Origin of the sequence: Luteibacter sahnii (assembly GCF_034063545.1) — a bacterium.
GTDB lineage: Bacteria > Pseudomonadota > Gammaproteobacteria > Xanthomonadales > Rhodanobacteraceae > Luteibacter > Luteibacter sahnii.
This window is the reverse complement of sequence record NZ_JAQLOK010000006.1, coordinates 57,672-113,943: the sequence shown is the minus strand read 5'-3', so window position 1 is coordinate 113,943 and position 56,272 is coordinate 57,672. Positions and strand designations below refer to the sequence as shown.

Sequence of the window (56,272 nt, the reverse complement as noted above, 5' to 3'; positions counted from 1 at the left end):
GCGTGGGCGACGATACCGGCGGCGGGATCGATCACGCTCTGGGAAGCGGCCATGGTGGGAAGTCTCCGGGAGGCGGGTCAGGGCTCCACGCTAGGACTTTCATCTGGTATTTGACAAAGCATATGTTTCAATGATTAGGATTAACAAATCCAATGGCTATTGGAAATCATTGAAAGAAATGAAGAAAAATCAGGTTAAAGTACGCAGCAAAGCCTCGTTTCGAGACGTTTCCGTCCCGACGACGGCGGTCGCGGAGCGCTTTTACTACAAGGGCAACCGCCTCAAGCAACTGCGTGCTTTCGTCTACATCGCCCGGTTGGGTAGCCTCAGTCGGGCCGCCGAGGCGCTCTTCCTGTCTCAGCCGTCGGTGAGCCTGCAACTGAAAGCGCTGGAGCGGGAGTTGGACGCGCTGCTGCTGGAACGTACCCGTCGGCGCATCACGCTCACCGACGCGGGCGAGGCCCTTTACGCCATGGCTCGCCCATTGGTCGAGGGATTCGAGGCGCTGGACGTCGCGTTCCGCGACAAGACCCAGGGTGCGCGGGTCAAGCGGCTGACGATCGCCGCCGGTTCGTCCACCATCCAATACCTGCTACCGGACCTGGTGAAGACCTATCGCGAGCGCTACCCCGACGTGCACCTGGCGCTGTCGAACGTCACCAACCGCGACGGCATCGACCTGCTGCGCAACGACGAGGTCGACATCGCGGTGGGCTCGATGATCGACGTGCCCCACGACATCGCCTGGGCGCCGGTCTACCACTACGACCCGATGCTGATCATGCCGCCGGACCATCCGCTGGCGAACCGCAGCGAGATCCGCCTGGAAGACATCGCTCCCTACGGTCTCATCCTTCCGCCCAAGCGCCTGACCACCTACAAGCTGGTCGACATGGTGTTCCAGCAACGCCATGTGCCCTACACGGTGGCGATCGAGGTCGGCGGCTGGGATGTCATCAAGCAATACGTCGCCATGGGCCTGGGCATCTCCATCGTGACAGGCATCTGCATCACGCCGTCGGATCGCGAACGCCTCGCCGTGCATAACCTGCGGTCGTACCTGCCCCAGCGAAGCTATGGCGTGGTGATGCGCAAGGGCCGGTTTCTCAGTCCGCAAGCGCGTGCCTTCATCGATCTCATCAAGCCCGGGTTGCTGACCCATCGCGACTACGACGACTCCGGTCACTCCGAGCGGTGATCAGGCGTCGCGGTGCTTGCCGTGATAGCCGGCGAACATCGCGCGAACGCGCACCAGGTCGGCCTCGATGTCGTCGCTGGCGCGCACGAGGGGGCCCAGGGTGAACGTGCGGCTGGGGTAGTCGATGAAGACCGGCTGGATCGGTACGCCGGCGCCACGGGCGATGCGCAGGAAGCCGGACTTCCACTGCCTGACCGGTTTGCGCGTGCCCTCCGGCATGATGCCGAGCCACATGCGCGGCTCGCGGGCGAAGCGCTGCACCATCTGGTCGACCACGTTGGTGGCCGCCTTGCGGTCGACGGCAATCATGCGCAGGCGGCGCACGACCGGACCGAGGAGGCCGGAAAACACCTCGCGCTTGATCATGATGCCCACGTCGAGCCCGATCGCCACCTTCATCAACAGGCCCCAGACACCATCCCAGTACGACGAATGCGGCGCGCCGACCAGGATCAGCTTCGGCACGTCGGGAAACTCGCCGACGATGCGCCAACCGCTCAAGCCGATGACCCAGCGACAGAGGCGGCGCCAGGGCGTGCGGGGCAGGGTAGGCGCGTGGGGAGGCAGGTGCTCCGGCACGCCTTTCATTCACGGCTCCAGTCGCGCGAGCGGCCACGCTTGGTATCGCCTCGCTGGGCCTTGCCCGTGAGGCGCCGCTCCTTGGACGCACGCGTGGGCTTGGTCGCGACGCGCTTCTTCGCCACCACCGTGCCCTCGCGAAGCACGTCGGCCAGCCGCTCGCGCGCGTCGTCGCGATTGCGCGCCTGGTCGCGGAAGCGGCGCGCCTGGATCACCAGCACGCCCGCCTCCGTCATGCGCCGGTCGCGCCGGGCCAGCAGTCGCGCGCGGACATCGTCGGGCAGTGACGGCGAGGAGGCGACATCGAAACGCAGCTCAACCGCGCTCTCGGTGCGGTTCACGTGCTGACCGCCGGGACCGTCGGCGCGGGTGAAGCGCTCGACGAGTTCGGCGTCGGGAATGGCAATGGCGCGGGTCACGATAAGCATGGCGACACGCATCTTAGCAGCGCGCCGCCACGGGTCATGACGCAGAGCGCCACCCGCCGACCTCGGTGCGTGTCAGTCGTCGCGCCAGGCGTCGTACGCCTGCGTCCAGCCGAAACCTTGCAGCAGGCGCTGCCACGTCGCATCCAGCCCCGCGTCGATCCGCATGGGCCGTCCGTCGCGCGGGTGCGCGAACACGAGCCGCGCTGCATGGAGCAGCAGGCGGTGCGACGCGAAGTGGACCTTGAACAGCCGGTTGTGATCGCCGCGACCATGCTGGCTGTCGCCCACCAACGGGTGATGGATATGCGCGAAGTGCTTACGGATCTGCCGGAAGCGGCCGGTGCGTGGCTCGGCGGCGGCCAGCGCGTAGCGCTGCGTGGCGTAGCGGCCCAGCGGGATGCCCACCTCGACGGTGGCCAGTCGCCGGTAATCGGTCTGCGCCTCGCGGCGTGGGCCGGTGTCGCGCGAGCCCGGCAACGCGTAGTCGATGCAGCCTTCCGCCGGTTCCGGCCAGCCCCGGCACACGGCGAGGTAGCGCTTGCGCACGCTGCGCCCCATGAACTGCTCGCCGATCTGGGCGGCCATCGCCTGCGAGCGGGCCACGAGGAGCACGCCGGACGTGGCGCGATCAAGCCGGTGCGCCAGATGCAGGCGCCCGTCGACCTGTTCGCGCAGCAGGTCGACGAGAAAGGCGTCGTCGGGGCCGACGAAGGCCGAGCGATGCACCGCGAGGTTGGCGGGCTTGTTGACGGCGACCAGGTCGTCGTCCTGGAAGAGGATCTCCAGCATCAGGACGAACGGCGCGGCCAACCCACCGCGAAAGCGACGAGGCCGGCGGCGACGCAGGCCGCTGGCAGCGACGCATGCAGGCGCGGCGCCAGGGCGAACAGTACCGCGCCGCCCACCAGCAGCGCGGCGCCAAGCAGGCCGCAGGCGAGCACCCGATGCAGCTGGCGCGCCGTGTCGCGCGTTTGCAGCAGCACGCGCGGGTCGGCCACCTCGCGACGCTCGCCGCTGGCGACCTGGCGCAGCGCGTCGCGCACGAGTTCGGGTACGCGGGGCGCCATGTGCATCCACTCGGGTAGCCGACGGCGCACGTCGCGCAACGCGGCGCGAACGCTGTAGCGCTCGCGCAGGATGCGCCGCAGCACCGGATGCGCGACGGCCCAGATGTCGATCTCCGGGTCGAGCATGCGACCCACGCCTTCGATGTTGAGCAGGGTCTTCTGCAGCAGGATCAGCTGGGGCTGCAGGGTGAGCTCGAAACGGCGGGCGGTCTGGAACAGTTTTACCACCAGTTCGGCGATGGATATCTGCGAGAGCGGCCGGGTGAAATACGGCTCACACACCGTGCGTACTTCCGCCTCCAGTTCGTCCAGGCGCACGTTGGCGGGCATCCAGCCGGCGGCGACGTGCAACTGGGCGATCCGCGCGTAGTCGCGTTCGAACAGGGCGATGAAGTTTTCGGCGAGCCAGTACTGGTCGGCTTCGGGCAGCGAGCCCATGATGCCGAAGTCGAGCGCGATGAAGCGCGGTTCGTCGATGCGGCCCAGGTCGACCCAGATGTTGCCCGGGTGCGCGTCGGCGTGGAAGAAGTTGTCGCGGAAGACCTGTTCGTAGAACAGCCGCACGCCCTTTTCGGCCAGCCGCTTGCGATCGAGCCCCGCGGCGTCGATCGCCGCGATGTCGTCGGCGCTGACCCCGTGCACGCGTTCGAGGGTGAGCACGCCCTGGGTGCTGAGGTCCCAGTGCACTTCGGGCACGTACAGGTCGATGCCGCTGGCGAAGTTACGCCGGAGCAGGCTGGCACTGGCGCCCTCGCGCTGCAGGTCGAGCTCGTTGGACAGCATCTTCTCGACTTCGGCCACCACGTCGAGCGGGCGGATCTTGTCGGCGTTGGGGTGCCAGCGCTGCGCCAGCGAGCCCAGTGTGTGGAGCAGGTCGATGTCGCGGGCGATGCGCCGGTCGATGCCGGGTCGCAGCACCTTCACCACCACCTCGCGGCCGTCGTGAAGCGTGGCGGCATGCACCTGGGCGATGGAGGCCGAAGCGAGCGCCTGCTCGTCGAAGCGCGCGTAAAGCGTCGTGACCGGGGCCTTCAGTTCGCGCTCGACGATGGCACGCGCCTCGGTGCCGGGAAACGGCGGCACCTGGTCCTGCAAGAGCGCCAGTTCGTCGGCGACGTCGGCGGGGATCAGGTCCCGGCGGGTGGACAACACCTGGCCCGCCTTGACGAAGATCGGGCCCAGTTCGTTCAGCGCCAGGCGCAGGCGGGCCCCGCGCGGAAGCCCGCGCACCTCGGCCGGCGCCCGGGGGAACAGCAGGCGCACGGCCTTCAGCGGACCGAGCAGGTGGGCGCCGTCGACGAGTTCGTCGAGCTGGTATTTGATCAGGATGGCGGCGACGCGGAACAGGCGGGGCGCGAGGCGCAACGGCGTCATGCCCCGTTCCCCTTCAGCAGGCGCTCGATCCGGGCGAACCGGGCTTCGGCGCGCTCGGTGCGCTCGCGCACGGCATCCACGCCATCGAGAAAACCGTCGAGCTCGCCCGGGGCGACCGCGACGCGGGCCTCGTCGCGCAGCCAGTCCGCGCCGTCGTCGGTGAGATGCGCGGCGGTCTGCTTCGCGTGGGCGAACGCCTGGTGAAACGCCCGCGCCAGCGGCACGCCGATGGCGTCGCCGAACGCGCGGGCGAAGGCTTCTTCGATATCCGGCGCGAATTGCCTGGCGAGGCGCTCGAGCCGTCGGGCGAGTTCCGCGTCGCCGGCGATGTCCACTTTGCCAGGTGCCATGCCCTCGTCGTCACGACGCAGCGCCATGGCGAGCAGGCTACCGGGTGAGGCGGTCACGCGCAGGCTGCCGCCGTCTTCCGCCGGGCCGACACGCAGCCGGCCTTTCTCGACGGTGATCCGCAGGGCGAGGTCCGGACCGCTCAGGTGCACCTGCACGCTGCGTCCATCCAGCGCGTCGAGCCGTCCGCGCGTGTCGGGATCGAGGTCGACGACGCGGTTGAGCACGGACTCCATGGCCCGGCCGGCGACGACGCGCAGCGGGCGGGGAAGGAAACGGGAGGGGCCGCTATCGGCCTGGGGACGATCGGAGGTCATCGGTGGATTGTAGCCTGCCGCTTCGTGCAATCGCCGGGAAGGCCGGGGCTCACCCCGCGCCGACGAACCCGGCTTGCCGCCACGTCTCGAACACGGCGACGGCCACGGCGTTGGACAGGTTCAGGCTGCGGTTACCCGGGCGCATGGGCAGGCGGATGCGCTGGCCCTCCGGGACCGCGTCCAGCACGTCGTCCGGTAGTCCGGCGGTCTCGCAACCGAACAGCAACGCGTCCTCGGGCGCGTAGGCCACATCGGTATGCAGGTGTTTTCCCCGGGTCGAGAAGGCGAAGACCCGCGGATGGCCGATCGACCCCAGGCAGGCGGCCAGGTCGTCGTGCACCGACAGGTGGGCGAACTCGTGGTAATCGAGCCCCGCGCGGCGCAGGCGCGCGTCGTCCAGTTCGAAGCCCAGCGGGCGGATCAGGTGCAGCGTGGCGCCCGTGTTGGCGCACAGGCGGATGACGTTGCCCGTGTTGGGCGGAATCTCAGGTCGGAACAGGATGACGTGGGGCATGCGCCCATTATGAGCCAGACGCGACGCAGAGCACGCCGTCCGGGGGCAGGGCGCAGGCGCCGGCGGTGATGGCGGTCGCGGTAGTGGCGCTCGCGTCGGTGGTGGGCGCGGCGAAGGTCGGTGCTGCACCCGCGAGGCCGAGCATGTTGCCCAGGATGAGGCCGCAGACCATGACCGAGGCGACGAGCAGGCCGCGGAGGATGACGAGTTCGTAATTCATGGGGAAATCCTCGAGGTCGATCCGTCAGGCCATCATGGCCAGGGTGTAGCCGCAGAGCAGCATGGAGGCGATGAGGAAAGCGGCGATCATCGGCAGTTCGAATTTCATGGCGTACTCCTGGAAGGGAAAGCGTGGCGGGCGGCGTGCCCGGGTGCACAGGTATTAGGCAATCGCCGTGCCACGCGCTGTAGGGCCCGTAATCAGCTGATGGACATGAGGTTTGTCACCCGTGGCGTCGTGCGCGCGTCTGTCCGCGGACAGTCGCGGGGCCGGAACCGGACAGCGCTTGCATGGACACCGGTCGAGCGCGCGGGCTAGCCTCGGCCGGTTGGGCCGCGTCGGGCCCGTGAAGGAGTTCGCATGAAGAAACGTCTTGCCCTGCTCGCCGCGGGACTGCTCGCGATGGCCGGTGGCGCCCTCGCCGACACCGCCGAGGTTCCCGGTATCGCCTTCACCCGCTTCCAGTTGCCCAACGGGCTGACCGTGATCGTGCACGAGGACCACAAGGCGCCCGTGGTGGCCGTTAGCATCTGGTATCACATCGGCTCGGCCGACGAGCCGGCGCACAAGACCGGCTTCGCGCACCTGTTCGAGCACCTGATGTTCTCCGGCTCGGAGAACCACAAGGGCACGTACTTTCAGCCGTTCGAGGTGGCCGGGGCCACCGACATGAACGGCACGACGTGGTTCGACCGCACGAACTACTTCGAAACCGTGCCCACCACCGCGCTGGACATGGCGCTGTGGATGGAGTCGGACCGCATGGGCCACCTCCTCGGCGCGATCGGCCAGCACGAGCTCGACACGCAACGCGGCGTGGTGCAGAACGAGAAACGCCAGGACGAGAACGAGCCGTACGGCCGGGTCGACGAAAACGTGCTGGCCAACGTCTATCCGGCCAACCACCCTTATCACCACGACACCATCGGCTCGATGGCCGACCTCGACGCGGCCTCGCTGGCCGACGTCAAGCAGTGGTTCCACGATAACTACGGCGCCGCCAACACCACGCTGGTACTCGCCGGCGACATCACCCCCGAACAGGCCCGGGCCAAGGCCGAGACGTATTTCGGCGACATCCCCGCCGGGCCGCCCGTGCCGCGACAGCAGCCCTGGGTGCTGCCGCTCACGACCGATACGCGGGGCGTGCAGCACGATCAGGTGGCGCAGACGCGCATCGTCCGCACCTGGGTCGTGCCGCAACTGGGCACCGACGATGCGGTGCAGCTGGACCTTGCCACCACCGTGCTGGGCGGCGGCAAGACGTCGCGCCTGTACCAGCGCCTTGTCTACCAGGACAAGCTGGCCGACGACGTGTCGGTGGGTCTATCCCCTTTCGCGCTGTCCAGCCGCGTGCAGTTGACCGTCGACGTGAAGCAGGGTGTCGATCCGGCCCGGGTCGAGGCGGCCGTCGCCCAGGTGTGGAACGACTTTCTCGCCAACGGACCGGCCGATGATGAATTGGCCCGCGCCAAGGTCGCCAACCGAGCCGGTTTCATACGAGGCCTGGAGAAGGTCAGCGGCAAGGCCGCGATCCTCGCCGAGGGCCAGGTCTACCGTAACGATCCGGGCGCCTACCGCAAGGATCTCGACCGCTCCGAGCGCGCCACGGCCGCATCGGTGCTGGCGGCGTCAAAGAAGTGGTTGGGCAAGGGCAGCTACACGCTCACCGTGATGCCGGCGGGACCGGGTTTCGATCCGGCGGCCGAGGACAAGGCCGTCGTCGGCCGTCCCGCGGCGGACGGACGCCCGGCGCCGGTGCTGCCGCCGGCCGGCCACTACACCGTGGCGACCTCCACGGTGGATCGTGCCCTCGGCGTGCCGAAGGTGACGAGCTTCCCGAGCCTGTCGTTCCCCGGCCTGCAGCGGGGAAAACTCCGTAACGGCATCGAGGTGGTACTCGCCGAGCGCCACACGATCCCGGTCACCCAGGTGCAGATCCTGTTCGACGCGGGCTACGCCGCCGACCAGGGCCGCAAGCTGGGCACGGCGAGCTTTACCTCCACGCTGCTCAACGAGAGCACGGCCGACCTGGATTCGGTCGATATCGCCCGCCGCAAGGAACGCCTGGGCGCGATGATCGGTTCGAGCTGCTCGCTCGATACCTGCGCCGTCGCGCTCAACGCGCTCAACAGCGAACTGGGTCCCTCGCTCGACCTGTTCGCCGACGTCGTGCGCCATCCGGCGTTCAAGGCGGCCGACATCGAGCGCGTGCGCGGCCAGTGGATCGCGGGTATCGCCCAGGAGAAGACCGACCCCACGAGCATCGCCCTGCGCACGCTGCCGCCCCTGCTCTACGGCAAGGCGCATGCCTACGGCATCCCGTTCACCGGCAGCGGTACGGAGAAGGCCATTGCCTCTCTCAACGCCGGTGACCTCAAGGCCTTCCAGCATGACTACCTGCGCCCGGACAACGCGCGCATCCTCGTCGCCGGCGACACCACGCTGGCCCAGATCCTGCCGCGGCTCGACGCCGCGTTCGGCGACTGGACGCCGCCGCCCGGCACGATCCCCGCGAAAAACATCGGTACCGTGGCGGCCCAGGCCAAGCCCCGTGTCTTCCTGGTCAACCGCACCGACGCGCCGCAATCGCTGATCCTGGCCGGGCTGCTCGCCCCCTCTACCAAGGCGAAGAACGCCATCGACCTGGGCATCGCCAACGCGGCGTTCGGCGGCACGTTCACCTCGCGCCTCAACATGAACCTGCGCGAGCAGAAACGCTGGGCCTACGGCGCGGGCAGCATGCTGTCCGATGCCAAGGGCCAGCGGCCGATGCTGTTCTATGCGCCGGTGCAGACCGACAAGACCGCGCCGTCGGCAGAGGAAATCCTCAAGGAGATCCGCGCCGTGATCGGTCCGAAGCCGCTGACCGACGCGGAAATCGCCAAGGTACAGGCCCAGCGCGTGCGCGCGTTGCCGGGCAGCTTCGAGACCACCGCGTCGGTGCTTTCCGCCCTGTCAGGCATCGTCATCTACGACCGGCCCGACGATTACGTGCAGACGCTCAAGGCGCGCATCGACGGCGTCAACCGGGGCTCCGCCGAGGCGGCGCTTTCGGCGGTGATGCATCCCGGTTCGCTGACCTGGGTAATCGTCGGCGACCTGCGCAAGATCGAGGCCCCGGTGCGTGCGCTCAACCTGGGCGAGGTGCAGGTGATCGACGGAGACGGCGATCCGGTAAAGGCGTCGAGGTAAACGCCGACCGCACGGAACGCGCGGCGGTGATCGCGCGTTCCGTTTCCTCGGGCTAGCATAGGCGCGACCGTGTTCCCGGAGCCGCCCATGCGCAAAGCCCTCGTTCTGTTCATCCCCCTGGCCCTGTCCGCCTGTTCGTGGGGCATCAAGCTCGACGACGGCGCACGCAACGTGCGCACCGCGTGGAACGGCGACACCTCCGGCTGCCGCGAGCAAGGCAAGGTGACGGTCTCGGTCATGAATCGCGTGGGTCCGGTCGATCGCAGCGACCTGAAGGTGCGCGACGAACTCGAAGTGCTGGCCCGCAACGAGGCGGCCAAGATGGGCGCGGACACCGTCAAGCCGATGGGCGAGCCGCATGATGGCTCGCAGGACTGGGGCGCCTACACCTGCGGCGCGCGCCCGGCCGCGGCATCCCGTAGCGATTCGCCCACTCCGCCGCCGCAGAACACGACGCCCCAGGGTGGTTTCGAGACCGTGCCGCTCAAGAATTGACGGCGAACGGGGCGGGCGCTGCCCGTCCCTGCGTCGGATCGACCTGTTGCCATCCTTGGCAAACGCTTTCGATACATATCGGTAAGTTCATGTAAACGCTTACATTGTGATCTTTGTCACAAATACAGATATTTCATCTTTGTGAACTAAAGATTACGAGCGGCGGGCCGTCAAGCGGTGTCCTCAGCCCCCTTCCGGTCCCTACGCGTGAATTTCCTCAAGTCGACCCAAGCCCGCTACACGTCGGCGTTGGCACTCTATTTCCTTCTCCTCGTGGCGTTGACCTTCATCGTCATCCGGCTGTTCGTCAGTCCCGATCTGCGCGACACCGAGGCCGAACTGGTAGGTCGGCAGGTGGACGAGATCGGCACGGTCATCACCAACAAGCTGCACCAGGTGGAAGCCCAGCAGCGCAGCATCACCCAGACCGTGGCGCTTATGGACAGCGCCTCCATCGATCGCCTGCAGCCGGGCCTGGTCGACCAGTACGGCGACGTCGACGTGTTCGGCGGAGGTATCTGGCCGCTGCCGTTCAAGCGTGAACCGACCAAGGAGCGCGACAGCACGTTCTTCGCCCGCGACGCGAGCGGCAAGCTGGTGGTCAACACCCACTGGAACCAGCCCGACGCCCTGAAGTACTGGGAGCAGAGCTGGTACAAGAACGGCCTGAGCGCGCCTCGCGGCCACTGTCTGTGGGCCGATGCCTACAAGGACGATGCCAGCGCCCAGCCTCGCACCAATTGCGCGATGGCCATCTACAAGGGCGACGACATCTTCGGTGTGTCCACCGTCGACGTGACGCTGGGCTTCTTCAACCGCCTCGTCGCCGACATGGAGAAGAAGGTGCACGGTCAGATCCTGATCGTGGAGCCCAACGGCACCATCGTCAGCAACAGCACGTACATCAAGGACGACATCGTGCTGAAGAAGCTGGCCGACCTCGCCGGCAGTTCGGCGATGATCGCTCAGGTGAAGGACGCGCTGCCGGGTATCGCCAAGGGCGGCCAGGTGGAGCGCGATTACGACGTCGACGGCGAATCGCACACGCTGTTCCTCCAGCCGGTCACGGGCACGCCGTGGGTGCTCGCCACGAGCCTGCCCACGCGGCTGCTCACCGCGAACACCACACGCATCCTCGGCAAGCTCGCCGCGGTGCAGCTGCCGCTGGCGGTGTTGCTCCTGGTCGCGCTGGTGCTGGGCATCCGCGCGCTGATGAAACAGCTGGGCACGCTCAAGGCCAATATCGACGATCTCAACTCCGGCGAAGCCGATCTCACCCGTCGCCTGGATCAGGGGTCGGGTAGCGAATACAACGGCGTGGTCGACAGCTTCAACGGGTTCGTCGCGCGGTTGCAGTCGATGATGCGCCAGGTGCGCGACAGCTCGTCGTCGATCTCGTCGGCGGCATCGCAGATCGCCACGGGCAACATGGACCTCTCCCAGCGCACGGAAAAGCAGGCCAGCGCGCTGGAGGAAACCGCCGCATCGATGGAAGAACTTACCGCGACGGTCCGCCAGAACGCCGATAGCGCGCGGCAAGCCAATACGCTCGCCCGCGAAGCAGCCGAGGCGGCGCGCGGTGGCGGCGACACGGTGGACGACGTGGTGGTCAAGATGGATGCCATCACCCGCTCGTCGGCGCGGATCGCCGATATCGTGGGTGTGATCGACGGCATCGCCTTCCAGACCAACCTGCTGGCGCTCAATGCCTCGGTGGAAGCGGCGCGCGCCGGCGAGCAGGGCCGCGGCTTCGCCGTGGTGGCCGGCGAGGTGCGCAGCCTCGCCCAGAGTTCGGCGAAGGCCGCGCGCGACATCAAGGCGTTGATCGCCGAATCGGTGGACGACGTGGCCCAGGGTGCGGAACTGGCCAAGGTTGCCGGTCAGCGCATCGGCGAACTCACCGCCAGCGTCACGCACGTCGCCACGTTCATGGACGAAATCATGGCGGCCACGACCGAGCAGAGCCAGGGGATCGAGCAGGTGAGCGGCGTGGTCACCCACCTGGACGACATGACCCAGCAGAACGCGGCCCTGGTCGAAGAGGCGGCCGCGGCCGCCAAGGCGATGGAAGACCAGACGCGCACGCTAGAGGCCGTGGTGGGCGGCTTCCGGATCTGACTTATCGCCGGGGCGTAACGCACGAAGGCCGCCGGCGACGGCGGCCTTCGTGCGTTAATCGGCCTGCGTTACGCCTTTCGTCGCCATCGTGACCACGTGGTGGCCGTTGAACCAGGGTTGGATTGATCGGACGCGGCGGACGTTGATGGAGGAGGGTGCCGACATCTGTCGCTTCCACCGGTTGCGTATCGAACGGTAAGAACGGAGGCGAACAGGCAAAAACTACAGACATTGATAATTCAGAAATGAATAATATGCTTATGTCGTAAGTTTCCTGCCGCTGGACCGCCCGATGAGCGATTTCGCCCCGACCGAAGCCCGCCTCGACGTCACACGACGCAAATACCCGGCGTTTCCCCGGGCGCCAGCCGTGCTCGTGCGCCTGATCAAGCACATCTACAAGGAAATCCACGACCAGGCCAACGCGGTCATGCGCCCCCACGGGCTGAACCACGCCGAATACAACATCCTCATGATGCTGTATGGCGCCCCGGACAACACGCTCACCCCGTCGGAACTGGCCGGGGCGGCCGGCGAGAAGTCGGCCAACGTCACCCGCCTGACGACTGAACTGTGCGAGATGGGCTACATCGCGCGGGCGGGCAGCGAGGGCGACCGGCGCAAGGTCGCCCTGTCGCTCACGCCGGAAGGACTTGAGCTGATCGATCATTTCCTCCCTGACATCGTGACGCTCCTGCACCGGCAGACCCGTCACCTGTCCGCCGCCGAGCAGGCCCAACTGGAGACCCTGCTCAAGAAGATGCTGACCGGGTTCGGGGAGTAAGCAGATCGCCATGGCTGCCGTCGATTCCACCCAACGCACGCCCGCGTTTCGCCAGGTGCTGGTCGAAGCCCTGCGCGAGGAGGCCTCGGTGTGGCTGCTGGTGGTCAAGACGCTCATCGCGTTCTTCCTCACCGGTTGGATCGCCATGCGCCTGGCGCTGCCGTCGCCCTCGTCGGCGATGCTCACCACCATCATCGTCGCCAACCGGCAATCGGGCATGGTGCTGGCCAAGAGCTTCTACCGCGGCATCGGCACGGTGGTCGGCACGCTGGTGGCGATCGTCATCGTGTCGGCGTTCGCCCAGCAGCGCGTGCTCTTCCTGCTCTCGCTGTCGGTGTGGATCGGCCTGTGTACCGCCGGTGCGACGCTCTACCGCAACTTCAAGTCCTACGCCTTCGTGCTGGCCGGTTACGGTACCGCGCTGGTGGCCGTGCCGGTAATCAATGCGCCGTTGAACGTCTTCGACTCCGCGTGGGCGCGCATGAGCGAGGTGCTGCTGGGCCTGCTGGTCAGTGGCGTGGTGAGCGAGGCGGTGTTTCCCGCGCGCATGCGCGACGTGATGCGCCGAACGGGCCGCGAGCAGTTCACCGACTTCATCGCCTTCGTCCGCGGTGCCGTGGGCGGCGTGGTGCCTCGCGAGGCGATGGAAAACGCACACCTGCGTTTCGTGCGCGCGGCGGTCACCCTGGAAGACCTGCGCAGTTCGGTGGTGTTCGAAGACGTGGAGACACGCGCGCGCAGCAACCACCTTCGCCTTTTCAACCAGCGCTTCATGGCGACGTCCACGAGTTTCCAGTCGCTGCACCACCTCATCAACCGGCTCAAGCGTGCGCATCGCGAGCGAGCGGCCGATGCGCTCATTCGGCTCTATGCCCCCCTGCGCAAGGGCCTGGATGGCCCCCTGGGTGCGGGTCGCGCGGCGCAGGCGCTGCTGCCGCCGCTGGTGGACGCACGCAAGGCGATCGATGCGGACGTGGTGTCCCTGCGGGCCTCCCTGGCCGACGCGCAGGACCTGCGCGACTTCGATACCGGTGCGGCGTTGATCCGCCGCTTTGCCGACGAACTGCACGATTACGTCGAGTCGGCGGCCGCCCTGCAGTCGTCGCGGCCGTTTCCGACCATCTCCGCCGAGCGCGTGCGTTTCGACCGGGGCAACGATTTCCTCGGCGCGGGCATCGCCATGGCTCGTGCCACGCTGACGATGCTCGCCCTCGGCGCCTTCTGGATCCAGAGCGCCTGGCCGTTCGGCTCCAGCGCGATGCTGCTGGCGACCGTCTTTGCCGGGCTGTTCGCTACCGCGCCCAATCCAACGCGCACCACGTGGATCGTGATGCTGGGCTATCTCTGCGGGATGACGATGGCGTTCATCTGCCTCTTCTTCATCCTCACCCAGGTGGACGGCTTCGGCCTGATGGCGGTTTGCGTGTTTCCGTTTATCGCGGTCGGGCTGGTCATGATGTTCACGCCAAAGACCGCGTCCTTCGGTTTGGGGTGGGCCTTCGGCCTCACCTACCTGCTGGGCCTGAACAACATCCAGGTCTTCGATCCGGCGCATGCGATCAACGATGCTATCGCGCAGATCATCGGGCTGGGTGCGGCGGCCGCGGCGTTCGTGGTGATTCCCCCGGCGGTCGGTAGTCCGTGGTTGCGTCGACGTCTCATGGCCCGCCTGCGCGGCCAGGTGGCGTTGGCGGCGAACGCGCCGCTGCCCGGCCTGCGTCATCGCTTCGAGAGCGTCAACAACGACCTCGTCAGCCAGGTGGTGGCGCAGACCGAACCGGGCAGCGCGGACTCGCGGGCGCTGATCGCGTGGGCGCTCGCCGTGCACGAGACCGGCCGCGCGGTGATTGAGATGCGCCACGACATGGCAGGCCGCGACGTGCCCGATGCGCTGCGACCGTATCTCGCCACGGCGCTCGATCGCCTCGCGCGTTTCTACACCTCGCCCGACGTGGCCACCTACGTGGCCGCCCGCGACGCGGTGGCGACCGCGATCTCCGGCGTCTGCGAACACGACGGGCAGGCTTACCTGCTCGAACACCTCAGCCTCATCCGCATGGCGCTGCTCGACAGCGAATCGGCCGTTGCCGCGTACATGCCCGATGCGCCCCTCGCCAAGGAGATCGCCCATGCCCCGTGAAATCGCCCTCGGCGACGCGCTCGTGCCGGGGCTGCTCGTCGTCTTCGTCGTGTCGCTGCTGGTGCTGTGGGCGCTGGACGCCGTGGCCGGGCGGTTCGGGCTCTATCGCCTGGTGTGGCACCCGTCGTTGTTCCGCCTCGCCGCCTTTGTCTGCGTCTTTGGCGCCTTTGCGTATTTCCTGTTCTGAGTACCCCGCCATGAAACTCGCCTCCGTCGTTCGCATAGCCGTGACCGCGATCGTCGTCGTCCTCGCGGCGATCGCCGGCCACTTCCTCTGGAAGCACTACATGTATTCCCCGTGGACGCGCGACGGCCGCGTGCGCGCGGAAGTGGTGCGCATCGCCCCGGACGTGGCCGGCCTGGTCACCGACGTGCGCGTGGTGGACAACCAGTCGGTGAAGAAGGGCGACCTGCTCTTCGTGGTCGATCGCTCGCGCTACGAGAACGCGGTCGCCCAGGCCCAGGCCAACGTGAATGCGGCGGAGGCCGCCGCGCGGGCGTCGGGGGCCACGATCAACGCCGCGTCGGCGAGCGCGCAGCAGAGCCGGGCCAATTACGAGATGTACGCGGCCCAGTCGCAGCGCCGGCAGAAACTCATCAACAACGTGATCTCCGCGGAGGACAAGGCCAACGCCCTGGCCGCGGCCAACGCCGCACGCGCCGGCTGGCAGGCCGCGCAGGCCAGCACCAAGCAGGCTGGCGCCTCCCAGCAGCAAGCGCTGGCCGCCGTCGCCCAGGCGCAGGTAGAACTGGCCCTGGCCGAACTGAACCTGGACCGCACCGAAGTGCGTGCGCCGGTGGACGGCTACGTCACCAACCTCGACGTGCGCGTGGGCGACTACGCCAACGCGGGCGCCGCGCGTTTGGCGCTCATCGACAGCCATTCGTACTGGATCTACGGGTATTTCGAGGAAACCAAGCTGCCGGGCGTGCACGTCGGCGATCCGGTCGACATTCGCCTGTTGAGCGGCGGCGTCCACCTTAACGGCACGGTGGAGAGCATCGCCCGGGGCATCACCGATGCCGATAACCCCACGGGCAGCGACCTGCTCGCTTCGGTGAACCCGACCTTCAACTGGGTACGGCTGGCCCAGCGCGTGCCGGTGCGGGTGAGGATCGATACGGCCCACCTGCCCGAGGGCACCGTGCTGGCGGCGGGCATGACGGCGACGCTGGTGGTGCGGCCGCCGGCGGGGGATCGGGTGGCGCGTCGGTGAGGGGCGCAGCGCGCCGGGCGGCCGCCTATCGAAGGCTGATGAGGCGGGACAGGCGCAGCTGGAGCCAGCGGTCGACATCGGGCCACTCGGTGGCCAGCACGCTGTAGCACACGGTGTCGCGCAGGGAGCCGTCGGGCCGCCGCTTGTGGGCGCGAAGCACACCCTCGCGGTGGGCACCGAGCCGCTCGATCGCGCGCTGGGAATCCTGGTTGTATGCGTCGGTGTGGAATTCCACCGCCACCGCGCCCTCGTTCTGGAAGGCGTTGGCGAAGAGCAGGTGCTTGCAGGCCGTGTTGAGGTGGCTGCGCTGCCAGCGCCGCGCGTACCACGTGTAGCCGATGGCCAGGCGCGGGGGATCTTCGACGATGTCGTAGTAGCGGGTGGTGCCCACGATCTCGCCGCTCACGTTCTCACGCACGGCCCAGGGCGACATCCGGCCCGCCTGCTGGCCACGCAGGGCCGCCTCGACGTAAGCGGTCATCTGGCCAGGGGACGGCACGGACGTGAACCAGAGCTTCCACAGTTCACCATCGGCCGCGGCGCGTTCCAGTGGCCCCACGTGATGCAGGCCGAGGGGTTCGAGCGTGACGTGGGCATTTTCGAGCGGGATGGGCGTCACGTTCAGGCATCCAGATCGGGGATGAGCCGGCTCTCGACGCGGGCGATGGCGTCCTTCAGCTGTAACTTGCGCTTTTTCATCCGGGTCAGCTGGATCTCGTCGCGACCGACGGTGTCGGCGAGGTGGGCGATGGCCGTATCGAGCTCGCGGTGCTCGGTTTTCAGCTCGGCGAGGAGCCGGGTCAGCTCGATGGGGTCCGGAACCTGCATGGCGTCGGCCGGCGAAAAGGGAACCCGCAGTCTAACGCCCGGCGAAGCCTTGCGCAGCGGCTACAATAGGGGGCCGCCCGTCCTGCCAAGCCCCCGCCGATGTCCGCCTCGCCCGACGCCACCCGTAAACAGACCTACGAAGCCGCCAAGCTGGCCAAGCGCCTGCGTCGGCAGGTGGGCCAGGCCATCGCCGACTTCGGGATGATCGGGGAGGGCGACAAGGTCATGGTCTGCCTGTCCGGCGGCAAGGATTCCTACACCCTGCTCGACATGCTGCTGTCGTTGCAGGCGAAGGCGCCCTTGCGCTTCGAGCTGGTGGCGGTCAATCTCGACCAGAAGCAGCCGGATTTTCCCGAGCACGTGCTCCCGCACTACCTGGCCGAGCGTGGCGTGCCGTTCCACATCATCGAGCAGGACACCTACAGCGTCGTCACCCGGGTGATTCCCCAGGGCAAGACGATGTGCAGCCTGTGCTCGCGGATGCGCCGCGGCGCGCTCTACCAATGGGCGGCCGACAACGGCATCACGCGCATCGCCCTGGGCCACCATCGCGACGACATCCTCGGCACGTTTTTCCTCAACCTCTTCTACCAGGGCAGCCTCAAGGCCATGCCGCCCAAGCTGAAGTCCGACGACGGCCGCCATGTGGTGATCCGGCCACTGGCCTACTGTCGCGAGGATGACATCGCCGCCTACGCCGAGGCCCGCGCCTTTCCGATCATCCCCTGCAACCTCTGCGGATCGCAGGAAAACCTGCAGCGCAAGGTGATCAAGCGCATGCTCGCCGATTGGGAAAAAAACCATCCCGGGCGTGCCGAAACGATGTTCCGCGCGCTGGGCAACGTGGCGCCTTCGCAGCTCGCCGACCGCGACCTGTTCGACTTCCGTGCGCTCGGCGCGCGTGACGGCGCGGCCATGGCCGACGCACACGCGTGGCTGGCCGGTGGCGACAGCGCCGACGACAACGACTGATCCTTTCCGTCTTTCCAGATCCAGGGCCCGCCGATCATGACTCTCTTCTCTTCCGTGGAACTCGCGCCGCGCGATCCGATCCTTGGCCTCAACGAAGCCTTCGGTGCCGACGCGCGTGCCGACAAGGTCAACCTTGGCGTGGGCGTCTATTACGACGCGAAAGGCCACGTGCCGCTGCTGCGTGCGGTGCGCGAGGCAGAAAAAGCCCGGCTCGAGGCCCAACTGCCCCGGGGCTATCTTCCGATCGACGGCATCGCGCTCTACGATGCCGCCGTGCAGACGCTGCTCTTCGGCGCGACGTCGCCGCTCCTGGCCGATCGCCGCGTGGTGACCGCGCAGGCGCTCGGCGGCACCGGCGCGCTCAAGATCGGCGCCGATTTCCTCAAGCGCCTGAGCCCTGCCGCGCCGGTGGCTATCAGTAACCCGAGTTGGGAAAACCATCGCGCGTTGTTCGAAAACGCCGGTTTCACGGTGCAGGAATACCCCTACTACGACGCCGCCACGCACGGCCTGAACCTCGACGGCATGCTCAACGCGCTGTCGAGCCTGCCGGCCGGCGCCATCGTGGTGCTGCACGCGTGCTGCCACAACCCGACGGGCGTCGACCTGACCGAGGCCGACTGGGCCTGTGTCATCGATGTGGTGCGCGCGCGAGGCCTGGTCCCGTTCCTGGACATTGCCTACCAAGGCTTCGGCGACGGCATCGACGCCGATGCCGCCGCGGTGCGGATGTTCGCCGATGCCGGCGTGTCGTTCTTCGTCGCCAGCTCGTTCTCCAAATCGTTTTCGCTCTACGGCGAGCGCGTCGGCGCGCTCTCCATCGTCACGGCCTCGCACGACGAGGCCGTACGCGTGCAGTCGCAGCTCAAGCGGGTGATCCGCACCAACTATTCCAACCCGCCCACGCACGGTGCGGCGGTGGTATCGGCGGTGCTCAACCACGAGGGCCTGCGTGCCACGTGGGAAGCCGAACTGGGCCAGATGCGCGAGCGCATCCGCGCGATGCGTCGCGGCCTCGTCGAACGCCTGGCCAGGGCGGGCGATTTCGGCTTCATCGAAGACCAGCGCGGCATGTTCTCCTATTCGGGCCTGTCATCGGCGCAGGTCGATCGACTGCGCGAGGAGTTCGGCATCTACGCTGTCGGGACCGGCCGCATCTGCGTGGCTGCGCTCAATGACGGCAACATCGACCGCGTCGCCGACGCGATCGCGACGGTCGTCGCCTGAACGACGCGACACCTCTCCGCCGGCGGGCGTTCTTGCCCGCCACGGCCCTCCTTCGCACGAGACTCACCGATCCATGTTCTTTCGCAACCTGACGCTTTTCCGCTTTTCCGCTTCCGTCGCCGATGACCTCGAACGCCTCGACGAAGCGCTGCCCGAACACCGGCTGCGTCCCGTCGGCCCGATGGAGCTTTCGTCAAAGGGATTCGTGTCGCCGCTAGGCCGCAACGACGAAGCGCTGACCCACGCCGTGGGTCGCAACGTCATGGTCAGCGTGGGCGGCGAGGACAAGCTGCTGCCGTCCGCCGTGGTCAACGACGAGCTCGCCAGTCGCGTGCAGAAGATCGCCGAGGAAGAAGGCCGCAAGGTGAGCGGTCGCGAGCGAAAGCGAATCAAGGACGACGTGATGAACGAGCTCCTGCCGCGCGCGTTCGTGCGCAGCTCGCGCATGCGCGGCTATGCCGACAAGAAGAACGGATGGCTGGTGCTGGATACCTCCAGTCGCAAGTCCGCCGAGAACACCCTGAGCCAGATCCGCACGGCGCTGGGCAGCTTCCCGGCCGTGCCGCTGGCGCCGGAGGAGTCGCCGCGCATCCTGATGACGCACTGGGTAGCGACGGGCAACCTTCCGGGGGGCCTCGCGCTGGGCGACGAATGTGAGTTGCGCGACCCCGCCACGGCCTCCGGGGCGATCGCCCGCTGCCGTCGACAAGATCTCGATACCGATGAGATCCGTGAGCACCTTCGCACCGGTAAACAGGTGTTCCAGTTGGGTCTGGTATTCGACGACCGCATTTCCTTCGTACTTGGCGAAGACCTCATCCTGCGTAAAATCAAGTTCACCGACGTGGTGCTCGACGAGCAGGCCGACAGTCACGAGTCGGCTGCGGCGGAAATGGATGCCAACTTCGCGCTCATGGCGCTCGAGTACGAGCGCCTCCTTGGCAAGATCGAAGCGTGGTTCAAGCTGCCCCGTCCCGAGTAGCGCGAAAGCGGCCGCGTCGCAGGCGTTGACGCGCAGCGGTGGGATGTTCGTCGGGATCGGCACGAGGCTTGCGACATGGCGGCAGACGACAGCGACTGGCTCGAACTTTCCACGTCCACAGGGGGCGTGATCCGCGTGCTCAAGGCGGCGCACCCCCGTGCGCGCCGCCTGCGTCTCACGGTCACGCCCAAAGGTGCCCGCCTCACCTATCCCCATGGCACGCATACGGCGCAGATGACGGCGTTCCTGCGTCATCACGCCGACTGGCTGGAGCAGAAACTCGGCGAGTTCCATCTCGATGCCGAGCCGTTACCTGCCTTGCGCGTGGGGGTGCCTGCGACGTTTCCGTTCCGGGGCGACGATATCGAACTGCGCTGGGCCGAAGGGCCGTATCCGAAGGTGGAGCACGCGCCCGGTAGCCTTACCCTGGTGATTCCGAGGCCGCCTACCCGGGCGCTGGGCGTAGCCCGTGGCTTGCTGGCGAGTTTCTTCGAAGCGCAGATCCGCCGCGATGTCTCACGGTGGTTGCCTACGTACATTCCTCTGATCAACGCCGCGCCGACGGCGTTGCGCATCCGTCCGCTGAAGAGCCTGTGGGGCAGCCTCGACACGCGCGACCGCATCAATCTCGACCTGGCACTCGCCCTCGCGCCACCCGCGGCGCTGCGCTACGTGCTCGTGCACGAGTTGTGTCACCTGAAGGTGCGCAATCACTCGCCGCGATTCTGGCACTGGGTCGAGAGCGTCCTGCCCGACCACAAGGCGCAGCGAACCTGGCTGCGCGCGCACGGCAGCGGGTTGAAGAGGCAGTTGGATCGCCTGGTCGCCGACGTAGCCGATTGACCGGCCCGTCGGCCCGGCGTGGCAGAGCGCGCCCTGCGCCTGAATTCTCCGGTCAGCCAACGCGAATGACGCCGCTGCCCGTGGGAGCGGATCGTGTCCGCGAATCCTCAGGCTACCGAGGGCGAACGACGTCGTCCGCGCGATGGCACGGACGGCTGGCGCCGGATCGCCGATGCGATCGGGCCCCCTTTGATGGCGGGGGTCAATGCGCCAGCGCGAAGCTGGTGATGATCCGTGCGGTCTCTTCGGGCTTTTCCAGCAACGGCATGTGGTTGCAGCCGTTGAGAACCGTGGCGCCGATCGCCGGGGAGCTTTTCAGCCCGCTGCGCAGCGTGTCGAGCGCGGACACGTCGATGACCTTGTCGTCGTGGCACCACAGGCCCAGCACCGGCATCGGCAGGCGGCCGATCACCGGGTCGAGCGACAGCGCCTGCTCCGGCCGGCGCAGTTCGTCGAACGTGCGCGCGATGAAGGCATGGTCGTCGCGGTTGCGCTGGAGCAGTGCGTCTTCCAGGCGCGGCGGGATGTGCGGCGGCTGGAGGAAGATGAGGGCCAGGAGCGATTCCAGATCAGCCCGGTTTTCCCACAGGAACGGATTCTTGCCGGCTTTCACCTCACGGGTGAAGTCGTTTTCCTTGAAGGTGAGGCCGAGGGCATCCATCAGCACCAGGCTGGCGACGCGCTCGTGGTGCTGGTCGGCGTACACGCCGGCGATGGCGCCGCCCATGGAGTGGCCCACCAGCATGAAACGCTGCATGCCCACAGCGGCGAAGAACGGCTCAAGGCGTGCGGCCTGGGCCGTGATGCCGTAGTCACCGCCCTCGGTACGCGAGGATTCTCCCCAGCCGGGGAGGTCCGGCACGATCACGTGGAAGTGCGCCGTGAGTTCCTTGGCCGTTTCCAGCCAGGTTTCCTTGTTGGCCGCGAAGCCGTGCAGCAGCACGATGTTCGGACCGTCGCCGCCTTCGTAATACGACCAGTGCGTGTCGCCGGCCTGGATCGTTTTTTTCTCCACATGCGCCTGCATCGCCAGGCGCGCTGCGTCGGCCTTCAGCAGCAGCGAGGGGGCAAACAGGTAGACCAGGCCCGCGCCGATGCCGAGCACGGCGGCGACGACGACGAGAAACTTCAGGCGCCGCAGCAGCAGGCGCTGCCACAGGGGGCGGGACTCGGACGGCGAACGGGAAGGGGTAGCCATGGGACGAAAACCGGGGGGAACGGGGACGCCCGCACGATGCGGGGCCGGGCGTCAGGATGCAAGCCTCGGGACACCGCCAGGGTGCCCCGAGGGCCGGGAGATCACTTCGTTTTCTTGGGGCCGTCGGCGAGGATCCGTTCCACCGCCTGCTGGGTGAGGGGGTGGTAACCGGACTTGGCCTTGGCGTAGGTCGCCCGGGCGAAGGCGAGGCCGTCCGGCGTCTGCGCGAGCGCGCGATACAGCGGCGTGGTCAGGTAGAGGCGGCCGATCCGGGTCATGTGTTCGGCGGCGGCCGGCCATACGCTCTTGTCGCCCGCCGCGATCGCGTGGGCGTACCAGCGCATGCCGATTTCCGCGTTCGGCGTGCCGGTGAGGTGCCAGGCGTCGTCGAGCGCGCGGATGCGGTCGAGCGGCGTCACGTCAGGCAGGCGATCGAGGAAGTACATCCACTCCTGCGTGTTCCACCCCTTGGCGTCGAGGCCGCTGGCGTCGAGCGTGCCGGCAAGGAAGGCGCTGCGTTCCTTGTCGATGGCATCGAACCGCGGCGACGACGGCAGCGGCGCGTCCTTGGGGATGCCCGGCTGCCAGATCCATGCGCGGGCCTCGGCCTCGCTCATCTTGCCGGGGTATTTGTCGAGCAGGTTGGCCTTGAGGTAGGCGAACATCGTTTCGGTGTCGATGCTCTGGAAGGCGAAATGCGCGAAATATCCCTTGAGGTACGCATCGAACGTGTCGCGACCGAAGCGCTGCTCGAGCGTGCGAAGGAACCACGAGCCCTTGTCGTAGGCGACCGACGACAGCGAATCGTCGGCACCGACGCCGCGCGGGTCGGGCGCGAGCTTCTGCGCGTTCTCCGGCATCTCGCCGATCGTCTTCTGCAGTTCGCGTGCGGAAAGCAACGCCTCTTCGTCGGCCTGCGTCTTGCCGTACACGGCCTCGGTGATGCGGCCCTGCACGTAGGTGGTGAACCCTTCGTTGAGCCAGATATCGCGCCACGCCGCGCTGGTGACCAGGTTGCCCGACCACGAATGCGCCAGCTCGTGCGAGACCAGCGACACCAGGCTCTTGTCGCCCACCAGCACGGTCGGCGTGGCGAAGGTCATGTTCGGGTTTTCCATGCCGCCGAACGGGAACGACGGCGGCAGCACCAGGATGTCGTAGCGTCCCCAGGCGTAGGGTCCGTAGAGCTTCTCCGTGGTCTCGATCAGCTTTTCGGTGTCTTCGAATTCATGCGCGGCCTTGCCGACCACCGATGGCTCGGCATACACCGCGCTGCGCGGGCCGGTCTGCTTCACCGCGATGTCGCCGGCGGCGATCGCCAGCAGGTACGACGGGATGGGGTGCGGCTGGTCGAAGCGGAAATCGCCGTCGAGGGGATGCGTCGCGTCGTTGATGGCGCTCATCGCGACGCGGATGCCCTTCGGCGCGCTGACGTGCGCATCGTAGGTGAAACGGATCGCCGGCGAATCCTGCAGGGGCACCCACGAACGCGCGTGGATGGATTCGGACTGAGAGAACATGAAAGGCTGCTTCTTATCCGCGGTCTGCGCCGGCGTCAGCCACTGGAGGCCGGAGGCCTGGGGCGAGGTGGTGTAGACGATGCGCACACTGGCCGGGTGCGACGGCGCCTGGATGGTGAGCTTGGAGCCCAGTTCCTTGTCGCGTGGCGCCAGGACAAAGGGCAACGGCGACGTCTTGCCGGTCGGGTCGACGCCTTCGACGCGGCCGATGGTGAGATCGCGTGTGTCGAGCACCAGGCTCCGGGCCTTCGCGTCTTTCCAGTCGAGCTTGAGCGTGGCGCTGCCCGCCAGTTCACGCTTGGCGAAATCCATGGTCAGGTCCAGATCCAGGTGCGTGACGCGCACCTGGTCGGGCTGGGCGTACGAATGCGGATCGGCGGCCATGGCGACCACAGGGAAGACGGCGGTGAGTGCCGCGAAGGGGAGCAGGCGCATGCGGGGTTCCACGAGGGGATGAGGAACCAGTATGCCATCGGTGGCCGGGTACCCGGGGACGAGTGGCCCGGCCCGGCGGTTACAGCTTGTAACCCCGATGAATGGCGACGATGCCGTTGGTGAGGTTGCGCACCTCGACGTGACCGAAGCCGGCACGCAGCATCATGTCCTTGAGCAGCCCCTGGTCGGGATGCTTGCGGATCGACTCGGCGAGGTAGCGGTAGCTGTCCGCGTCGTTGGCGAAGAGCTTGCCCAGGCGGGGCAGCACCTTGAACGAGTGCACGTCATAGAGCCTGGAGAGCAGTGGGCTCTGCACCTTCGAGAACTCGAGCACAAGCAGGCGGCCGCCAGGCTTGAGCACGCGCAGCATGTCGACGAGGGCCTTTTCCTTGTCGGTGACGTTGCGCAGGCCGAAGGCGATCGTGATGGCGTCGAAATGGTTGTCCGGGAAGGGCAGCATCTCGGCGTTCATCTGCGCCCAGCGCAGGCCGGCCACCAGGCCCCGGTCGGTGAGCCGGTCGCGGCCCACGCCCAGCATGGCGGCGTTGATGTCGCCCACCACGACCTCACCCTCGTCGCCGACCACCGGCTTGAGCAGCGCGGCGATGTCGCCGGTGCCGCCGGCCAGGTCGAGCACGCGATCGCCGCGACGCACGCCGCTCACCGCGACGAAGTGGCGCTTCCACAGGCGATGCACGCCGAACGACATGAGGTCGTTCATCAGGTCGTAATTGCGGGCGACCGACGTGAACACCTGGCCGACGAGCTTCTGCTTCTCGCCGACGGGGACGTCGCGGAAGCCGAAATGGGTGGTTTTCGGATTATCCATCCGGGCATGGTACCCCTGCGGCCGTCACGCCGCGAGCCTGTCGGATGAATGCCCGTTCCGGCCTGCCGTGCCCTCACGCACCCCGTGCCGGCGACGCCCGCCCCTCACGACTTCGGCCGGTGCCCCACGCCCTGGATGATCCCGCGCAGCGGCACCGCGGGCAGGGCGCCCGGAACATCGCCGGCATGCCCGCCGCCGGTCAGTCGCGGCGGACGGATCAGGTACGTGCTTTCATGCACGTTGCTTACCCGATGCAGTTCGTAACCCGGCGGCAGCGCCTCCAGGTCGAGCTTGATCCAGTGTTGCACCATGCCTGGCCGGTTGGCCTGGCGCGTCCATGGGTTGCGCCCGCTGAGCCATGCGGCGACCTGGTCGAGGTCGTTCCGTGCCGGATCGAGCGTGGTCACGTACGCGCCGGACGGGAAGCCCCGATGGGCCTCGGATTGGGTAAGCCAGTTGAACCCCTCGCCACGCATCGCGTAGAAGCCCGCGTCGTCCGTGTAGTGCCACACATAGCGGGGCCACAACGCGCGCGTCACGGGCGTGGCCTCGTGGGTCAGGCCCTGCCCGGCGCCGCTGGCGGCGGGCGCCGGCAGCGCGTCCACGCGCACAGGCGGCCTGGGCGTGGGTGAGGCGACGGCCGACGCGGGCGCCTCCGATCGGGACCAGGCCAGCGCGGCGTCCCAGCGCTGGCGTTCCACTGTGGTGAGGGGGGCGCGCTGGATCCGGCGCCAGGCCAGTTTCTTTGCGCCCGCGTCCGAGCCCTTGCCCGCTACGAGGTGTCGGGCAAAGCGCCCGATCTGTGCGTCGTTCAGGCCATGCAGGTCCTCGATGTGGCGGTGCTTGCGCAGCAACGCGTCGGTCGATCCGACCGGCGGGCTGCCGCCCAGCAGGCCGAGGTCGGTGCGGTATTGCCACTGTCCCTCGCCCACGTGCACCACGGCCGGGCCGGTGAAATGGCTGTCGAGGGCAGCGGGACGGGTGAGGCGCCAGGTCTGGGCGACGGCGTCGTATTGCACCGCGTACATTTTTCCGCCGTGCGCGATGAGGTTCTGGCCGTCGACCTGATGGATGCCGTGCGCGTTGGCGATCGATCGCGCGCACTTGCCGCAGGTGATCGCGAATCGTGCTTCGAAGAGGTCGGCGGCGGTCGTCAGGTCGACGCGGGCGAGCCGCAACCGAAGCGTCCGATGGGCGCCGCGCACGATCACCGAATGCGCGAGCGCCGGCTTGAGTGCCACGAGCAGGCCGAAGTCCAGCAACGCGGTGTAGGCGGCCGTGAACTCGACGAAGGCCCCCGCCGGATCGCGCTGCTTGACCTGGTCGTAGAAGCGCCAGCCGGCCATCGGGGCGCGTCCGATGAAGTGCGCGAAGCCTCGGGCGAAGGCGGCCGGATCGAGGCGGAAGTGATCGGCGTCGGCCTCGCTGCTGCTGCGTGCCAGGAGGCGGACCTGCGCCTCGCGCAGGTCGACTTCCGCATCGTAGAGCGCCTCAAGAAGGTGACCGTCGACCACGCGCTCGCCGAACGCCTCGTCGGTATGGGTGGTGTTGTGGGCCGGCATGCCGCCGAACACCCACCGACTCAGGCGTGTGGCGGAAGACACGTCGAAACGTCGCACGCCATTGGGTGCCGTCGTGGCGAAACGTGGAGGAAGACGTTCGAGAAGGTAGTCCTCAAAACGAAGCGCGTAGAGGAATTCGCGTTCGAGGGCATCGCGATCGGTGAACTCCCGGAAGACGACGCCGTCCGGTGCGCCGGGCGTGTAGGCCACGATCCGCTTCTCATAGGTGGACGACGAGGACAGGGTAAACACGCCTGCCACGGGCACGCCCTTGTACGTCACCTGCTTCGCCATGATGTCGTGCCCCCCGTCCTTGCGTCGGTTCCTGGCCGCGGGCGCATCGAGCATGGCGTCGACCCAGGCATAGCCCGCATCGTGCAGCGGCCCACCGGCGAGGTGCGGGATGTCTTCGGAGAGGTGTGCGGACAACCGGGCTTCTTCCGCATCCATCCGCAGGCGAATCGTCAGGGCACCGAGCGCGAGCGCGCGACGCATGTCGGCTTCGATGGATCCGGTAAAGGTCGTACGGATGAGCCGCGCATAATGACCGGCGACGTCGACGTCCCGAATGAGCGTGTGCACGCGATCGGGTGTCAGTTCGCGTTCGAGCGATCGTCCCGTGCGATCGACCGCGGCGAACTGGCGAACTTCCCAGTCCGGGACGTTTTCGAGCGCCAGTTCCACGAGGGGAACGCGCTTGACGAAGTGGTAGACGCGCCGGCGGCCCGTGGGCGGGATCTGGCAACCGCAGCTGTAGATGTCGACGAAGACGTCGCCGGCGGGTGTCGTCGCACCGATGGCGCGAAGCGCGTCGTCGAGCCGTTGGATGGCGAAGGTTTCGATGTTGGGTAGGTCCACCCACGTCCAGTTCGTGGCGACGCGCTGGAGGTCGTCGTATGCCTTCCATGAGCGACGCCAGTCGTTTGCCACGTCGGGCGCGGCCTGCGCCAGCCGCTCGTCCGTCACCTTTTGCAGCAGGCGGCGCTCGTGCGCCGAGATCAGGCGTCGGACGTCCGGGAGCATGTCCAGTCGTGCAGCGATACGCATCGCGTCGATCGCCAGACGGCGTTCGTCGGCAGAGAGCGTCGTGTCGAACAGAAGGCTCCATGCCGCGTCCAGCCGCTCGCGTTGCCGCGCGATCACCACCGACGCGAGCGTGAAAAGCGGTGCTCCTTGCAGGGCCGAGAGGGTGACGATGCGATCGGAGGGGGCATCGTCGATGCCCAGCAGCGAGACGCCGGGTGGCTCGATGCCATCGTTCTGTGCCTGGCGGAACCGCTGTTCCATCGCGTCGAGCAATGCCTGGCGATCGGTGAAACGTTCCCAGCCGACCTCCGGCAGGAAGACGATCGCCGGGTCGTCCGGTGCACCGGTGACCACGACGGAGCCCGCGTGCGGCATGCCTCCTACCATGAGCAAGTGGCCCTGGAGCGGCGTCGGTGGCGATCGTTCGGTCGACCGGGCGAACGCGACCGCCATGTCACGCGCCCGCTCGTCGAGGGTCCCGTCGAAGCCTCGCAGCAGCGCCTCGTCGCGCATCACCGCGGCCAGGTGCGCACCCAACGCAGGCGTCCTCGCCGCTTGCGGGTCATGCCAGAACTGGGCGAGGCGATAGAGATGATCCCCCCGTTCGCCGGCTGTCGGCGAATCCGGTAGCGGAGGAAGGGCCTGCGCGATGTCGCCGCGCCACGCCTGCAGGCCGGCAAGGCGCTGGAGCGTGTCGAGCATGTCCTGTTGGGAGGAGACGACCAGGGCAGGCGGGGCCTGCGGAGGAAGCATGTCCACGGGCAATCCTTTGCATGGGGAGACGCCCAGTCTACGAAGGCTCGCCCGCGAGGCGCTGTCGTCCTCGCGGACTTTGCCGTGTCGGTCAGGGGAGCGGCTGCAGGCCGGTGACGAACTCATCGCGACCGACCGGCAGGCCGGGGACGATGTCGACCGCGCGGTCTCTATGGATGCGGTGACGCGGATGACGCCCGGCTCGAAGAGCGCCCCCACGAGACGCCGATCAGCATCGGCGCCGCGTTCCATGGTGTCGGCGAGCAGCCGCTCGAACGCGCGCGCTGCGTGACGCGGAGGGTGTCGAAGTCGCGCGTCGATCGCGGATCGCGGGTTGGCCGGCACCCCGCACGAGCGCCGGGGCGGCTGTGGCGGAACCCTATCCCTGGGGCGTCGCTCCTTGGCGTGAACGTCGCAAAAAGGGGGGCGGCCGGCGCAACGCCGCTCATCGGCGAGCGCCGCCCTGACGCATGGGATCAAGGCCCTTCGTGAGGCTGGTGCCGGTGTTTTTCGTTGGCGACGTGTCGTTCGTGGAGCGAGTCACCGGTGTCCGTGGCCTGCGGATCGTCGGGCGGGCGTGCATCAAGATCGCGCTCGTTCTCGCCACCCGGCGTGATCTTGAGAATCGAGTGGCGCACCTCGCGGGCAAGGATGACGCGCGCGTCGCGCACCATGTCTTCCAGCGCTTCGGCGAAATCGAGCTTGCCGTTTTCGTCGGTCCACACCACCTTCTTCTCGCGAAGCTTCTGGATGAAGCCGCGGAACAGGGCCTTGTCGAAGAACTCCGGTGCCGACAACTCGTTGAGCATGCTCAGGCGCTGCGCGGTGAGCGTGCACGCGGTTTCCAGTTCGCCCGCGCTCATCGTGTGCGGGCCGTTCTTTACCAGGGCGGCGACGGCGATGTAATAGCGCTCGAAGGCCTGCAGCATGCTGCGCGCGATCACGCGCAATTGGTAGGCGCCGTCGTCCTGGCCGGGCCCACGCTCGAGCAGGCGACCCTCGCCCTGCGATTCGAGCATGCCGCGGCGGAGAAAGAAGTCGATGGTGTCCTGCAACTGCGTGGCGAAGCCGTCTTCGTCCCACGGCAGGAACAGCTCGCCCTGGATGAAGGGATAGATGATGCGGCCCAGGCGCACCACCGACGAGCGCGACATGCGCCGGTTGTTGAGGAAGCATGCGGCGACCCACGCGGCGGCGGCATTGAGGTGCAGCACGTTGTTGCGGAAGTACGACAACAGCACCGCCTGCTCGCCCTCGGTGACCAGCACGTCGCCCAGCGGATGTCGCACGCGGCGGATCCAGCCCATCTGTTCGCCGTAAGCCACGATGCCTTGCGGGTTCATCGGCGTGATCGTGACGCGGTCGGAGTAGGGCAGCTCCTGGAAGAGCGTCTTGGTGAGTTCGAGCTGCACCAGCAGGTCGTTTTCGGCCATCGCGTGCTTGGGTGTGGCCAGAAGCGCGAGCGCCAGCAGGTTGATCGGGTTGACGTCCGCGGCACGGTTGATGTTGATCTGGATCTGTTCGGCGAGGCCGTCGACCGCGCGATTGAGCCATTCGGGCTTCGCGTCGGGATCGGCGGTGGATTCGCGCCAGTCGGCCGAGGCCGCCGCGAGGACCGGCTCGAGCAGGATCGGCTCGCCGAAGTTGAGGGTGACGTGGCCGTAGCGCTGGCGCAGTACCTTCAGGCCGCGGATCAGGCCAAGCAGCGACTCCTTCTCCTTGGGCTTGCCGGACAGCTCGCCGATGTACGACTTGCCTTCCATCAGCTTCTCGTAGCCGATGTACACCGGCTGGAACAGCACCGGGCGGCGCGGCGCCCGCAGGAACGCCCGCACTGTCATCGCCAGCATGCCGGCGCGCGGCGTGAGCAGGCGACCCGTGCGCGAGCGCCCCCCTTCGATGAAGTATTCCAGCGGCACGCCACGGTCGACGAGCTGGGCGAGGTATTCGTTGAATACCACCGAATACAGCGCGTTTCCCTTGAAGCTGCGACGCAGGAAGAACGCCCCGCCGCGCCGCAGCAGCGGCCCGATCAGCGGCAGGTTGAGATTGACGCCCGCGGCGATGTGCGGCGGCACCACGCCCGAGTGGTGCAACTGGTAGGAGAGCAGCAGGTAATCGGTATGGCTGCGGTGGCTGGGTACGTAGACCACTTCGTGGCCGGGCGCGACGGCGCGCACCTTCTCGAAGTGATGCATGGCGATGCCGTCGTAGAGCTTGTTCCAGAAGTTCGACAGCAGGAACGACGTGGAGCGCACCACGGGATGCGAGTAGTCCGCGGCGATTTCCAGCGCGAAGTCGCGGGCGCGCCGTTCGGCCTTGGCCTGGGTGAGGTTTTCCTTGCTGGCCGTCGCCGCGATGGCGTCGCGTACCGGTTGCGCGTTGAGCACGGCGTCGACCACCGTGCGTTTGTGCGACAGGTCGGGGCCGATGACGGCCGCGCGGATACGCCGGAAGTGCGTGCGCAGCACGCGGGCGATCTTGCGGGTGAGGCGTTCGGCGGTGAGGCCTTGCGATTCGGCCAGCACGTTGCGGAGCGATACCGGTGCGGAAAAATGCACCACGGTGTCGCGGCCGTTGAGCAGCAGCGCAAGCATTCGCCGGAAACGACCGACGACGAGCCAGTTTTCGGCGAAGAGCACGCTGAACCAGCCCGTCTCGCGGTGGGGCGCGCGGCCGACATAGATCGACACCGGCACGACCTGGATGTCGCGGGAGGGGTCGGCCTCCAAGGCGCGGATCAGCTGGCCGATGGGTTCCTTCGGCCCGCGCTTGTCGGTGCGCCCGAACAGCCAGCCTTCGCGGCGGCTGAGCGAAAACACCGAGCGGCGTCGACGGCCCGGGAGGTCGAGCAGCTGCATGGGGCTGGGCAGGCCGGCCTCGCGGCAGGCACGTTCGAGGATCAGCGCGTCGGACGTGCCGTCGCGCTCGATGGCATAGCACACCGACGCGCCGCCCAGCAGGAGGGAGGCCGGCTCGGCCGGCTCGCGCTTGATCTTGACCCAGGGCTCGAGCATCCGGCCCAGCAGCGTGAACCACCAGGGCGAACGGGCGACGTGGACGTGCGGATCCGCACTCATCGGTATATCGGACATCGTGGGATTGTAAGGCCTAGCGCAGGTGGGCGGCGGTGACCGGAGGCGCGACGCTGCCCGGTCCGGCCGGCGCGCTGGCGGCGGGAGCGGGCACGCGGTTGAGCTGGGCATGTTCGGCGCGCACGTCCTGGAGCAGGTCGCTGTCGTACCAGCGGCCATCCAGCAGCACGAGGGTGACGTCGGTCTGGATCGGCTTGTCGAGGAGGGTATAGGTGACTTTGACGTGGGCCGATCCGCCGCTTTTCTCCAGGGTGTCGATGCTCGCCGAGTCGAAGCTCTTGTCCAGCGACAGGCCGTATACCGCCACCAACCGCTTCAGGCCCTGCCACGCGGTGGCGTAGGTGGCCATGGTCTGGTCGAAGTCCATCGCGTGCAGGGCTTCGGGCGTGGACAGGTGGGCGTTGCGTGCGGTCTCTACCACGATGGCGATGGCATCTTTCGCTTTGGCCTGGTCGCTCCAGTCCACCGTCTGCGCCCAGGGCGCGATGATGTTGACGACCTCGCGCAGCTGGCGCTTCTGGCCGGCGTTGAAGTCCTTGTCCTGGTCGATCGCGGTCAGCGCCATCGACTGCGCGACGCCGGCGATCAGCGGCATCTGGTCCTTGTAGTCGCGGTTGAAGCGCAGCAGCACGGGGCGCAGGTCGGCGAACAGCTTCTTTTCGGCGTCGGGCTCGGTCAGGCGCTTGACGCCGTTTTCGAAGCGCTGGCGGTCCTGCGGCGCGATCGGTTCTTTGGCCGCGTTTCGCTGCGTCCAGTCGGCGCGCAGGGTGGCGAAGTCAGCGGGCGGGAGGGCGTGGCGCCAATACAGGTCGAACTTGCCGTCACGGAGCAGGTCGAGCGAGGCGCGCACGGCGTCGTCGGGAGAGCCGCCGCCGGGGGTACCGGTGGGCTCCTTGTCCTTGCCGCAGGCGGCCAGGAGCAACAGCGCCAGGGTGAGCAGCCAGGCCTTGGCAAGCATACGGGGCATGGGGCGAGCAGCCGTCATCGAGCGGGAAAGGGAGGGTACGGGGGGAGGCCGGCGATGGGAAGTGACGTGCGCTTTGCGCGTGCCTGGACCGCGCCGTTCCGGGGCCTGACAAAGAAAAACCCCGGAGACCTTCGCCTCACGGGGTTATCCGGCCCGAAGCCGGCAAGGGAAATGGCCTTGCCCACATTGCTTTCGGCACCGCGGGTTTCGGCGGGAGCAATGATAGTTGCACGACATTGCTAATGCAATACGTGAGGAAATCATTGCTAACCCGCTGTTTTAGTTTGTCTTTAGTGCGTCAATCTTCTTCTGGCGACGCTGTTCACGCGGCAGAGTGTAATCGTTGTCGAACATCGCTGCCTCCCAGGCCCCGTACGTGGGGTTCGGCAGCACGAACCAGCGCTCGCCGATCCAGGCGGTATAAGGCGCCATGGCTTTTGCCCGTCCGTCGGTCGTGTTCCCGTAGACATTGGCGAAATCGCCGATCTGGTCGCCGAACTGCATCAGCACGCGGTAGTTTTTCGCCACGAGCTGGCGACGGCAGCCCTTTTCGCTGCCTGCCTGCTCACAGCCGTCCACGAACGTGCCCAGGCCGAGGAATGCCTCTTTGCCCGACACCGGGAAGCCCGCCGAGCGCAGGTTGGCCAGCGTGGCGTCGTCGAGGTCTTTCGCGCGATTGGAGATGTAGATGACGGCGATGCCGTGGTCGGCGGCGAAGGTCGTGAATTCAACCGCGCCGGGCAGCGGACGGGCGATGCCTTCCTTGCACCACGCGGCCCAGTCGGCCTCGTTGAACTCCGTGCCAGAGCGGATCAGGCGCGCCTGGTAGGGCGAGTTGTCGAGCACGGTTTCGTCCACGTCGAGCACGACGGCGGGCTTGAGTCCCTTGAGCGACGGATGGGCCGCGCGATCGTCCTTGGGCAGGGCGTCCCAGCTGGGATCCTTCATTGCTTTGAGTAATTTCTCTTCCGCGTCGCGGTAGGTCTGCAGGTAGAGGAAGTCGTGCTCGCTGGCATGCTGCGCCCAGGTCACCGCGTTGAGATTGTCGTCGGCGGCGGGTGCCGTCGGTGCGGGTGCGGGCGCGGCCGGTGCGGCGACCATCGGCGGGTGCGTCGGCGCGCCGGTGGCGCAGGCAGTGAGCAAAAGGGCCGCGACGAGCGCGGTCGGAACGGACTTCATCAGGCAAACCCCTCGGAGACTGTCATCGCGATACGGCCGGCGATTGTCCGGGCAGTTTACGACAGGGTGACGACGCCCGCGCCCTCTGGCACATCGCCCCCGCGTCCTGACAGACTGCCACCCCATATCCACCGCGAGGCCCTCCATGGACGCCGCATCATCCCGGACCCGCACCGTTCGCATCGCCAGTTACGTCGCGGCGGGGCTCGGCCTCTTCCTCATGCTTTACCTGCGCCTGCTGCCCGCGCTGCTCGCGGGCCTGCTGGTCTACGAGGTGGTCGTGTCCGTGGCGCCGCTGATGGGCCGCAAGCTCTCCGGCGACCGTGCCCGGGTGCTGGCGGTGGCGCTGGTCGGGGTGGTGGTGGTCGGCCTGATCACGGCGTTGATCCTCGGCGGCATCAGCTTCTTCCGCAACCAGATCGGCAACCCGGAGGATCTGTGGCAGAACAAGCTGATGCCGATGGTGGAGCGTGCGCGTCAGCAACTGCCCCCGGCCGTCGTCGATCGCCTGCCCGACAGCGTGGACGCCCTGCGCGTCACCGCCCTGGACTGGGCGCGCTCGCACGCGGTCACGCTGCAACTGGCCGGAAAAGAGGCGGCGCGCATCCTCGTGCACATCCTGATCGGCCTCGTGCTCGGCGCGATCGTGGCCCTCAGCCGCACGCGGCCCACCCACCAGGTCGGCCCCTTCGCGGCCGAGCTCAGCCTGCGCAGCGCGCGCCTGGCCGACGCCTTCCACAACATCGTGTTCGCCCAGATCAAGATTTCGTTGGTCAACACGGTCTTCACTGCCATCTTCCTGCTGGGGGTGCTGCCCCTGTTCGGCGTGCACCTGCCCCTGACCAAGACGCTGATCGTGATCACGTTCGTGGTTGGCCTGCTGCCTGTCATCGGCAACCTGCTGTCCAATACCGCCATCACCGTCGTCGGGCTCTCGGTGGGCCTTTACGTGGGTCTGGGGGCGCTGGCCTTCCTGATCCTGATCCACAAGCTGGAGTACTTCCTCAACGCCCGCATCGTCGGCGGCCAGATCCGGGCGCGAGCCTGGGAGCTGCTCGTGGCGATGCTGGTGTTCGAGGCGGCGTTCGGGTTGCCTGGGCTCGTGGCGGCGCCGATTTTCTACGCGTATCTCAAGGCCGAGCTGGAAGCGGCCCGCTTGATCTGACCTTCATCGGCGCCCTGCTGGAATCGCGCCCCAACGCCAAGGACACCGCATGGGCCTCCAAGACTCCACCGACCGTATCCGTATCGCCAGCTACATCCTGGCGGGCATCGCCCTGCTCGGATTCCTCGAGCTGCACCTGGTGTCCGCGCTCCTGGCCGGGCTGCTGGTGTTCGAGGTGGTGGAGGGATTGATTCCACTCATTCGCCGCCTCGTGCCCGGGGAGCGGGCCCGGCTGATCGCGGTGGTGCTCGTGGCCGTGGTGGTCGTGGGCGCCATCGTGCTGCTTGTGGTGGCTACGCTGGATTTCTACCGCCGCGACATCGGTGACCCGCGCCAGTTGTGGGACGCCAAGCTGGCTCCGCTCGTCGACAAGGCCCGTGAGCAACTGCCGGCGTGGATCACGACGCACCTGCCGGACAGCGTCACGGAGCTGCGCGCCCAGAGCATGGAGCTCGCCCACAAGCACGCCGGGGATCTCCAGCTGGTCGGAACGCACGCGGCGCGGATGTTCGCGCACATCCTCATCGGCCTGGTGCTTGGTGCCATCGTGGCCATCTCGCACGGCTCCGGCGGACGCCCGGCCCGGCCGCTGGCGTTCGAACTCACCACCCGCACCACGCGCCTGGCCGATGCGTTCCACAACATCATCTTCGCCCAGCTGAAGATCTCGGCGATCAACACCGCGCTGGCGGCGATCTTCCTGCTGGTGGCGCTGCCGCTGTTCGGCGTGCAGGTGCCGCTGGCGAAGACCCTGGTGATCGTCACCTTCATCGTCGGCCTGCTGCCCGTGGTGGGCAACCTCATTTCCAACACGCTCATCACCGTTGCCGGCCTGTCCGTCTCCCTGTGGGTGGGCGTGGCCGCGCTGGGCTTCCTGGTGGTGGTGCACAAGCTGGAATACTTCCTCAACGCGCGCATCGTGGGCGGGCAGATCCGCGCGCGCACCTGGGAGCTGCTGGTCGCGATGCTGGTATTCGAGGCAGCGTTCGGGCTGGCGGGACTCGTCGCGGGGCCGATCTACTACGCGTACCTGAAGAGCGAACTGGAGGCAGAGGGGTTGGTCTGAAACCGGGGCAAAGACAGGGGCGCGCACGACGACGCAAGGCGGGGAACCAGGTCGTGACGCATGCCTTGAGTGTTTCGATGGTCACCGGCCCCCTCAAGCGATTGTCACGGCGCCCCCGCTTCCCGTCCCTCTACCCCACCTCTCATCTTCCACCCGCCAGCATCGCCCTGATCCGCTCCATATGCGTCTGCGCGGTCTCCTTTTTTACCTCGGCGTCGGCTTCCGGGTCCTTGCCGTCCCAGTGGAGGTCGTCCTGGGGCAGCTCGTCGAGGAAGCGGCTGGGGTCGTTGGAGAGGATTTCCCCGTAGCGGCGTGACTTCGCGGCGAAGGAGAGCGTGAGGGCTTCCTTGGCGCGGGTGATGCCCACGTACATGAGGCGGCGTTCTTCGTCGAGACGGCCCTCGTCGAGCGCGCCTTCGTGGGGCAACGTCCCGTCTTCGCAGCCGACGATGAACACGAAGCGGAATTCCAGGCCCTTCGCCGAGTGAAGGGTCATCATGCGCAGCGCGTTGCCCGGATCGTCGCGATCGGCGTGGCTGAGCAGGGCCAGCTGCTGGGCGATGTCGCCCGTGCGGCCACCGTCGCGGCCCATGGCGCGGAACCAGTCCATCAGCTCGCGCAGGTTGCCGAGGCGGCGTTCGCGCAGGTCGGGGTCTGGCGTGGTCGCGGCGATATGCGCGCCGTAGCCGGTCTTTTCCACCACCGTGGCGACGAGGTCGGCGGCGCTTTCGTGCACGGCGTGACTGCGCAGTTCGTCCATCAGGCGCGCGAAGCTCGCCAGCGAGGAGGCCGGTCGCGGCGACAACGACTTGAGCACGGTATCGCTGCGCGCCGCGTCCAGCAGCGACGCGTTGCGCGTCTGCGCGATCTGGCCGAGTTTTTCCAGCGACGTGGCACCGATCTCGCGCTTGGGCACGTTCACCACGCGCAGGAACGCCGCGTCGTCGGTGGGGTTGGTGAGCAGGCGCAGGTAGCTGAGGATGTCCTTCACCTCGGCGCGATCCAGAAACGACAGCGCGCCGCTCAGGTGATAAGGCACGCGGGCGAGCCGTAGCGCCTTCTCGAGCGGACGCGCCTGGAAGTTGCCGCGGTACAGGATGCAGAAGTCGTCCCAGCGGCAGCCTTTGTCCTTGTATTTCTCGTGCAGGCTCGCCGCGATGGCGGCGATGCGTTCGGCCTCGTGGTCGCTGTCCTTGCACTCCAGTACGCGAATGGGCGGGCCTTCGATGTGGTCGCTCCACAGTCGCTTGTCGTGCACGTGGGGGTTGTTGGCGATCAGTTGATTGGCCGCGCGCAGGATGCGCTTCGCGCAGCGGTAATTCTGTTCGAGCTTGATGACCTTCAGTTGCGGGAAGTCGCGGCCGAGCTGGTCGATGTTCTCGGGGTTGGCGCCGCGCCAGGCATAGATGCTCTGGTCGTCGTCGCCCACGCAGGTAAAGCGGGCCTTGGTGCCGGCGATGGCCTTGAGCAGGCGGTACTGCGCGTCGTTGGTGTCCTGGTATTCGTCGACCAGCAGGTAGCGCAGGCGCTCCTGCCAGATGGCACGGGCGTCGGCGTCGGTTTCGAGGATGCGCAGGGGCAGCCGGATGAGGTCGTCGAAATCCACCGCGTTGAACGCGGCCAGTCGCTGCTGGTAGAGGTCGTAGATGGTCGCCGCCTCGATCTCACGCGGGCTGCGCGCGGCGGCCATGGCTTCTTCGGGCGTGAGCCCGGCGTTTTTCGCCTTGCCGACGAGGTTGCGGATGCCCTGGATGACTTCCGGCTTCACGCCCTTGGGCGAGAGCTCTTTGATCATGTTCGCGCTGTCGTCCGCGTCGAGCACGGAGAAGCCGCGGCGCAGCGTCGCCCGCTCGTGCTCGATCTGCAGGAACTTCAGGCCGAGGGCATGGAAGGTGCACACCGTGAGCGCCCTGGCCGCGTCGTCGGAGATGAGCTTGCCCACGCGCTCGCGCATTTCCTTCGCCGCCTTGTTGGTGAAGGTGATGGCGGCGATCTTCTCGGCGGCCAGGTGCCGCCGGGCGATGAGGTGCGAGATTTTCTCGGTGATGACGCGGGTCTTGCCGGAGCCGGCGCCGGCCAGCACGAGGAGGGGGCCGTCGCAATACTCGACGGCCGCGTGTTGTTGGGGATTGAGCATGGTCGGCCGGAAGACGAGGGGCGGACGAGGCACCGGATGGTAGCAGGTGCCAGTCTCGGGGACGGGTGGATCAGGGGGTGCCGGGTTTCCGCTACCATGGCCGGTCGCGAACGTATCCCGAACCCGCATGGCCAAGCTGTATTTCTACTATTCGGCGATGAACGCCGGCAAGACCACCACGCTGCTGCAAAGCGCGCACAACTACCACGAGCGCGGCATGCGCACGCTCATCCTCACTCCCGCGCTCGACGATCGCTATGGCGAAGGCGTCGTGGCCTCGCGCATCGGTCTGCGGGCGCGCGCCATGCGCTTCACGGGCGAGGAAGACCTCTTCGCCACCGTGGATCGCGACATCGGTACCCGTGGCGCCCTTCACTGCGTGCTGGTCGACGAGGCCCAGTTCCTGACCAAGGCCCAGGTCTGGCAGCTGACCGACGTGGTCGACCGGCTGGGCATCCCGGTGCTGGCTTACGGCCTTCGCACCGACTTCCGCGGCGAGCTCTTCGAGGGCAGCCGATACCTCCTGGCCTGGGCGGACAACCTCGACGAGATCAAGACCATCTGCCACTCCGGGCGCAAGGCCACCATGGTGGTGCGCGTCGACGAGCACGGACGGGCGGTCACCCAGGGGCCCCAGGTTGAGATCGGCGGCAACGACCGCTATGTGTCCGTGAGCCGCGCCGAGTTCAAGACCATCACGGCCGGCGAAGGCCGTATCGAGCTGCAGCAGCCCATGCTGCCGCTCGGCGAATCCGACCCCGACGAAGGACATTGACGTGACCGAGACGACGACCGCCGCCGAATGGCCGCGCCCTTACTGGCAGCCCAGCGATGAGCAAGCCGTCCTCCTGTTCTTCGTGTTCGGCGCCTTCGCCGAGGGCGTGACGATTCCCTCGTCGACATACGGCAGCCCCGGCCTGCCCGAGGGCATCGAGATGCAGCGCATGCAGAACGCGGTGCTGGCACGCTGGGAGGGCTATCCGCTCGCCGGCGCCCTGGGCGACCTGCTTCGCGAGGACAGTCCCGAGGCCTTCAAGGCGGCGAAGGCCGCGCCTCACGTCATGGTCATTCGCGGCCGGTTCCCTGATCGCGACAGCCTCGACTACCTGCGCGACACGTTGGGCGTGGTCGCCGCGTTGACCGACGTCGGCGGCAAGGTGGTGGTCGATCCGCAGATCCTCACCCTGTTCGACGCGTCGGCCTGGCGTGAGCATTACCTTGTCCCCGGCGGCGCGCCCCCGCGCCACCATGTGCTGATCCTGTGCAGCCCCGAGGAGGAGGCCAAGGGGCGCTCGTGGATCCGCACGCGTGGCATGCGCAAGTTCGGCCGTCCCGACGTCAGCATCACCCACGTGCCCGACAACGCCATCGACGCAGTCGGCGCCCTGGCGGAAAACCTCGTCGAGCTATCCGCCCTGGGTTCGCGCTTCGAAGACGGCCAGCTGATCGACGTCACGGGCGTGCGCGGTGGGCTGAAGGTGGCCCTGTCCGGCGACGAGAACGATCCGCGCTTCAACAACTCGCATGCGGCGATGCGCTGGCCGGACTGACCGTCAGCGCTGGCAGCGGGGGCAGTAGAACGATGCGCGCTGCCCCAGCGTCACGACCTTGATCGGCGTGCCGCAGACTTTGCACGGTTCGGCGGCACGGCCGTAGGCGAACAGTTCCTGAAAGAAATACCCCGGCGCGCCGTCGGGTGAGAGGAAATCGCGCAACGTCGTGCCGCCCCGCGTGATGGCATAGGCAAGGATGCGCTTCACCTCGGCGGCGAGCGTCGCATAACGTTCGCGGGCCACCTTGCCGGCGGGTCGGCGCGGGTCGATGCCGGCGGCGAACAAGGCCTCGCTGGCGTAGATGTTGCCGACGCCGACGACCACCGAGTTGTCCATCAGGAATGTCTTCACCGCCGCCGTGCGACCGCGCGAGAGCCGCCACAGGAGGTCGCCGTCGAAGGCGTCGGTCAGCGGCTCCGGGCCGATGCCGTCGAGCAGCTCGTGCGTTTCGCCGGGCATCTGCCAGAGCAGGGCGCCGAAGCGACGCGGGTCGGTGAAGCGCAGCACCTTGCCGTCGTCGAGCACGATGTCCACGTGGTCGTGCTTGCCCACCGGTACGTCCGGCGACACCACGCGCAGCATGCCCGACATACCCAGATGGAGCAGCGCCGTGCCCGCCGCCGTGCGCAGCAGCAGGTATTTCGCGCGGCGTTCCACCTGGTCGATCACCTGGCCCGGCAGCAGCGCGTTGATCTCCGGCGGAATCGGCCAGCGCAGATCCGGGCGGCGCAACACCACGCCGACCACGCGGTGGCCTTCCAGGTGCGGGGCGATGCCGCGGCGGGTGGTTTCGACTTCGGGCAGCTCAGGCATGGGCGCAAGATGGGGCGTGGCGCCGCCTTAGGCAAGCGGCGCCGATGCCGCCGGCGCGATCAGGGGCCAGGCGACGTCGCCAGCGCCTGCATCCTCGGCGGGCGTGGCAGGGCCTGCGCGGGCACGATCGCCACGCGGTCGCCGACGCGCACGTAGCGACGCTTGCCCAGTGCGGTCATGTCGCCGAATTCCAGCCGCGTGCCGTCGAGCGTCAGCACGGCGGTCGGGGGCGACAGGCCGATCCGCGTCGGATCGACGTCCGACGACGGCTTCCATGCGTCGACCGGGGTGCGTGCGAGTTGGGCCAGTTCCTCCACGCGGCCCGCATCGACAGGCGTCGCCCCATCGGCGGTCCAGTGGTCGTCGCGGCGTTCGAACCGTTGCGTGGCGAATCCTCGCAGCGACACGTCCAGGTGCGTGATGGCGGCGGGATCGAGCCCGGTGAGCATGTGGTCACGCGCCTCGGTGTCGTCGGCGTGCCATTGCCAGGCGACCGCCACGGCGACAAGGGCGAGCAGGACGATCGCGACGACGCGGGCCGCCATGTCAGCGTCTCCGGCGGCGCCACGCGATGCCGGCGCCGAGCACGATCAGCGCCAGCGGGATCGCGATGAGGAACGCGGCGGTCAGTGCGTTGAGTCCGTCCTGCGACAGCGCGATCACCCGGTCGGGCGCACCGCGGGATGGCAGGTCGACCAGCACGTCGTCGCCCAGCAGCCAATCGAACACGCGCTCGCCGAGCGCGCGGTTGCCGCCATTGCCCAGGTAGGTGTTCGACAGGAAGTCGCCGTCGCCGATCACCACCGCGCGTTGTTCGCTTTTCGCCGGGCTGGGCGACAGGCGGTTGAGCGCGAAACCGAAATCGAGCGGCCCTTTGAGTTCGCCGTTTTCCGGATGGAAGGCGACGGTAGACGGTTGATCGTTGTCGATGCCGCCAAAGGCCGTCCAGCTGCGCTCGCCCGAGCGCAGGAACGGCACCACCGCCCAGTCGTGCGCCGATACCTGGGCCAGCGCCGCGACCTGGGGAAACAGCGTCGTATCGCGAAAACCGCGCGTGATCGCGTGGAAGGGATAAGCGCCCAGCACGACGATCCGCGGGTCCTGCACGTTCAACGTGCTGCCTTGTCCGTCGACGAGCACGCCGGGCAACACCCGGATGCCCAGGGCGTCCGCGAGCGGCGCGGTGCCGAGGTCGTCGTTCGACGGTTCGGTGAGCCAGAGCAGGTTGCCGCCATCGTGCAGGTAGTCGACCAGCGCCTGCACGCTGCGCGCGGGCAGGGCCGCGAGGGGGCTGGCCAGCACGACGAGGTCGGTGTGATCGGGCACGCCCTGGGTCTGGCTGAAGTTGAGCGGCACGGTGCGGATGCCCCGCTTGCCGAGTTGGCTCATGAAGACGCCGAGGTCGGCGTTGGCCCGCCCGTCGGCCTGCCGTTCGCCATCGCCGGTGACGAACGCCACCAGCCGGTCGCCGCCACGGGCCAGCCGCTCCAGCGCATTGGACAGGTTGCGTTCGTTCACCGGGCTCTCGACCCGTTCTTCGCGCCCGCGATAGCGCACGAGCAAGGCGCCGTCGCCGCTGATGCCGAGCTGGCGCGAGGCGGCCGGGTCGAGATCCGGATCGACGAACGACAGCGCGAGGTCGGGCTTGGCGCGCGTGTAGCGTTCGACGATGGCGGCGACCTGCTCGCGCAACGGTCCGGTCGGCGACAGGTAGCCGACCACCGCCACGGGGCCCGGCAGGGCCCGCAGCACGGCGACGCTTTCGGGTGCCAGGCTGGCGCGGGCGCCGTGGGTCCAGTCGGCGGTCCACGTATGGCGCGAACTGAGGAAACCGAGTCCGCCGGTGATGGCCAGCAACACCCCCAGGAAAAGCCAGCGGTCGACACGGCGCATCACGAGCGCTCCCGGTCGGCGGCGAGGCGGCGGGTGGCGAGGATCAGCGCCAGCGAGATGGCGAGGGCGAACCAGGCCAGGTCGCTGGAGACCACGAGGCCGCGAAGGAGGTTCTGCAGGTGCGTGGCCAGCGTCAGCCACTCGAGGAACCCGCCGCTGACGCCCGCTGCCTGGGCGCCGCGATCGACCGTCCATAGCGCGAGCGAGATGATCAGGGCCATCGCCGCGGCGATGGCCGGCACGCTCGTGGCCGCCGAGCAGGCCAGGCCGATGGCGGCGAGGGTCGCGAGCGTGAGCGCGGTGCCCAGCGTGGCCGCGGCTAGCTTGCCCCAGTCGGCCTGGCCCTGCGCGCCGACGGCCAGCGGCATCGCCAGCGTAAGCAGCAACCAGAGCGCGAGCCAGACGAGCACGGCGAGGTATTTGCCCAGCACGATGCGCCACGGCACCATCCCGGCGGACCACAGCAGGGCCAGCGTGCCTGCGCGTCGTTCGGCGGCGAGCGAGGCCATCGTCATGAGGGGCACGACGAGAAACGAGAGCTTGACCAGTTCGGCCAGGAGGGGAATCGCCACCAGATCGGTGAAACCGGGGGCGTCGGCCAGGGCGGCGAGGCGTACCTGCGCGCCGAGGAACTGGCCCAGGCCCAGCGTGAAGGTCCAGGCCAGCCATGCGCCGGTCAAGGCCGCCAGCGTCCAGGCCAGCGGCCGTACGGCGAGGCGGCGCAGCTCCAGGCGAGTCATCGTGCCGAGGCTCATGGGGTGGCTCCCGTCGCGATGCCGAAGAAGGTTTTTTCCAGCGCGGCGTGATCGCCCAGCCGCGCGTCGTGGCGCAGGCATCCCTCATGGAGGATCGCCACCCGGTCGCACACCGCGACCACCTCGGCGAGCACATGCGTGGACAGGATGACGGCACTGCCCGCCGCGGCGCGTTCGCGGACCAGCCGGCGCAACTCGGCCACCTGCACCGGATCGAGCGCGTTGGCGGGTTCGTCGAGGATCAGCAACGGCGGCTCGTGGACCAGCGCGCAGGCAAGGCCAAGGCGCTGGCGCTGGCCTTGCGACAGCACGCCGGCCAGGCGGCGGCGCAGGTCGCCGAGCTGCAACCGGTCGAGCATGGCGTCGGCCAGGCGCCGGGCATCACGCTTCGAGCGGCCGCGTAGACGGGCAAAGGCCATCAGGTGTTCGTCGACGGAGAGTTCCGGCCACAGGGGCGCGGATTCGGGTAGCCAGCCGACGGTGTCCCGGGCCAGGGCCGGTCGTTCGTCGAGCCGCTGGCCGTCCAGGAGGATATGTCCGGAGTCCGGGCGAAGCGCGCCGGCCAGCATCGCCAGCGTCGTGGACTTGCCGGCCCCATTGACGCCAAGCAGGCCGAGCACTTCACCACGGTTCAGGTGCAGGCTGAGCCCGGACACGGCCGCGCGCCCCGCCCGTCGACGGGATACGCCCTGGATGTTCAGGAACGGCGACGCGGTCATGCGCCTACGTCGTCCAACGACGGCCTACCGGCAGGAACTTGCGGCCATCTTGCCGCAGGGCGTTGATCTCTCTGAACGGCGAAGGCGCATGTCATCCCGCGATTGTGCGCAAACCGGCATTGTGACGACAACCGCGACTTTCACAATTAGGCGCCATCCGTGCTGGTGGGTATGGAAACCCCCCGGTAGACTGGTACCTGTACATCCCCTTCACTACCCGCGCGGTACCGACTTCATGTTCGACACCCTGCTCGATTTCCTGGCCAATGGCCTCACCCGCGCAAGCTGGGGCGAGATCCTGGTCTACGTGTTGGTGGTCACCCAGCTCACCATTTTCACGGTGACGCTCTACTACCACCGCAGCGCCACCCACCGTGGCGTCGACTTCCATTGGACCCTCAACGGTTTCTTCCGTTTCTGGGGCTGGCTCACCACCGGCATGGTGGTGAAGGAATGGGTCGCCATCCACCGCAAGCACCACGCCAAAGTTGAGACCGAAGAAGATCCGCATAGCCCGCAGATCTTCGGCATCAAAAAGGTCTTCCTCGACGGCGTGTCGCTTTATCGCGAGGCCAGCCAGAACAAGGCCGACATGGAGAAGTACGGCCGCGGTACGCCCGACGACTGGTTCGAGCGCCATCTGTTCGGCAAGCACCCGTATTGGGGCCCGACGCTGATGCTGTTGATCGACCTGGCCCTGTTCGGCGTCCTCGGCGCGGCCATCTGGGCGCTGCAGATGATCTGGATCCCCTTCTGGGCCGCCGGTTTCGTCAATGGCATCGGCCACTGGTGGGGCTATCGCAACTTCGAGAGCTCCGATACTGCGACGAACATCTCGCCGTGGGGCTTCTGGATCGGTGGCGAAGAGCTGCACAACAACCACCACGCCTTCCCGAGCTCGGCGAAGTTCGCCCTGCGCAAGTGGGAGTTCGACATCGGCTGGGCGGTGATCTGCACCCTGCGCGCCGTCGGGCTGGCCAAGGTGTTGCGCGTGGCTCCTACGCTCAACCTGCGGCCCAACGTGCACCTGCCGGATGCCGAGACCCTCAAGGGCGTGCTGGCGCTGCGCTTCCAGGCCACCACCGACTACTACCGCAACGTCATCCTTCCCACGATGCGCGAGGAAGTCGGTCAGGCCGGCGACAGCATCAAGTCCATCCCGCGTCGCCTGCGTCGCGCCCTGGCCGACGGCGGTCGCTGGCTCGACAACGATGCCCGCGAGCGTATGCAGGCGGCCCTGGCCAATCGTCCGGCGCTCAGCACGGTCTGCGAATTCCGCGCCCGTCTCGTGGCCCTGATGGAAGAGCGCGGCGCCGACAAGGCGCTCAAGGCCCTCCAGCAGTGGATCGTCGAGGCCGAGGAGAGCGGCATCCGCTCGCTCCAGCAGTTCGCCCAGCGCCTGAAGGGCTATTCCGCGGTCGGCGCGTAAGCGAACCTCGGTTGCCCAAAAAAACCGCCGTCGCGAGACGGCGGTTTTTTTTGTTCTTCGCGGAAATCCGGGGACCAAGCATAGAAGAGGTGCTTCACGGATATCCGGGGACCCCCCAGCGATCCACCTTGTGGCGCCAGAGCGCGTTGCACCTGGGCGTTTCGCAGGGAGACCTTGGCGTCCACCCTCGCTGCTCGGGCAGTCCTCCGCGTTCGACAACGAAGGCCGCTGACGCGGCCCATGGGCCTGATCGGCCTGCGGCCGCTCCCTTGTGCGGAACTCGCCTCGAGGGTGGATACCGAAGCCTCTGGCCTCACCGTCCGAGCCGGCGGCGAAGCCTGCATCCATGCGGCATCCCCGGCACTTGCGCGAAGAACAAAAAAAACCCGCCTTGCGGCGGGTTTCTTCAAGATCACTTGATCTTGCCTTCCTTGTATTCCACGTGCTTCCGGACGACGGGGTCATACTTCATGAAGACCATCTTTTCCGGGGTGTTCTTCTTGTTCTTCGTGGTCGTGTAGAAGTGACCGGTGCCCGCGGTGGAAATCAGGCGGTGCTTATCGCGCTTGCTTGCCATGATGTGAGCTCCTTAGATCTTTTCGCCGCGGGAACGGAGGTCGGCCAGCACGGCCTCGATGCCGTTCTTGTCGATCGTGCGCAGGGCGTGGTTGGAAACGCGGAGCTTGACCCAGCGGTTTTCGCTCGCGACCCAGAAGCGGCGCTCGTGCAGGTTCGGCAGCCAGCGGCGGCGGGTCTTGTTGTTCGCGTGCGAGACGTTGTTACCGGTCTGCACACCCTTGTTGGTGACTTGGCATCTACGGGCCATGGGGCCTCCTTATAGATTCGGTTGGACCGCCCTTTGGCCAGGACGGCGACGGCCCAGCGGCGATCCCGGACAGGGGCGCCACGCGATGGCTGGAGAATGGAGCGCTTCCGCCGATGGAGGCCCGCATCGCATGACGGACCTGCCCGACGTATCGGGTCGGCATAGGGAAGCCGCGCATTCTCTCAGATGGACCCCGTCCGCCGCAAGCCGGATGTGCGGCGCCCCGGGATGTATGAAACAATCGGCGCCTTTCGCGCCACGGCGCGCGAAACCCGACCCCAGACGCCTTTTCGAGGAACACGCAATGGCAGAGACCAACGTCAACGGCCAGGCAGGCCAGCCGCAGCTCGTGCTGCAGAAGATCTACGTGAAGGACGCCTCCTTCGAAGCGCCCAACGCCCCGCAGATCTTCCAGGAGATGGGCGAGACCGAAGCCCAGCCCCAGGTGCAGCTCAACCTGGGCCACAAGGCCACCGACCTGGGCAACGACCTCTTCGAGGTCGTGCTCAGCCTGACCCTGACCTGCGCCCTCGGCGAGCGCACGGCGTACCTCGCCGAAGTGCACCAGGCCGGTATCTTCGGCATCGCCGGCTTCAGCGACGAAGACCGCGACGGCATCCTGGGCTCCTACTGCCCGAACCTGCTCTTCCCGTACGGCCGCCAGATGGTCTCGTCGATGGTCCAGGAAGGCGGTTTTCCCCCGTTCCTCCTGCAGCCGATCAACTTCGACGCCCTCTACGCCGAACAGCAGCGCCAGCAGCTCGAAGGCGCCGGGGCCCATCCGCTCAACAGCTGAGCATGACCGCGCCCGCCCGCCCCGCCGTCGCCGTACTCGGCGCCGGCTCCTGGGGTACCGCGCTGGCCGCCCTGCTGGCGCGCAACGAGGTACCCACGCGGTTGTGGGGCCGTGATGCGGACGCGCTCGCGGCCATGGCCGCGGCGCGCCGCAACCTGCGCTACCTGCCCGACCTCGACCTGCCCCCCGAACTGACCTACGACAGCGACCTGGCAAGCGTGCTGCGCGGCGCGGCCATCGTGCTGGTCGTGGTGCCGAGCCACGCCTTCGCGTCCATGCTCGACCAGATGGTGCCCCTGCTCGATCCGGACACCCGGATCTCCTGGGCCACCAAGGGCTTCGAGACAGGCACGGGGCGCTTCCTGCACGAATTGGTCGAAGAGAAGCTGCCCGGCCGGCCGGCGGCCGTGGTCACCGGGCCGTCGTTCGCCCGTGAGGTCACCGCGGGCCTGCCCAGTGCCGTCACGGTGCACGCCACCGACGAGGCGTTCGGCAAGGAGCTCGCGGTGTTGCTGCATGCGCCGAACTTCCGTGCGTACACCGGCAACGACATCCTCGGCGCCGAGCTGGGCGGGGCGATGAAGAACGTGCTGGCCGTCGCCACCGGTGTCGCCGACGGCATGGAGCTGGGCCTCAATGCCCGTGCCGGCCTCATCACGCGCGGCATGAACGAGATGCTGCGCCTGGGCGTCGCGCTGGGCGCCCGTGCGGAAACGCTCATGGGCCTGGCGGGGCTGGGTGACCTCGTGCTGACCTGCACGGGCGACCTCTCGCGCAACCGCCGCCTGGGCCTCGCCCTGGGCCGCGGTACGCCGCTGGACGACGCCGTGCGCCAGATCGGCCAGGTGGTGGAGAGCGTGGTGACCGCCGATGAGGTGGGTCGCCTGGCGGACTTCCACGGGCTCGACCTGCCCATCGCGGCCGCGGTGCGGGCCGTGCTCCACGGCGAAGTGACGCCGGCCGAAGGGCTGCGCACGCTGATGAGCCGGGAGCAGAAGGCCGAATACCCCGTCGATCTGTTCCCCGGGCGGCGTTGACCGGTCTTCGCCGCCCTCGCTGAACCGGGCCGCTCCGGGGTAAAAAGTCCTACCGGCAGGTCATCCCGCCTTTGCTAAGCTTCCTGTTTTGGTCGCGCGGGCGGGATCGACACGGATGCAGCAACCGGACGACAAGCGCAGACACGTGAAGGCCGAGGGGGCGCTGCCCGTGGCATGGCGGCGCGCGCTCGGCGTGGCCGCGGCCGCCGCCGGCACCGAGCGCATGGTGCTCGGCTTCTTCATCGAAGGGGTCAACGACGACCACGAACCGGCCGCCCGGCTCGATGTCGCCCCGGTGCTCCTGACGGCGGGCGCGGACGGTCGGTTCTCGCGGCCCTTGCCGCTGGACAGCCGCCACCTGCATGACACCACGCTGACGGTCACCGAAAAGCGGCTGGCGGCCACGGTGCTGGGGTTGCCGCAGACGCTGCGCAAGAGCCGCAGCTATGCCCGTTTCAGCGGCACGCTTGGCGATCACCTGCTGGCGGACATCCTCGACAGCGCGCCCTGCTTCTTCGGTGGCGTGGCCGGACTGCAACTCATGCGCGGCAAGCCGCAGCCGCTGACCTGGCGCTGGCAGATGGAAAAGGACGGCAGCCAGAAGCTGTTGCCCGCCGTGCCGCCGAGCCAGCGCCTCTTTCGCATCGGTACGCTCTGGTTCCTCGACGCCGAGCACGCCGAGGTCGGTCCCCTGCAGGGCGACCCCGCCGAAAGCGACTGGCTCGACCTGCCGCCCTTGCCGCCGGAAAGCACCACCGCCTTCCGCGACGGCCTGGCGGCCACGTCGATGGCCGGCCGCGTGCCCTTGCCCCAGGTGTTCGGCGACCTGCGCCGGGCCGAGGTCTCGCCACGGCCCGTGCTCACCCTGCATGCGTTGACCCGGCACGCACGGCTGGCCGCCGGCACGCCGCCGCTCGCCTACGGCCGCCTTTCCTTCGATTACGCGGGGGAGCGCCTGCCCAGTCGCGGCGGCGAGCCTCTCGTGCGCCGCGTGCGCCAGGGGACGTTGCTCGAGATCACCCGGCGTCGCGCCGAAGAGCTGGCGACGATGGAAACCCTGGAGACGGTCGGCCTCAACCCGGCGGTCGACACCGAGGGCCTGCCCTGGGACATGGCCGACACCTTGCCCGACGACGCCTGGCTGTTTCCCGGCAAGGGCTACGCGGGCGCGCTCGAAGTCAACACGCCCGCGCGCTGGCTGGCGCTGCGGACGAAGCTCGAGATCGACGGCTTCCTGATCGATTACGCCCCCAGTTTTCCGTTCGAAGTGCTTGAAGGGCCTGTCCATTGGTATGGACAGGCCAAAGAGGACGATACCGACCGGGCCTTCGATCTCGAGATCGGCATCGAGGTGGAGGGGCGGCGGGTCAACCTGCTTCCCGCCGTAGCCCAGGCGCTCGCCGAGCACCAGCTCAGCCTGAGTCCGGCCCCGGGCGAAGCGGAAGACTCCGTCTGGTATGCGCCGGTCGACGAACGCCGACGCGTGCCCGTGCGGCTGAAAGAACTGCGCGACCTGCTCGCCCCCCTCGCCGAATACCTGGAGAAGCCGCGGCAGCAGCTCCATCTTCCCCGCGTGCAGGCCGGTCGGCTGGAAGAACTGGTCCAGGCGTTGCCCAGCGGTGGATCGTTCGAGGCGCCGGAGCGGCTGCGCGGGTTCACCCGCCGTCTGCGCGAGGCGGCCGAACGCGCCAGCGACGCCGTACCGGAGGCGCTCAACGCGACGCTTCGCGGCTACCAGCGCGACGGGCTTCGCTGGATGAACGCGCTGGCCGAGGCCGGCACCGGTGGCGTGCTCGCGGACGACATGGGCCTGGGCAAGACGCTTCAGCTCATCACGCACTTGCTGGCGTTGAAAGAGCGTGGGGCGCTCGAATCCCCCGCGCTCGTGGTGGTGCCGACCAGCCTCGTACCCAACTGGGTGTCCGAGGTGGCGCGCTTCGCGCCGAGCCTCCGGTTGCTGGCGCTGCATGGTCCGCAGCGCGCGGAGACCTTCGCGCGCATCGGCGGCCACGACGTCATCCTCACTACGTATGCCCTGTTGCCCCGCGACGTCGAAACCCTGAAAAAGCAGCCGTTCTCGCTCGTCGTGCTCGACGAAGCGCAGCAGGTGAAGAACCCACGCACGCAGGCGCGCCGCGCGCTGCTCGCGCTCAACGTGCCGCGTTGCCTTTGCCTGACGGGCACGCCGCTGGAGAACCATCTCGGCGAGCTCTGGTCGCAGATCGACCTGGCGGTGCCCGGCCTGCTTGGCGACGAAGGCGCTTTTCGTCGGCATTACCGCGTGCCCATCGAAAAACACCAGGATGCCGCGTGCCAGGAGCGGCTCAACCGCCGCATCGCGCCGTTCATCCTGCGGCGGACGAAATCGCAGGTGGCGTCCGAGTTGCCGGCGAAGACAGAAATTACCCGCCGCGTGGTGATGGAACCGCGTCAGCGCGATCTCTACGAAAGCCTGCGCCTGTCGCTGGCCGAAGAACTGCGCGAGGTGATCGCGCAGCGTGGCATCGCGCACAGTGGCATCGTGGTGCTCGACGCGCTGCTGAAGCTGCGCCAGGTGTGCTGCGATCCGCGCCTGGTGAAGCTGGAGGCCGCGCGCGGCGTGCGCGAGTCGGCGAAGTTCGAACTGCTGATGGACATGCTGCCTGCGCTGCTCGCCGAAGGCCGCCGCGTGCTGTTGTTCAGTCAGTTCACCGAGATGCTGCGCCTGATCGCCGTGGAACTGGACCGCCGTCGCATCACCTACGTCACGCTCACCGGCGAGACGCGCGACCGCGCCGAACCCGTGCAGCGTTTCCAGGACGGTGAGGTACCGTTGTTCCTGCTGTCGCTCAAGGCCGGCGGCGTCGGCCTCAACCTCACCAGCGCCGACACGGTGATCCATTACGACCCGTGGTGGAATCCCGCCGCGGAAGCGCAGGCGAGCGATCGCGCGCATCGCATCGGCCAGGACAAACCCGTGTTCGTCTATCGGCTGATCACGGCGGGCACGGTCGAAGAACGCATCGAAGAGCTCAAGGTGCGCAAGGCGGAACTGGCCGACGCCGTGCTCGAAGGCGGCGGTAGCCGCGAACGGCTGAGCTTCGACGAGAACGATCTCGACGCGTTGCTCGCCCCCTCGGTCTAGGCGGGCGATGGCGTCCCCGGGGATGCCGGTTGACGCCTGATCGCGGATGCGACCGGCTGGTCGGTCCGTGAGTCAGCGGCCGGGTCGCCCGCCGGACGGGAGCCTGCCTATCGCCCGCGGGGCGGGCTCCTGCACGGAGGTGACGGTCAGCGGCCGCGCAGCGGCGTACCGCCGGCTTCCACGATCGCCAGGGCCGCGCCGCCGATGAGGCCCGGTTCGGGGTTCATGATGGCCTGGGTGGGCACCTTTTCCATCGTGTCACGGAAGCGGCCCTTGGCTTCGAAGCGTTCGCGGAAGTGCTTCTGGATCCACGGCAGAAGGATCGGCGTCATGCCGCCGGTGAGGTACACGCCATCCCACGCGCCCAGGGTGAGTACCAGGTCACCGGCGACGCTGCCGAAGATGCCGGCGAAGGTTTCCACCGCGCGGGCGCACATCGGGCAGGTCTTGTCGGTGGCGCGACGGGTGATTTCTTCCGGCGTGATGTCTTCGTCGGCCTTCTGCCCGGAGATCTCGCAGATCGCCGTGTAAAGGTTGGCCAGACCCTGGCCGCTGATGAGGCGCTCGTTGGAGACGCGGCCGTACTTGAGGTTGAGCACCTTGAGGATCTCGATGTCCTCGGGGCTGTGCGCGGCGAAACCGGCATGGCCGCCCTCGGTCTGCAACACGCTCACCTTCTCGCCGCGGATCAGCAGGCCGCCGACGCCCAGGCCAGTGCCGGGACCCACGACCACGAAGGTCTGCTCGTCTTTCGCGCCGATCGTCGGCACCGGCAGCGTGCCGACTTTCTCCAGTTCGCAATGGCCGGCGTCGTCGATGCGCTTGTCCGGGCTCATCAGCATCACCGCCATGGACTGGGCGGCGAAATCGTTCACCAGGTGCACCCACTCAAGGTCGAGTTCCTTGGCGAGCTTGTGCGCGGAGATCGCCCACGGGTTGTTGGTGACCTTCACCGTTTCGCCGTTGTCGATGCGGCCGGCGGCAGCGATGATGGCGCGCTGCGCCTCGTGGCCGGTTTCCTTGAAATACTGCCGGGCCGCGTCGGCGAGGGAGGGGTAGTCCTTGACGTGGTAGCGCCGCACGCTTTCCTGGATAAGCGGTTGATCCTGCTCAGGATGCGCGACGCCGAAGCGCACGTTGGTGCCGCCGAGGTCGGCAAGCAAGGTCGGCGCCGGGGCGCTCACGTTGGCCATGTTGGAAACCTGTCGTGTCACGGGGATAGCCCGGAAGGGTGCCTTGGGCCGGGGCTGGCGTCCAGTGACGATTTCCTTCGGGCATCCTTCACGGCTACCCTGCAGCCACTTTGACGTAAACGTTTACGTCGGCAGAATACCGGATTGTCCGGTGCGATGCGGGTTCCGGACCTTACGGGAGAGCGGTACATGGCAGCGGTGCGTCTGGAAAAGGTACGCAAGGTCTACCCGAACGGGCACGTCGCCCTGAAGGAGGCGAGCTTCGAGATCGCCGACGGCGAGCTGCTGGTGCTGGTGGGGCCGTCGGGCTGCGGCAAGACCACGCTGCTGCGGATGATCGCCGGGCTGGAATCGATCACCGGGGGCACGATGACCATCGGCGACCGCGTGGTGAACGACGTGGCGCCGAAAGATCGCGACATCGCCATGGTGTTCCAGAACTACGCGCTCTACCCGCACATGACGGTGCGCGAGAACCTTGGCTTCGGCCTGCGCCTGCGCGGCGTGGCCAAAGACGAGATCGCGCGTCGCGTGGCCGATGCCGCCGCGATGCTCGGGCTGGAAGAGCGCCTCGACCATCGCCCGGCCGCGCTCTCCGGCGGGCAGCGCCAGCGCGTGGCGCTGGGGCGCGCCATGGTCCGTGATCCGGCCGTGTTCCTGCTTGACGAGCCGCTGTCCAACCTCGACGCCAAGCTGCGCCTTTCCACGCGAGTGGAGATCGCCCGCATCCATCGCCGCGTCGGCGCCACCATGGTCTACGTCACCCACGACCAGATCGAGGCGATGACGCTGGGGCAGCGCATCGTGGTGCTCAACGGCGGCGAGATCCAGCAGCTCGACACGCCGATGAAGCTCTACGAGAAGCCGGCCAACCTGTTCGTGGCCGGCTTCCTCGGCAGCCCGGCGATGAATCTCTTCCACGGCACCCTGCGCCGCGAGGATGGCCTGCGCCTGGTGATGAAAGACGGCGCCATCGATCTGGGCACCGATTCGGCGGCGCTCGCCGCGTACGTCGACAGCCCGATCATCGTCGGCCTGCGCCCCGAAGACCTGCTCACCGTGGCCGACCATGCAGGTCTCGACGAACGCCTGCGTGCGCACGTCGAGGTGGTGGAGCCGGTGGGCAACGAAATCTTCCTCAACATGCGCTACGCGGGCGACGAACTGGTGTCGCGCGTGCCGCCGCAGTCGGCGGTGGCGGCCGGCAGCGACGTCGGCCTCGGGTTCCGGCCGGGGCGCCTGCATTTCTTCGATCCGGCGACCACGGCGCGCATTCCCGTCGAGGGCTGAGCGGCCTGCGACGCTTTGACATGCCGCAGCGAGGATGCGGGGCGTAAAATGGGCGGATCGCCACCGAACAGGCCGCCTCCCATGAGCTTTCCCGCCGTTCGCATGCGCCGCATGCGCCGCGACGCCTTTTCCCGCGCGCTGATGCGCGAAAACGTCCTTACCGTGTCCGACCTCATCATGGTCGCCTTCGTCGTCGAGGGGCAGGGCGTGCGCGAACCGGTGCCGTCCATGCCCGGCGTCGAGCGACTGTCCATCGACGAGCTACTCAAGCTCGGCGCCGCGTGTGTCGAGCTGGGCATCCCGGCGCTGGCGCTGTTCCCGTCCGTCGGCGCCTCGGCCAAGAGCGAGGATGCCCGCGAGGCGTGGAATCCGGACGCGCTCTTTCAGCGCGCCACGCGTGAGTTGAAGACACGTTTCCCCGGGCTCGGTCTCATCGGCGACGTCGCCCTCGATCCGTACACGACGCACGGCCAGGACGGCCTGATCGATGCCGACGGCTACGTGATGAACGAGCCCACGATCGAGGCGCTGATCAAGATGTCGCTGGCGCAGGCGGAGGCGGGCATGGATTTCGTGGCGCCGTCGGACATGATGGATGGCCGCATCGGCGCGATCCGCGAAGCCCTCGAAGCGGCCGGCCACATCCACACGCGCATCCTCGCCTATTCGGCCAAGTACGCGTCCAGCTTCTATGGCCCCTTCCGCGATGCCGTGGGCTCGGCGGCGAACCTGGGCAAGGGCAACAAGCACACCTACCAAATGGACGTCGGCAACAGCGACGAGGCGCTGCGCGAAGTCGAGCTCGATCTGGCCGAGGGCGCCGACGTGGTCATGGTCAAGCCGGGCCTGCCCTATCTGGACATCGTGCGTCGCGTGAAAGACACCTTCGGCGCGCCCACCTTCGTCTACCAGGTGAGCGGGGAGTACGCGATGATCAAGGCCGCCGCGCAGAACGGCTGGCTCGACGAAAAGGCCGTGGTGATGGAGTCGCTGCTGGCGATGAAGCGCGCGGGCGCGGATGCGATCCTCACCTATTTCGCGCTCGACGTAGCACGTTGGCTCAAGGCCTGACGGCCCTGGGCGTGACATAATCCAGGGCGATCTGCGGAGAGTCGCTGGATGGACGGACATCACTTTCTCGAAACGGCGGTCGTCTTTCTCCTGGCGACGGTCATCGCCGTCCCCCTGACGAAACGTTTCCGGCTCGGCGCCGTGCTGGGTTACCTGCTCGCCGGGGTCGTCATCGGCCCCTCGGTGCTTGGGCTGGTCAGCGACACCCAGGGCGTCGCGACGATCTCCGATTTCGGCGTGGTGCTGATGCTCTTCGTCATCGGCCTGGAACTCTCGCCCTCGCGGCTATGGGTGATGCGCCGCGCGGTCTTCGGCAGCGGCTCGCTCCAGGTGCTGGCCTGTGCGACGGCGTTGGGCGCGATCGGTTATTTCCTCTTCGGCCTCACCTGGAAAGCCGCAGTCATCGTGGGCGGCAGCCTCGCGCTCTCGTCGACGGCCTTCGGCTTGCAGATCCTCGCCGAGCGCAAGGAAGCCGGCACGGTGTACGGCCGCCAGGCGTTCGCGATCCTCCTCTTCCAGGACCTCGCCGCGATCCCGTTGATCGCCGCGGTGCCACTGCTCGGCGGCGCGCTCGCGCGCGACACCCACGCGCCCGATCCGATGATGGTGATCCGCGTGGTCGGCACGATCCTCGGCGTGATCGTCGGCGGACGACTGCTGCTGCGCCACGTGTTCCGTTTCGTCGCGCGCGCCAAGAGCACCGAGGTCTTCACCGCCACCGCCCTGCTCGTGGTGATGGGCACCGCGTGGCTGATGGAACTGGCGGGTATTTCGACCACGCTGGGCGCGTTTCTCGCCGGGCTGCTCCTGGCCGACTCCGAATACCGTCACGAACTCGAATCGAACATCGAGCCGTTCAAGGGCCTGCTGCTGGGCCTGTTCTTCGTCAGCGTGGGCATGTCGGTGGATCTCGCCCTGCTCGTCGCCCAGCCGTTGCTCGTGCTGGGCATGGTGGCCTTGCTCCTGGCGGTAAAAGCTGTGCTCATCTGGCCGCTTGGTCGGCTCGTGGGCGCGCTCGGCGGCGGCGATGCCGTGCGCCTGGCCGCCGTGTTGGCCAGTGGCGGCGAGTTTGCTTTCGTGATCCTCAACCTCGCCCAGCAAAATCGCCTCATCGACGATAGCCAGCGCGGGCTGATGGTGATGGCGATTTCGCTCTCGATGGCGCTCACCCCCTTGCTCGTGCTGGCCGCATCGCGACTCGTCCGCGAGCGCGTGCGCAAGCCAGAGCGCGAATTCGACCAGATCGAGGCTGACGCACCGCGCGTCATCATCGCCGGCTTCGGCCGCATGGGGCAGATCGTGGCGCGCATCCTGCGTGCCCAGGACATCCCGTTCGTGGCGCTGGAAAGCTCGGTCGAGCAGGTGGACACCTCGCGCCGCTTCGGCGGCACGTCACTGTTCTTCGGTGATCCCGGCCGGCCGGAAATGCTACGCGCGGCGCAGGCGGACAAGGCCGAGGTGTTCGTCATCGCCACGGACGATCCGGAAGCGAATATCCGCACTGCGCGGCTCGTGCGCCGGCAGTATCCGCACCTGAAGATCGTCGCCCGGGCCCGCAACCGCCAGCACGTGTTCCGCCTTATGGACATCGGTGTGGAAGACCCCGTGCGCGAGACTTTCTTTTCCAGTCTGGAGATGACCCGGCACGTGCTCGAATCGCTGGGCATGGCGCCGGAAGTGGCGACCAGCCGCATCGAGCGGTTCCGGGCCCACGACACCCAGGTGTTGCGTCAGCAGTATCTCGTCTACGACGACGAAGCGGCGCTGGTGCAGACGTCCAACGAAGCGCTGCACGACCTGCAGCAGTTGTTCGAAGCCGACCTCGCCGAAGAGCGCGAACGCGGCGGTCGATGATCCCGTCGGCGGCGGCATGACCGCCGCCCCGACCGGTCCAGCGGGTATCAGTCGGGCTGCGCGGGCTGCCGCAGCGTCTGCCGCACGCTCGGGATCGTACCGCTGCGCACGCCCAGCTCATGCGCGATATCGACGTACCCG

At 67.7% G+C, this 56,272-nt stretch carries 50 protein-coding genes (2 of these 50 only partly in view); 23 read left to right on the top strand and 27 right to left on the bottom strand.

Going from position 1 to position 56,272, the window contains the following annotated elements:
• On the bottom strand, positions 1-53 hold the start of the coding sequence (gene aceB, locus PI246_RS15340; protein ID WP_320552184.1) for a malate synthase A. Its footprint begins 1,543 nt before the window's first position; 53 of the gene's 1,596 nt are visible here — the first part of the coding sequence; the start codon lies at positions 51-53; its stop codon lies off the left edge, out of view.
• Positions 54-178: 125 nt separating this feature from the next.
• Between aceB and PI246_RS15335 the strand changes: the two genes are divergently transcribed.
• Positions 179-1,198, top strand: a complete 1,020-nt coding sequence (locus tag PI246_RS15335; RefSeq protein ID WP_320552183.1) for a LysR family transcriptional regulator — start codon at positions 179-181, stop codon at positions 1,196-1,198.
• On the opposite strand, the gene PI246_RS15330 is transcribed toward PI246_RS15335, so the two are convergent.
• The 7 genes from PI246_RS15330 to PI246_RS15300 form a co-directional block, all read right to left on the bottom strand.
• Positions 1,199-1,786 (bottom strand): 1-acyl-sn-glycerol-3-phosphate acyltransferase, encoded by a 588-nt coding sequence (locus PI246_RS15330; RefSeq protein ID WP_320552182.1) that lies wholly within the window; start codon positions 1,784-1,786, stop codon positions 1,199-1,201.
• Positions 1,783-2,205 (bottom strand): alternative ribosome rescue aminoacyl-tRNA hydrolase ArfB, encoded by a 423-nt coding sequence (arfB, locus tag PI246_RS15325; RefSeq protein WP_320552181.1) that lies wholly within the window; start codon positions 2,203-2,205, stop codon positions 1,783-1,785. The genes PI246_RS15330 and arfB overlap by 4 nt, the downstream gene beginning before the upstream one ends.
• Before the next feature lie 72 nt (positions 2,206-2,277).
• Complete coding sequence (locus PI246_RS15320; RefSeq protein ID WP_320552180.1) at positions 2,278-2,994, bottom strand: pseudouridine synthase; 717 nt, start codon at positions 2,992-2,994, stop codon at positions 2,278-2,280.
• Positions 2,994-4,637: a ubiquinone biosynthesis regulatory protein kinase UbiB gene (ubiB, locus tag PI246_RS15315; RefSeq protein ID WP_407069826.1), complete on the bottom strand. Its 1,644-nt coding sequence runs from the start codon at positions 4,635-4,637 to the stop codon at positions 2,994-2,996. Before ubiB ends, PI246_RS15320 begins: the two co-directional genes overlap by 1 nt.
• Positions 4,638-4,642: 5 nt before the next feature.
• Positions 4,643-5,311, bottom strand: coding sequence for a ubiquinone biosynthesis accessory factor UbiJ (locus tag PI246_RS15310; RefSeq protein ID WP_320552178.1), 669 nt, complete (start codon positions 5,309-5,311; stop codon positions 4,643-4,645).
• Between the two features lie 49 nt (positions 5,312-5,360).
• Positions 5,361-5,825: a tRNA (cytidine(34)-2'-O)-methyltransferase gene (locus PI246_RS15305; RefSeq protein WP_320552177.1), complete on the bottom strand. Its 465-nt coding sequence runs from the start codon at positions 5,823-5,825 to the stop codon at positions 5,361-5,363.
• 7 nt (positions 5,826-5,832) lie between these two features.
• A complete protein-coding gene (locus PI246_RS15300) occupies positions 5,833-6,045 on the bottom strand; it encodes a hypothetical protein (RefSeq protein ID WP_320552176.1) in 213 nt (70 codons plus the stop codon).
• Between the two features lie 360 nt (positions 6,046-6,405).
• Between PI246_RS15300 and PI246_RS15295 the strand changes: the two genes are divergently transcribed.
• From PI246_RS15295 to PI246_RS15265, 7 genes are all read left to right on the top strand, one after another.
• Positions 6,406-9,240, top strand: a complete 2,835-nt coding sequence (locus PI246_RS15295) for a M16 family metallopeptidase (protein ID WP_320552175.1) — start codon at positions 6,406-6,408, stop codon at positions 9,238-9,240.
• A gap of 87 nt (positions 9,241-9,327) precedes the next feature.
• Positions 9,328-9,735, top strand: coding sequence for a DUF4156 domain-containing protein (locus tag PI246_RS15290; protein ID WP_320552174.1), 408 nt, complete (start codon positions 9,328-9,330; stop codon positions 9,733-9,735).
• A gap of 207 nt (positions 9,736-9,942) precedes the next feature.
• Positions 9,943-11,853, top strand: coding sequence for a methyl-accepting chemotaxis protein (locus tag PI246_RS15285; protein ID WP_320552173.1), 1,911 nt, complete (start codon positions 9,943-9,945; stop codon positions 11,851-11,853).
• A gap of 292 nt (positions 11,854-12,145) precedes the next feature.
• Positions 12,146-12,637: a MarR family winged helix-turn-helix transcriptional regulator gene (locus tag PI246_RS15280; protein WP_320552172.1), complete on the top strand. Its 492-nt coding sequence runs from the start codon at positions 12,146-12,148 to the stop codon at positions 12,635-12,637.
• A gap of 10 nt (positions 12,638-12,647) precedes the next feature.
• A complete protein-coding gene (locus PI246_RS15275) occupies positions 12,648-14,777 on the top strand; it encodes an FUSC family protein (RefSeq protein ID WP_320552171.1) in 2,130 nt (709 codons plus the stop codon).
• Entirely contained in the window at positions 14,767-14,964 is a 198-nt protein-coding gene (locus PI246_RS15270) for a DUF1656 domain-containing protein (RefSeq protein WP_320552170.1), read from the top strand. The genes PI246_RS15275 and PI246_RS15270 overlap by 11 nt, the downstream gene beginning before the upstream one ends.
• Before the next feature lie 10 nt (positions 14,965-14,974).
• Positions 14,975-15,994: an HlyD family secretion protein gene (locus PI246_RS15265; protein ID WP_320552169.1), complete on the top strand. Its 1,020-nt coding sequence runs from the start codon at positions 14,975-14,977 to the stop codon at positions 15,992-15,994.
• 25 nt (positions 15,995-16,019) lie between these two features.
• On the opposite strand, the gene PI246_RS15260 is transcribed toward PI246_RS15265, so the two are convergent.
• Entirely contained in the window at positions 16,020-16,613 is a 594-nt protein-coding gene (locus PI246_RS15260; protein ID WP_320552168.1) for a GNAT family N-acetyltransferase, read from the bottom strand.
• A 2-nt stretch (positions 16,614-16,615) separates the two neighbouring features.
• Positions 16,616-16,822, bottom strand: coding sequence for a YdcH family protein (locus PI246_RS15255; protein WP_320552167.1), 207 nt, complete (start codon positions 16,820-16,822; stop codon positions 16,616-16,618).
• 99 nt (positions 16,823-16,921) lie between these two features.
• Between PI246_RS15255 and ttcA the strand changes: the two genes are divergently transcribed.
• The 4 genes from ttcA to PI246_RS15235 all read left to right on the top strand — a co-directional run bounded on the left by ttcA (position 16,922) and on the right by PI246_RS15235 (position 20,846).
• Positions 16,922-17,794 carry a tRNA 2-thiocytidine(32) synthetase TtcA gene (gene ttcA, locus PI246_RS15250; protein WP_320552166.1) on the top strand — a complete coding sequence of 291 codons (873 nt, stop codon included), beginning with the start codon at positions 16,922-16,924 and terminating at the stop codon, positions 17,792-17,794.
• Between the two features lie 36 nt (positions 17,795-17,830).
• Positions 17,831-19,021 carry an amino acid aminotransferase gene (locus PI246_RS15245; RefSeq protein WP_320552165.1) on the top strand — a complete coding sequence of 397 codons (1,191 nt, stop codon included), beginning with the start codon at positions 17,831-17,833 and terminating at the stop codon, positions 19,019-19,021.
• 73 nt (positions 19,022-19,094) lie between these two features.
• Complete coding sequence (locus PI246_RS15240; RefSeq protein ID WP_320552164.1) at positions 19,095-20,003, top strand: recombination-associated protein RdgC; 909 nt, start codon at positions 19,095-19,097, stop codon at positions 20,001-20,003.
• Between the two features lie 75 nt (positions 20,004-20,078).
• Entirely contained in the window at positions 20,079-20,846 is a 768-nt protein-coding gene (locus PI246_RS15235) for a M48 family metallopeptidase (protein WP_320552163.1), read from the top strand.
• A gap of 202 nt (positions 20,847-21,048) precedes the next feature.
• Here PI246_RS15235 and PI246_RS15230 read toward each other — a convergent pair whose 3' ends face one another.
• The 7 genes from PI246_RS15230 to PI246_RS15200 form a co-directional block, all read right to left on the bottom strand.
• A complete protein-coding gene (locus tag PI246_RS15230; RefSeq protein WP_320552162.1) occupies positions 21,049-22,044 on the bottom strand; it encodes an alpha/beta fold hydrolase in 996 nt (331 codons plus the stop codon).
• A 101-nt stretch (positions 22,045-22,145) separates the two neighbouring features.
• On the bottom strand, positions 22,146-23,999 hold the full coding sequence (locus tag PI246_RS15225; protein WP_320552161.1) for a M1 family metallopeptidase: 1,854 nt from the start codon (positions 23,997-23,999) through the stop codon (positions 22,146-22,148).
• A gap of 79 nt (positions 24,000-24,078) precedes the next feature.
• Positions 24,079-24,828: a bifunctional demethylmenaquinone methyltransferase/2-methoxy-6-polyprenyl-1,4-benzoquinol methylase UbiE gene (ubiE, locus tag PI246_RS15220; protein WP_320552160.1), complete on the bottom strand. Its 750-nt coding sequence runs from the start codon at positions 24,826-24,828 to the stop codon at positions 24,079-24,081.
• A 104-nt stretch (positions 24,829-24,932) separates the two neighbouring features.
• Complete coding sequence (locus PI246_RS15215; RefSeq protein WP_320552159.1) at positions 24,933-28,169, bottom strand: DUF6543 domain-containing protein; 3,237 nt, start codon at positions 28,167-28,169, stop codon at positions 24,933-24,935.
• 476 nt (positions 28,170-28,645) lie between these two features.
• Positions 28,646-31,264, bottom strand: coding sequence for a glycerol-3-phosphate 1-O-acyltransferase PlsB (gene plsB / locus PI246_RS15210; RefSeq protein WP_407069825.1), 2,619 nt, complete (start codon positions 31,262-31,264; stop codon positions 28,646-28,648).
• Between the two features lie 16 nt (positions 31,265-31,280).
• Entirely contained in the window at positions 31,281-32,231 is a 951-nt protein-coding gene (locus tag PI246_RS15205) for a hypothetical protein (RefSeq protein WP_320552158.1), read from the bottom strand.
• Positions 32,232-32,510: 279 nt separating this feature from the next.
• On the bottom strand, positions 32,511-33,410 hold the full coding sequence (locus PI246_RS15200; protein WP_407069824.1) for a 5'-nucleotidase, lipoprotein e(P4) family: 900 nt from the start codon (positions 33,408-33,410) through the stop codon (positions 32,511-32,513).
• 145 nt (positions 33,411-33,555) lie between these two features.
• Here PI246_RS15200 and PI246_RS15195 point away from each other — a divergent pair, with 145 nt between their 5' ends.
• Together PI246_RS15195 and PI246_RS15190 are read left to right on the top strand one after the other, a co-directional pair.
• Positions 33,556-34,575, top strand: a complete 1,020-nt coding sequence (locus PI246_RS15195) for an AI-2E family transporter (protein ID WP_320552157.1) — start codon at positions 33,556-33,558, stop codon at positions 34,573-34,575.
• 49 nt (positions 34,576-34,624) lie between these two features.
• Complete coding sequence (locus tag PI246_RS15190) at positions 34,625-35,641, top strand: AI-2E family transporter (RefSeq protein WP_320552156.1); 1,017 nt, start codon at positions 34,625-34,627, stop codon at positions 35,639-35,641.
• A 142-nt stretch (positions 35,642-35,783) separates the two neighbouring features.
• Here PI246_RS15190 and PI246_RS15185 read toward each other — a convergent pair whose 3' ends face one another.
• Positions 35,784-37,778: a UvrD-helicase domain-containing protein gene (locus tag PI246_RS15185; protein WP_320552155.1), complete on the bottom strand. Its 1,995-nt coding sequence runs from the start codon at positions 37,776-37,778 to the stop codon at positions 35,784-35,786.
• 127 nt (positions 37,779-37,905) lie between these two features.
• Here PI246_RS15185 and PI246_RS15180 point away from each other — a divergent pair, with 127 nt between their 5' ends.
• Both PI246_RS15180 and PI246_RS15175 read left to right on the top strand, forming a co-directional pair.
• On the top strand, positions 37,906-38,553 hold the full coding sequence (locus PI246_RS15180) for a thymidine kinase (RefSeq protein WP_320552154.1): 648 nt from the start codon (positions 37,906-37,908) through the stop codon (positions 38,551-38,553).
• A gap of 1 nt (position 38,554) precedes the next feature.
• Positions 38,555-39,328, top strand: a complete 774-nt coding sequence (locus tag PI246_RS15175) for a hypothetical protein (protein ID WP_320552153.1) — start codon at positions 38,555-38,557, stop codon at positions 39,326-39,328.
• Positions 39,329-39,331: 3 nt separating this feature from the next.
• Here PI246_RS15175 and mutM read toward each other — a convergent pair whose 3' ends face one another.
• From mutM to PI246_RS15150, 5 genes are read right to left on the bottom strand one after another with little or no spacing between them, the layout of a single operon-like run.
• Positions 39,332-40,144: a bifunctional DNA-formamidopyrimidine glycosylase/DNA-(apurinic or apyrimidinic site) lyase gene (mutM, locus tag PI246_RS15170; protein ID WP_320552152.1), complete on the bottom strand. Its 813-nt coding sequence runs from the start codon at positions 40,142-40,144 to the stop codon at positions 39,332-39,334.
• A gap of 59 nt (positions 40,145-40,203) precedes the next feature.
• Positions 40,204-40,689: a hypothetical protein gene (locus PI246_RS15165; protein ID WP_320552151.1), complete on the bottom strand. Its 486-nt coding sequence runs from the start codon at positions 40,687-40,689 to the stop codon at positions 40,204-40,206.
• 1 nt (position 40,690) lies between these two features.
• Entirely contained in the window at positions 40,691-42,037 is a 1,347-nt protein-coding gene (locus tag PI246_RS15160; protein ID WP_320552150.1) for a GldG family protein, read from the bottom strand.
• Positions 42,037-42,792, bottom strand: coding sequence for an ABC transporter permease (locus PI246_RS15155; RefSeq protein WP_320552149.1), 756 nt, complete (start codon positions 42,790-42,792; stop codon positions 42,037-42,039). Before PI246_RS15155 ends, PI246_RS15160 begins: the two co-directional genes overlap by 1 nt.
• Complete coding sequence (locus PI246_RS15150; protein ID WP_320552148.1) at positions 42,789-43,511, bottom strand: ABC transporter ATP-binding protein; 723 nt, start codon at positions 43,509-43,511, stop codon at positions 42,789-42,791. Before PI246_RS15150 ends, PI246_RS15155 begins: the two co-directional genes overlap by 4 nt.
• A gap of 235 nt (positions 43,512-43,746) precedes the next feature.
• Between PI246_RS15150 and PI246_RS15145 the strand changes: the two genes are divergently transcribed.
• A complete protein-coding gene (locus PI246_RS15145; protein WP_320552147.1) occupies positions 43,747-44,940 on the top strand; it encodes a DesA family fatty acid desaturase in 1,194 nt (397 codons plus the stop codon).
• A 412-nt stretch (positions 44,941-45,352) separates the two neighbouring features.
• On the opposite strand, the gene rpmG is transcribed toward PI246_RS15145, so the two are convergent.
• Together rpmG and rpmB are read right to left on the bottom strand one after the other, a co-directional pair.
• Positions 45,353-45,520: a 50S ribosomal protein L33 gene (gene rpmG, locus PI246_RS15140; protein WP_343218473.1), complete on the bottom strand. Its 168-nt coding sequence runs from the start codon at positions 45,518-45,520 to the stop codon at positions 45,353-45,355.
• Positions 45,521-45,529: 9 nt separating this feature from the next.
• Positions 45,530-45,766, bottom strand: coding sequence for a 50S ribosomal protein L28 (gene rpmB, locus PI246_RS15135; RefSeq protein WP_089981369.1), 237 nt, complete (start codon positions 45,764-45,766; stop codon positions 45,530-45,532).
• A 304-nt stretch (positions 45,767-46,070) separates the two neighbouring features.
• On the opposite strand from rpmB, the gene secB reads away from it, so the two are divergent.
• The 3 genes from secB (at position 46,071) to PI246_RS15120 (ending at position 50,723) form a co-directional block, all read left to right on the top strand.
• Positions 46,071-46,562: a protein-export chaperone SecB gene (secB, locus tag PI246_RS15130; protein WP_320552146.1), complete on the top strand. Its 492-nt coding sequence runs from the start codon at positions 46,071-46,073 to the stop codon at positions 46,560-46,562.
• Positions 46,563-46,564: 2 nt separating this feature from the next.
• Complete coding sequence (locus PI246_RS15125) at positions 46,565-47,599, top strand: NAD(P)H-dependent glycerol-3-phosphate dehydrogenase (protein WP_320552145.1); 1,035 nt, start codon at positions 46,565-46,567, stop codon at positions 47,597-47,599.
• A 115-nt stretch (positions 47,600-47,714) separates the two neighbouring features.
• Positions 47,715-50,723: a DEAD/DEAH box helicase gene (locus PI246_RS15120; protein ID WP_320552144.1), complete on the top strand. Its 3,009-nt coding sequence runs from the start codon at positions 47,715-47,717 to the stop codon at positions 50,721-50,723.
• Between the two features lie 146 nt (positions 50,724-50,869).
• Here the strand turns inward: PI246_RS15120 and glk are convergent, their stop codons facing one another.
• Positions 50,870-51,907 (bottom strand): glucokinase, encoded by a 1,038-nt coding sequence (gene glk, locus PI246_RS15115; protein WP_320552216.1) that lies wholly within the window; start codon positions 51,905-51,907, stop codon positions 50,870-50,872.
• Between the two features lie 198 nt (positions 51,908-52,105).
• Here glk and PI246_RS15110 point away from each other — a divergent pair, with 198 nt between their 5' ends.
• The 3 genes from PI246_RS15110 (at position 52,106) to PI246_RS15100 (ending at position 56,131) form a co-directional block, all read left to right on the top strand.
• Positions 52,106-53,206 carry an ABC transporter ATP-binding protein gene (locus PI246_RS15110; protein ID WP_320552143.1) on the top strand — a complete coding sequence of 367 codons (1,101 nt, stop codon included), beginning with the start codon at positions 52,106-52,108 and terminating at the stop codon, positions 53,204-53,206.
• A gap of 81 nt (positions 53,207-53,287) precedes the next feature.
• Positions 53,288-54,277, top strand: coding sequence for a porphobilinogen synthase (hemB, locus tag PI246_RS15105; RefSeq protein WP_320552142.1), 990 nt, complete (start codon positions 53,288-53,290; stop codon positions 54,275-54,277).
• A 48-nt stretch (positions 54,278-54,325) separates the two neighbouring features.
• On the top strand, positions 54,326-56,131 hold the full coding sequence (locus PI246_RS15100; RefSeq protein ID WP_320552141.1) for a monovalent cation:proton antiporter-2 (CPA2) family protein: 1,806 nt from the start codon (positions 54,326-54,328) through the stop codon (positions 56,129-56,131).
• Between the two features lie 47 nt (positions 56,132-56,178).
• Here the strand turns inward: PI246_RS15100 and PI246_RS15095 are convergent, their stop codons facing one another.
• On the bottom strand, positions 56,179-56,272 hold the 3' end of the coding sequence (locus PI246_RS15095) for an ankyrin repeat domain-containing protein (RefSeq protein WP_320552140.1). It continues 3,356 nt past the right edge of the window; only the last 94 of its 3,450 coding nucleotides appear in the window; its start codon lies beyond the right edge, outside the window; its stop codon occupies positions 56,179-56,181.

What these genes read in the sequence shown, in the direction of transcription:
- PI246_RS15165 (WP_320552151.1), bottom strand. Translation starts at nt 40,689, where the DNA reads ATGGCGGCCCGCGTCGTCGCGATCGTCCTGCTCGCCCTTGTCGCCGTG.
- PI246_RS15235 (WP_320552163.1), top strand. Translation starts at nt 20,079, where the DNA reads ATGGCGGCAGACGACAGCGACTGGCTCGAACTTTCCACGTCCACAGGG.
- PI246_RS15200 (WP_407069824.1), bottom strand. Translation starts at nt 33,410, where the DNA reads ATGAAGTCCGTTCCGACCGCGCTCGTCGCGGCCCTTTTGCTCACTGCC.
- ubiE (WP_320552160.1), bottom strand. Translation starts at nt 24,828, where the DNA reads ATGGATAATCCGAAAACCACCCATTTCGGCTTCCGCGACGTCCCCGTC.
- PI246_RS15335 (WP_320552183.1), top strand. Translation starts at nt 179, where the DNA reads ATGAAGAAAAATCAGGTTAAAGTACGCAGCAAAGCCTCGTTTCGAGAC.
- PI246_RS15225 (WP_320552161.1), bottom strand. Translation starts at nt 23,999, where the DNA reads ATGCGCCTGCTCCCCTTCGCGGCACTCACCGCCGTCTTCCCTGTGGTC.
- plsB (WP_407069825.1), bottom strand. Translation starts at nt 31,264, where the DNA reads ATGTCCGATATACCGATGAGTGCGGATCCGCACGTCCACGTCGCCCGT.
- PI246_RS15160 (WP_320552150.1), bottom strand. Translation starts at nt 42,037, where the DNA reads ATGCGCCGTGTCGACCGCTGGCTTTTCCTGGGGGTGTTGCTGGCCATC.
- PI246_RS15270 (WP_320552170.1), top strand. Translation starts at nt 14,767, where the DNA reads ATGCCCCGTGAAATCGCCCTCGGCGACGCGCTCGTGCCGGGGCTGCTC.
- PI246_RS15245 (WP_320552165.1), top strand. Translation starts at nt 17,831, where the DNA reads ATGACTCTCTTCTCTTCCGTGGAACTCGCGCCGCGCGATCCGATCCTT.
- PI246_RS15280 (WP_320552172.1), top strand. Translation starts at nt 12,146, where the DNA reads ATGAGCGATTTCGCCCCGACCGAAGCCCGCCTCGACGTCACACGACGC.
- arfB (WP_320552181.1), bottom strand. Translation starts at nt 2,205, where the DNA reads ATGCTTATCGTGACCCGCGCCATTGCCATTCCCGACGCCGAACTCGTC.
- PI246_RS15310 (WP_320552178.1), bottom strand. Translation starts at nt 5,311, where the DNA reads ATGACCTCCGATCGTCCCCAGGCCGATAGCGGCCCCTCCCGTTTCCTT.
- PI246_RS15145 (WP_320552147.1), top strand. Translation starts at nt 43,747, where the DNA reads ATGTTCGACACCCTGCTCGATTTCCTGGCCAATGGCCTCACCCGCGCA.
- PI246_RS15185 (WP_320552155.1), bottom strand. Translation starts at nt 37,778, where the DNA reads ATGCTCAATCCCCAACAACACGCGGCCGTCGAGTATTGCGACGGCCCC.
- PI246_RS15275 (WP_320552171.1), top strand. Translation starts at nt 12,648, where the DNA reads ATGGCTGCCGTCGATTCCACCCAACGCACGCCCGCGTTTCGCCAGGTG.
- secB (WP_320552146.1), top strand. Translation starts at nt 46,071, where the DNA reads ATGGCAGAGACCAACGTCAACGGCCAGGCAGGCCAGCCGCAGCTCGTG.
- PI246_RS15180 (WP_320552154.1), top strand. Translation starts at nt 37,906, where the DNA reads ATGGCCAAGCTGTATTTCTACTATTCGGCGATGAACGCCGGCAAGACC.
- PI246_RS15110 (WP_320552143.1), top strand. Translation starts at nt 52,106, where the DNA reads ATGGCAGCGGTGCGTCTGGAAAAGGTACGCAAGGTCTACCCGAACGGG.
- PI246_RS15300 (WP_320552176.1), bottom strand. Translation starts at nt 6,045, where the DNA reads ATGAATTACGAACTCGTCATCCTCCGCGGCCTGCTCGTCGCCTCGGTC.
- PI246_RS15205 (WP_320552158.1), bottom strand. Translation starts at nt 32,231, where the DNA reads ATGCCCCGTATGCTTGCCAAGGCCTGGCTGCTCACCCTGGCGCTGTTG.
- PI246_RS15305 (WP_320552177.1), bottom strand. Translation starts at nt 5,825, where the DNA reads ATGCCCCACGTCATCCTGTTCCGACCTGAGATTCCGCCCAACACGGGC.
- PI246_RS15195 (WP_320552157.1), top strand. Translation starts at nt 33,556, where the DNA reads ATGGACGCCGCATCATCCCGGACCCGCACCGTTCGCATCGCCAGTTAC.
- PI246_RS15265 (WP_320552169.1), top strand. Translation starts at nt 14,975, where the DNA reads ATGAAACTCGCCTCCGTCGTTCGCATAGCCGTGACCGCGATCGTCGTC.
- mutM (WP_320552152.1), bottom strand. Translation starts at nt 40,144, where the DNA reads ATGCCTGAGCTGCCCGAAGTCGAAACCACCCGCCGCGGCATCGCCCCG.
- PI246_RS15295 (WP_320552175.1), top strand. Translation starts at nt 6,406, where the DNA reads ATGAAGAAACGTCTTGCCCTGCTCGCCGCGGGACTGCTCGCGATGGCC.
- PI246_RS15290 (WP_320552174.1), top strand. Translation starts at nt 9,328, where the DNA reads ATGCGCAAAGCCCTCGTTCTGTTCATCCCCCTGGCCCTGTCCGCCTGT.
- PI246_RS15255 (WP_320552167.1), bottom strand. Translation starts at nt 16,822, where the DNA reads ATGCAGGTTCCGGACCCCATCGAGCTGACCCGGCTCCTCGCCGAGCTG.
- PI246_RS15330 (WP_320552182.1), bottom strand. Translation starts at nt 1,786, where the DNA reads ATGAAAGGCGTGCCGGAGCACCTGCCTCCCCACGCGCCTACCCTGCCC.
- rpmB (WP_089981369.1), bottom strand. Translation starts at nt 45,766, where the DNA reads ATGGCCCGTAGATGCCAAGTCACCAACAAGGGTGTGCAGACCGGTAAC.
- PI246_RS15190 (WP_320552156.1), top strand. Translation starts at nt 34,625, where the DNA reads ATGGGCCTCCAAGACTCCACCGACCGTATCCGTATCGCCAGCTACATC.
- PI246_RS15240 (WP_320552164.1), top strand. Translation starts at nt 19,095, where the DNA reads ATGTTCTTTCGCAACCTGACGCTTTTCCGCTTTTCCGCTTCCGTCGCC.
- PI246_RS15125 (WP_320552145.1), top strand. Translation starts at nt 46,565, where the DNA reads ATGACCGCGCCCGCCCGCCCCGCCGTCGCCGTACTCGGCGCCGGCTCC.
- PI246_RS15120 (WP_320552144.1), top strand. Translation starts at nt 47,715, where the DNA reads ATGCAGCAACCGGACGACAAGCGCAGACACGTGAAGGCCGAGGGGGCG.
- ttcA (WP_320552166.1), top strand. Translation starts at nt 16,922, where the DNA reads ATGTCCGCCTCGCCCGACGCCACCCGTAAACAGACCTACGAAGCCGCC.
- PI246_RS15150 (WP_320552148.1), bottom strand. Translation starts at nt 43,511, where the DNA reads ATGACCGCGTCGCCGTTCCTGAACATCCAGGGCGTATCCCGTCGACGG.
- PI246_RS15320 (WP_320552180.1), bottom strand. Translation starts at nt 2,994, where the DNA reads ATGCTGGAGATCCTCTTCCAGGACGACGACCTGGTCGCCGTCAACAAG.
- PI246_RS15215 (WP_320552159.1), bottom strand. Translation starts at nt 28,169, where the DNA reads ATGCTTCCTCCGCAGGCCCCGCCTGCCCTGGTCGTCTCCTCCCAACAG.
- hemB (WP_320552142.1), top strand. Translation starts at nt 53,288, where the DNA reads ATGAGCTTTCCCGCCGTTCGCATGCGCCGCATGCGCCGCGACGCCTTT.
- PI246_RS15100 (WP_320552141.1), top strand. Translation starts at nt 54,326, where the DNA reads ATGGACGGACATCACTTTCTCGAAACGGCGGTCGTCTTTCTCCTGGCG.
- PI246_RS15155 (WP_320552149.1), bottom strand. Translation starts at nt 42,792, where the DNA reads ATGAGCCTCGGCACGATGACTCGCCTGGAGCTGCGCCGCCTCGCCGTA.
- PI246_RS15230 (WP_320552162.1), bottom strand. Translation starts at nt 22,044, where the DNA reads ATGGCTACCCCTTCCCGTTCGCCGTCCGAGTCCCGCCCCCTGTGGCAG.